The sequence below is a fragment of the Massilia sp. ST3 genome, from assembly GCF_018119405.1.
Lineage (GTDB): Bacteria > Pseudomonadota > Gammaproteobacteria > Burkholderiales > Burkholderiaceae_D > Telluria.
The window spans coordinates 1-49444 of record NZ_JAGPWC010000034.1; the positions used below are offsets into that span (position 1 = coordinate 1).

At 68.6% G+C, this 49444-nt stretch carries 43 protein-coding genes and 2 pseudogenes; 14 read left to right on the forward strand and 31 right to left on the reverse strand.

The genetic code is table 11. The features are described from left to right. The 5 genes and pseudogenes from KBW98_RS13325 to KBW98_RS13345 form a co-directional block, all read right to left on the reverse strand. Positions 1-225, reverse strand: a pseudogene (locus tag KBW98_RS13325) (DUF3613 domain-containing protein); the annotation flags it as partial. Between the two features lie 119 nt (positions 226-344). After that, on the reverse strand, positions 345-1049 hold the full coding sequence (locus tag KBW98_RS13330; protein ID WP_211520675.1) for an EAL domain-containing protein: 705 nt from the start codon (positions 1047-1049) through the stop codon (positions 345-347). Further along, positions 938-2464: a diguanylate cyclase domain-containing protein gene (locus KBW98_RS13335; protein WP_211520633.1), complete on the reverse strand. Its 1527-nt coding sequence runs from the start codon at positions 2462-2464 to the stop codon at positions 938-940. The genes KBW98_RS13330 and KBW98_RS13335 overlap by 112 nt, the downstream gene beginning before the upstream one ends. A 120-nt stretch (positions 2465-2584) precedes the next feature. Continuing rightward, complete coding sequence (locus KBW98_RS13340) at positions 2585-3622, reverse strand: redoxin family protein (RefSeq protein WP_211520634.1); 1038 nt, start codon at positions 3620-3622, stop codon at positions 2585-2587. A gap of 9 nt (positions 3623-3631) precedes the next feature. Then, entirely contained in the window at positions 3632-4063 is a 432-nt protein-coding gene (locus KBW98_RS13345) for a cupin domain-containing protein (RefSeq protein WP_229429172.1), read from the reverse strand. 422 nt (positions 4064-4485) lie between these two features. On the opposite strand from KBW98_RS13345, the gene KBW98_RS13350 reads away from it, so the two are divergent. Then, positions 4486-6069 carry an isocitrate lyase gene (locus KBW98_RS13350; RefSeq protein WP_211520635.1) on the forward strand — a complete coding sequence of 528 codons (1584 nt, stop codon included), beginning with the start codon at positions 4486-4488 and terminating at the stop codon, positions 6067-6069. 171 nt (positions 6070-6240) lie between these two features. On the opposite strand, the gene KBW98_RS13355 is transcribed toward KBW98_RS13350, so the two are convergent. Next, the gene (locus KBW98_RS13355) at positions 6241-8457 is read right to left on the reverse strand and encodes an NADP-dependent malic enzyme (protein ID WP_211520636.1); all 2217 of its coding nucleotides are present in this window, start codon (positions 8455-8457) and stop codon (positions 6241-6243) included. A gap of 651 nt (positions 8458-9108) precedes the next feature. On the opposite strand from KBW98_RS13355, the gene KBW98_RS13360 reads away from it, so the two are divergent. The 3 genes from KBW98_RS13360 to KBW98_RS13370 all read left to right on the forward strand — a co-directional run bounded on the left by KBW98_RS13360 (position 9109) and on the right by KBW98_RS13370 (position 11654). Next, positions 9109-9450, forward strand: coding sequence for a hypothetical protein (locus KBW98_RS13360; RefSeq protein WP_211520637.1), 342 nt, complete (start codon positions 9109-9111; stop codon positions 9448-9450). A gap of 33 nt (positions 9451-9483) precedes the next feature. Continuing rightward, a complete protein-coding gene (locus KBW98_RS13365; protein ID WP_211520638.1) occupies positions 9484-11073 on the forward strand; it encodes a L,D-transpeptidase family protein in 1590 nt (529 codons plus the stop codon). A gap of 95 nt (positions 11074-11168) precedes the next feature. After that, entirely contained in the window at positions 11169-11654 is a 486-nt protein-coding gene (locus KBW98_RS13370) for a universal stress protein (RefSeq protein WP_211520639.1), read from the forward strand. A 29-nt stretch (positions 11655-11683) separates the two neighbouring features. On the opposite strand, the gene KBW98_RS13375 is transcribed toward KBW98_RS13370, so the two are convergent. Both KBW98_RS13375 and KBW98_RS13380 read right to left on the reverse strand, forming a co-directional pair. Continuing rightward, positions 11684-12739, reverse strand: a complete 1056-nt coding sequence (locus KBW98_RS13375; RefSeq protein ID WP_211520640.1) for an NAD(P)-dependent alcohol dehydrogenase — start codon at positions 12737-12739, stop codon at positions 11684-11686. A gap of 40 nt (positions 12740-12779) precedes the next feature. After that, positions 12780-13616, reverse strand: coding sequence for a universal stress protein (locus tag KBW98_RS13380; RefSeq protein WP_211520641.1), 837 nt, complete (start codon positions 13614-13616; stop codon positions 12780-12782). Between the two features lie 321 nt (positions 13617-13937). Here KBW98_RS13380 and KBW98_RS13385 point away from each other — a divergent pair, with 321 nt between their 5' ends. Together KBW98_RS13385 and KBW98_RS13390 are read left to right on the forward strand one after the other, a co-directional pair. Next, positions 13938-16628: a bifunctional acetate--CoA ligase family protein/GNAT family N-acetyltransferase gene (locus KBW98_RS13385; RefSeq protein ID WP_211520642.1), complete on the forward strand. Its 2691-nt coding sequence runs from the start codon at positions 13938-13940 to the stop codon at positions 16626-16628. After that, complete coding sequence (locus KBW98_RS13390; RefSeq protein WP_211520643.1) at positions 16625-17212, forward strand: NAD(P)H-dependent oxidoreductase; 588 nt, start codon at positions 16625-16627, stop codon at positions 17210-17212. The genes KBW98_RS13385 and KBW98_RS13390 overlap by 4 nt, the downstream gene beginning before the upstream one ends. Before the next feature lie 2 nt (positions 17213-17214). Here KBW98_RS13390 and KBW98_RS13395 read toward each other — a convergent pair whose 3' ends face one another. Further along, entirely contained in the window at positions 17215-19746 is a 2532-nt protein-coding gene (locus tag KBW98_RS13395) for an HAD-IC family P-type ATPase (RefSeq protein ID WP_211520644.1), read from the reverse strand. A 317-nt stretch (positions 19747-20063) separates the two neighbouring features. On the opposite strand from KBW98_RS13395, the gene KBW98_RS13400 reads away from it, so the two are divergent. Then, positions 20064-20816 carry a helix-turn-helix domain-containing protein gene (locus KBW98_RS13400; protein WP_211520645.1) on the forward strand — a complete coding sequence of 251 codons (753 nt, stop codon included), beginning with the start codon at positions 20064-20066 and terminating at the stop codon, positions 20814-20816. Here KBW98_RS13400 and KBW98_RS13405 read toward each other — a convergent pair. The 6 genes from KBW98_RS13405 to KBW98_RS13430 all read right to left on the reverse strand — a co-directional run bounded on the left by KBW98_RS13405 (position 20813) and on the right by KBW98_RS13430 (position 25312). Further along, the gene (locus KBW98_RS13405; protein ID WP_211520646.1) at positions 20813-21955 is read right to left on the reverse strand and encodes a GGDEF domain-containing protein; all 1143 of its coding nucleotides are present in this window, start codon (positions 21953-21955) and stop codon (positions 20813-20815) included. The genes KBW98_RS13400 and KBW98_RS13405 overlap by 4 nt on opposite strands. Before the next feature lie 52 nt (positions 21956-22007). Further along, positions 22008-22508 (reverse strand): universal stress protein, encoded by a 501-nt coding sequence (locus KBW98_RS13410; protein WP_211520647.1) that lies wholly within the window; start codon positions 22506-22508, stop codon positions 22008-22010. A 23-nt stretch (positions 22509-22531) separates the two neighbouring features. Next, positions 22532-22969: a universal stress protein gene (locus KBW98_RS13415; protein ID WP_211520648.1), complete on the reverse strand. Its 438-nt coding sequence runs from the start codon at positions 22967-22969 to the stop codon at positions 22532-22534. A 45-nt stretch (positions 22970-23014) separates the two neighbouring features. Continuing rightward, on the reverse strand, positions 23015-23467 hold the full coding sequence (locus KBW98_RS13420; RefSeq protein WP_211520649.1) for a universal stress protein: 453 nt from the start codon (positions 23465-23467) through the stop codon (positions 23015-23017). A gap of 80 nt (positions 23468-23547) precedes the next feature. After that, positions 23548-24225 (reverse strand): PEP-CTERM sorting domain-containing protein, encoded by a 678-nt coding sequence (locus tag KBW98_RS13425; RefSeq protein WP_211520650.1) that lies wholly within the window; start codon positions 24223-24225, stop codon positions 23548-23550. 235 nt (positions 24226-24460) lie between these two features. After that, on the reverse strand, positions 24461-25312 hold the full coding sequence (locus KBW98_RS13430) for a LysR substrate-binding domain-containing protein (protein ID WP_211520651.1): 852 nt from the start codon (positions 25310-25312) through the stop codon (positions 24461-24463). Positions 25313-25414: 102 nt separating this feature from the next. On the opposite strand from KBW98_RS13430, the gene KBW98_RS13435 reads away from it, so the two are divergent. Then, positions 25415-26272 carry an alpha/beta fold hydrolase gene (locus KBW98_RS13435; protein WP_211520652.1) on the forward strand — a complete coding sequence of 286 codons (858 nt, stop codon included), beginning with the start codon at positions 25415-25417 and terminating at the stop codon, positions 26270-26272. Between the two features lie 169 nt (positions 26273-26441). Here the strand turns inward: KBW98_RS13435 and KBW98_RS13440 are convergent, their stop codons facing one another. The 13 genes from KBW98_RS13440 to KBW98_RS13500 all read right to left on the reverse strand — a co-directional run bounded on the left by KBW98_RS13440 (position 26442) and on the right by KBW98_RS13500 (position 38681). Then, positions 26442-27677 carry a hypothetical protein gene (locus KBW98_RS13440; protein ID WP_211520653.1) on the reverse strand — a complete coding sequence of 412 codons (1236 nt, stop codon included), beginning with the start codon at positions 27675-27677 and terminating at the stop codon, positions 26442-26444. A gap of 583 nt (positions 27678-28260) precedes the next feature. Then, positions 28261-29055 carry a c-type cytochrome gene (locus tag KBW98_RS13445; protein ID WP_211520654.1) on the reverse strand — a complete coding sequence of 265 codons (795 nt, stop codon included), beginning with the start codon at positions 29053-29055 and terminating at the stop codon, positions 28261-28263. Further along, positions 29052-30656, reverse strand: a complete 1605-nt coding sequence (locus KBW98_RS13450; RefSeq protein ID WP_373888944.1) for a cbb3-type cytochrome c oxidase subunit I — start codon at positions 30654-30656, stop codon at positions 29052-29054. The genes KBW98_RS13445 and KBW98_RS13450 overlap by 4 nt, the downstream gene beginning before the upstream one ends. Before the next feature lie 13 nt (positions 30657-30669). Continuing rightward, positions 30670-31230, reverse strand: coding sequence for a cytochrome C oxidase subunit II (locus tag KBW98_RS13455; protein WP_211520656.1), 561 nt, complete (start codon positions 31228-31230; stop codon positions 30670-30672). Between the two features lies 1 nt (position 31231). Then, positions 31232-31405: a hypothetical protein gene (locus KBW98_RS13460; RefSeq protein WP_211520657.1), complete on the reverse strand. Its 174-nt coding sequence runs from the start codon at positions 31403-31405 to the stop codon at positions 31232-31234. A gap of 18 nt (positions 31406-31423) precedes the next feature. After that, on the reverse strand, positions 31424-32662 hold the full coding sequence (locus KBW98_RS13465) for a cytochrome c (RefSeq protein ID WP_373888945.1): 1239 nt from the start codon (positions 32660-32662) through the stop codon (positions 31424-31426). 56 nt (positions 32663-32718) lie between these two features. Continuing rightward, the gene (locus KBW98_RS13470) at positions 32719-33411 is read right to left on the reverse strand and encodes a c-type cytochrome (protein WP_229429174.1); all 693 of its coding nucleotides are present in this window, start codon (positions 33409-33411) and stop codon (positions 32719-32721) included. Between the two features lie 241 nt (positions 33412-33652). Next, positions 33653-34117: a chemotaxis protein CheW gene (locus KBW98_RS13475; protein WP_211520660.1), complete on the reverse strand. Its 465-nt coding sequence runs from the start codon at positions 34115-34117 to the stop codon at positions 33653-33655. Then, the gene (locus KBW98_RS13480) at positions 34114-35412 is read right to left on the reverse strand and encodes a permease (protein WP_211520661.1); all 1299 of its coding nucleotides are present in this window, start codon (positions 35410-35412) and stop codon (positions 34114-34116) included. The genes KBW98_RS13475 and KBW98_RS13480 overlap by 4 nt, the downstream gene beginning before the upstream one ends. Beyond that, the gene (locus KBW98_RS13485) at positions 35397-35645 is read right to left on the reverse strand and encodes a DUF2249 domain-containing protein (RefSeq protein WP_211520662.1); all 249 of its coding nucleotides are present in this window, start codon (positions 35643-35645) and stop codon (positions 35397-35399) included. Before KBW98_RS13485 ends, KBW98_RS13480 begins: the two co-directional genes overlap by 16 nt. After that, positions 35642-36082 (reverse strand): Rrf2 family transcriptional regulator, encoded by a 441-nt coding sequence (locus KBW98_RS13490; protein WP_211520663.1) that lies wholly within the window; start codon positions 36080-36082, stop codon positions 35642-35644. Before KBW98_RS13490 ends, KBW98_RS13485 begins: the two co-directional genes overlap by 4 nt. 10 nt (positions 36083-36092) lie before the next feature. Continuing rightward, the gene (locus tag KBW98_RS13495) at positions 36093-36356 is read right to left on the reverse strand and encodes a DUF2249 domain-containing protein (RefSeq protein ID WP_211520664.1); all 264 of its coding nucleotides are present in this window, start codon (positions 36354-36356) and stop codon (positions 36093-36095) included. Between the two features lie 57 nt (positions 36357-36413). Next, positions 36414-38681: a nitric-oxide reductase large subunit gene (locus tag KBW98_RS13500; protein ID WP_211520665.1), complete on the reverse strand. Its 2268-nt coding sequence runs from the start codon at positions 38679-38681 to the stop codon at positions 36414-36416. Positions 38682-38905: 224 nt separating this feature from the next. On the opposite strand from KBW98_RS13500, the gene hemN reads away from it, so the two are divergent. Then, positions 38906-40339 carry an oxygen-independent coproporphyrinogen III oxidase gene (gene hemN, locus KBW98_RS13505; protein WP_211520666.1) on the forward strand — a complete coding sequence of 478 codons (1434 nt, stop codon included), beginning with the start codon at positions 38906-38908 and terminating at the stop codon, positions 40337-40339. A gap of 10 nt (positions 40340-40349) precedes the next feature. On the opposite strand, the gene KBW98_RS13510 is transcribed toward hemN, so the two are convergent. Next, a complete protein-coding gene (locus KBW98_RS13510) occupies positions 40350-41546 on the reverse strand; it encodes an NnrS family protein (protein ID WP_211520667.1) in 1197 nt (398 codons plus the stop codon). A gap of 28 nt (positions 41547-41574) precedes the next feature. After that, positions 41575-42252: a Crp/Fnr family transcriptional regulator gene (locus tag KBW98_RS13515; protein WP_211520668.1), complete on the reverse strand. Its 678-nt coding sequence runs from the start codon at positions 42250-42252 to the stop codon at positions 41575-41577. A 209-nt stretch (positions 42253-42461) separates the two neighbouring features. Between KBW98_RS13515 and moaA the strand changes: the two genes are divergently transcribed. The 4 genes from moaA to KBW98_RS13535 are packed head-to-tail and all read left to right on the forward strand — an operon-like array spanning position 42462 to position 46761. Then, on the forward strand, positions 42462-43436 hold the full coding sequence (gene moaA / locus KBW98_RS13520; protein ID WP_211520669.1) for a GTP 3',8-cyclase MoaA: 975 nt from the start codon (positions 42462-42464) through the stop codon (positions 43434-43436). 1 nt (position 43437) lies between these two features. After that, complete coding sequence (locus KBW98_RS13525; protein WP_211520670.1) at positions 43438-44097, forward strand: carbonic anhydrase; 660 nt, start codon at positions 43438-43440, stop codon at positions 44095-44097. 25 nt (positions 44098-44122) lie between these two features. Then, positions 44123-46060, forward strand: coding sequence for a type IV pili methyl-accepting chemotaxis transducer N-terminal domain-containing protein (locus KBW98_RS13530; RefSeq protein ID WP_211520671.1), 1938 nt, complete (start codon positions 44123-44125; stop codon positions 46058-46060). A gap of 23 nt (positions 46061-46083) precedes the next feature. Then, the gene (locus tag KBW98_RS13535; RefSeq protein WP_211520672.1) at positions 46084-46761 is read left to right on the forward strand and encodes a response regulator transcription factor; all 678 of its coding nucleotides are present in this window, start codon (positions 46084-46086) and stop codon (positions 46759-46761) included. Here KBW98_RS13535 and KBW98_RS13540 read toward each other — a convergent pair. After that, positions 46749-49070, reverse strand: coding sequence for a response regulator (locus KBW98_RS13540; RefSeq protein ID WP_211520673.1), 2322 nt, complete (start codon positions 49068-49070; stop codon positions 46749-46751). The genes KBW98_RS13535 and KBW98_RS13540 overlap by 13 nt on opposite strands. Before the next feature lie 183 nt (positions 49071-49253). On the opposite strand from KBW98_RS13540, the pseudogene KBW98_RS13545 reads away from it, so the two are divergent. Continuing rightward, positions 49254-49444, forward strand: a pseudogene (locus KBW98_RS13545) (molybdopterin molybdenumtransferase MoeA); the annotation flags it as partial.

The window sequence follows — 49444 nt, forward strand, 5'->3', positions numbered from 1 at the left end:
GGGCCCCCCCCGCGGGGGGGGGGGGGGGGGGGGGCCCCCCCCGGGGGCCCCCGGCCACACCAGGCCGGAAACGACGGTTTCCAGGGCAACGCGTGCCTGGCTCTGCGAAGTCGGGGCCGGTATCGGGTCGGCCAGCGGCGTGTGCTGCGGCGCCTGGGCCGACGCGGCCGCGGCGATGCCGGCCAGCGCCGGCATGATGATGCGGATGAGCGTGTGCAACTTCATGGCATGTCCGTTCCTTTGGCCTGAGGGCGGTCGACAAGACAGCCGGTTAATGCCCCGGGCCCCGGGAAAGGTTCATGCGATTTGCGATGTGCGATGTGCGATGTGCGGGATCCAGGCTCCTAGTGCGCGCGCGCCTGCCGTCCGCTGGCCTGCAGCCAGTCGCCGAATTGCGCCGCCGGGAAAGGCTCGGCCACGTAGTATCCCTGGGCCTCGTCGCAGCCGTAGCCGCTCAGCGCGTCCCAGATGTCCTTGCTGGCCGTGCCTTCGGCTACCACGGTCATGCCGAGATTGTGGGCCAGCTCGATGGTGGACTTGACGATGGCCGCCGCGCGGCAGTCCTTCAGCATGCTCATGGTAAATCCGTGGTCGACCTTGATGGTCTTGACCGGCATGCGCGTGAGATAGCTGAGCGAGGAATAGCCGGTGCCGAAATCGTCGATGAACAGGTGGAAACCCATCCCGCTCAGCCTGGCAAGCTCGGCGATGGATGCGTCGGGATCGGTGATCAGGCTGCTCTCCGTGATTTCCAGCCCCAGCCATTCCGGGCTGCCGCCCCAGGTATGCAGGAGGGTTTCCAGGCCGGGCACCAGGTCCGGCGACAGCAGATTGCGCGGCGACAGGTTGACGGCCAGCGGGATGCCGAGGCCGTCGCGCTGCCAGTTGAAGCACTGGCGGACCGAGGCCTGCAGCATGTGGCGGGTCAGGACATGGATCAGCTCCGTGTCTTCGACCAGCGGAACGAACAGGCCGGGCGAGACCATGCCCAGGCGCGGATGGCGCCAGCGTACCAGCGCTTCCGCGCCGACCACGTCGCCGCTGCGCATCTCGACCTTGGGCTGGCAGTACAGCTCGATCTGCCCATCCTGGACGGCCTTGCGGAATTCGCCAAGCAAGGCCAGCCGCTCCGGCTTGTAGGGTCGTCCTCGGGCTGGTACACCAGCAGCTCGGTGCCGATCTGGCGCGCCCGGAACACCGCCACGTTCGCCTTGCGGAACAGCGTCGCGGGATCGGACGCATGCCCCGGAAACAGCGCGACGCCGATGTGTACGTTGATGTCGTAGTGGATGCCGGCCACCGGGAAAGGCGCCTCGAAAGCCTTCAGGATCGCGCGCGCGCAGGGCTTGGAATCGTAGGTGTCGGCATCGGACAGCAGCACCGCGAACTGCGCGCCCCCGGTGCGGGCGACGAAGACCCGCTCGCCGAAGGTCTGGCGGATGCGCACCGCGACGTCCCTGAGCAGCGCATCCGAGTTCATGGTCCCGAGGGTCAGGCAGATGTCCTGGAAGCGCGCGACGTCGACCACCATCAGCGCCAGCGGCACGAAGTCGGGCGCGTCGACCATGGTGGCCTGTTCCAGCCGGCGCGCCAGCGACACGCGGTTCGGCAGGCCGGTCACCTCGTCCTGGTAGGCCAGGCGCTGGATCTCCTGCTCCGCCAGCTTGGCCTCGGTGATGTCGCGCAGGTAGCCCACCATGCGAACCGCGGCGCCGGCCGCGTCGGCCTGCACTTCGCCCTGGCTTTCCACGTAGCGCAGCTCGCCCGGCGCCGGGATGGTCCGGTACTGCACGTAGTAGCCGGTGCCGGGATGCGCGAGGCACACCCGGCGCGCGGTCTCGACGGCGGGCAGGTCGTCCGGGTGGATGCGGCTGTTGAGGAAGGCCAGCGGCACCTCCGGACTGTCGAAGCCGAAGACCTTGCGCGTTTCCTCCGCCGTCATGATCGCCTTGCCGCGCGTAAAATCGACGGTCCAGGTGCCGACCCGCGCGATCCGCTGCGCACGCGTCAGGTCCAGCCGCGTCTGGCGCAGGCTTTCCTCGGTGCGGCGGCGCTCGGTCAGGTCGACGCTGGCGAACACCAGGGCGCGCGGGCTGCCGTCCGGATCGTCCTCGCGGATGCCTTCGACGCGCAGGATGCGCCCCTCATCCCCTTCCCGCTGCGGCCGCACCCGCCATTCGGCGTCGAAGGGCTGGCCCGCGTCGATGCAGGCGCGCAGGGCCGCGGCCGCGCGCTCGCGGTCGCGCGCGTCCACCTGGCCGAGCAGCAGCGCGACGCCGGCCTCCATGCTGTCCGGCATGGCGCCGTGATCGAGGCCGACATTGCGGCAGTGCTGGGTGGAACACGCCTGGCGCCCCAGCTTCAGGTCGAAGACGCAGTGGCCCATGCCCGTCAGCTGCTGGGCCAGCGAGACATCGTCGCGCATCAAGGAGAGTTCGGCCAGCGCGTCCTGCTGAGCGCTCACGTCCTGGGCGCTCAGCAGCGCGCGGCGGCCCCCGCCGAGAGGAGCGAGCGAGGCGGCGACCCAGAACCCGGCGATCCTGGATCGCCGCCGTTGACCTGCATGCGTGGCCGAGGCGTGCGCTCAGCCGAAGGTGAAGGCGTAGGCCCGTGCGCCTTCGTCGAGGAAGCGGACTTCGAAGCGCCGCTGCCGCACCGCGCCAGTCTGGCGTATCAGCTGGTACAGGCGGGCGCCGCCGACGACGCCGTTGCCCTCGGCGTCGATGTCGGCGCCATGGTCCGCGCCCGGGGCCTTGCCGTCGAGCGTCACCTTGATCCGCACCGGCCGCCCCGCCTCGCCGCCGGCGACCAGGTGCAGGTCGCGCGCGCCGAAGCGATAGGCGATGCCGGCCCCGGCCTGCGCCGCGCGGCCGAATTCGGCGCCCACCACCCAGCGGCCGGACAGGGCCCACTGGTTCAGCTGCAGGGCCGGGGCCGAATACCGCTGCGGCGCGTCGCGCAGCAGGGCTTCCGGGGAATGGAAGTTCGCCGCCTTGCGGAAGCCGATATAGGTTTCGCCGGAGGCCTCGGCGGCTGCCGACGGCGCCATCTGCTCGGCTTCCGTGGCCGGGTCGACCAGCCCGCCTCTGACGGCGCCGCCGCGGGTCTCGGCCAGCAGCGCCTGGATCGCCCGCTCCATGCTGGCGTAGTCGCCCTCCCCGAACTGGCGGTAGCGCACCCGGCCCGCCCCGTCGACCAGGTAATACGCGGGCCAGTAGCGGTTGCCCCAGGCGCGCCAGATCTGGCGGCTGCTGTCGACCGCCACCGGGAAATCGATGCGGAAGCGCCGCATCGCCGCGTTCACGTTGGCCAGGTCTTCCTCGAAATCGAACTCCGGCGTGTGAACGCCCACCACTTCCAGGCCCTGGCCGCGGTATTTCTCGGCCCAGGCGCGCACATACGGCAGGGTGCGGATGCAGTTGATGCAGGAATAGGTCCAGAAATCGACCAGCACGACCTTGCCGCGCAGGCCCTCCCGGGTCAGCGGGGCCGAGTTGAGCCAGGTGCTGGCGCGCTCGAAGCCGGGGCTGGGCCCCAGCACCGGCAGCACGGCGGCCGGCGCCGCCGCGGCCACGCCCGACAACAGCGCCGCGCCGGCGAGCGCTGAAAACAGGGTCTTCATCGCCACTCCTTATTTCTGTTTGTCGAGAACCACGATGGGCTTGCCCTTCTCGACCAGGTAGGTCGCCAGCTCCGCCGCCTTGCCCTGACCCGGGTTCCTGGCCGAGTGCACCGCCCCCGCCGGGATGTACAGGGCTTCACCGGCCTTGAGCACCACCGGTTTGCCCTCCAGTTCGTATTCCACCGTTCCTTCCAGCACGTAGGCGATCTCGACGCCGGGGTGGGAATGCTTGGGGAAGGCCGCGCCCGGACCGAAGTCGACCCGCACCTGGATCGCTTCGCGCCCGCCGTCGAAATCGTGGCGCACGGCTTCGGTGCGTCCGATACCGTTGGCGTCGAGTTTCTGCGCCAGCGCCGGCGCCGCCGCGCCCGTTGCCAGGGCCAGTCCGGCCAGTACGCGCAGACCCAGAGTGCGCATCGTCTTCATGTCCACTGCTTTCATTTCAGCTCCTTTTGGGATGACGCGGTCCAGGCTGGACCGGCCACCTATTGGAACGCGGCCTCGTATCCGGCGGATGTCGCAGCGTGCCTGGAACGGCCGGCCATGTATCCGGCGCGAGGCTGGACACACTGGGATACAAAAGCAGGCTACGTTTCACAGAAGCGAACCGCATTTCACATTGCAGAATTTGCGCGAGTTTCAACCAGGGCCGGAATTCTCGCCTATCAAAATTTCGTTCCGCATTCCGAAATGCCGCGACTAAGCCTTTGAAAATGCTCGCGAAGTTTTATGTCATATGTCTTATATAAGACATGAAATCTTCGACCAAGCTGCCTTATCATGGAACCATGCGAACGCGCCTTCGCCACATAGTGCGGCGGATTCGGCAAGCAGCAGATTTCCAACCCTACCAGGAGCTCGACATGTCCCAGTACCAGAACGATATCCAGTCCATCACCCGCCTCAAGGAGCAGGAAGGCAGCGGCTGGAACGCCATCAACCCCGAATCCGCCGCCCGCATGCGCGCCCAGAACCGCTTCAAGACCGGCCTCGACATCGCCCGCTATACCGCCGGCATCATGCGCCGCGACATGGCCGCCTACGACGCCGATTCGTCCAAGTACACCCAGTCGCTGGGCTGCTGGCACGGTTTCATCGGCCAGCAGAAGATGATCTCCATCAAGAAGCACTTCCAGAGCACCGAGCGCCGCTACCTCTACCTGTCGGGCTGGATGGTCGCCGCCCTGCGTTCGGAGTTCGGCCCCCTGCCCGACCAGTCGATGCACGAGAAGACCGCCGTCGCCTCCTTGATCAAGGAGCTGTACACCTTCCTGCGCCAGGCCGACGCGCGTGAGCTGGGCGGCCTGTTCCGCCAGCTGGACGCCGCCAACGACCCCGCCGCGCGCGCCGCGGTCCAGGACAAGATCGACAACTTCGTCACCCACGTGGTGCCGATCATCGCCGACATCGACGCCGGCTTCGGCAACGCCGAGGCGACCTACCTGATGGCCAAGCAGATGATCGAGGCTGGCGCCTGCTGCATCCAGATCGAGAACCAGGTGTCGGACGAGAAGCAGTGCGGCCACCAGGACGGCAAGGTCACCGTGCCGCACGAGGACTTCCTGGCCAAGATCCGCGCGGTGCGCTACGCCTTCCTGGAGCTAGGTGTGGACGACGGCATCATCGTGGCGCGCACCGACTCGCTGGGCGCCGGCCTGACCAAGCAGATCGCCTACACCCGCGAACCGGGCGACCTGGGCGACCAGTACAACAGCTTCCTGGACGCCGACGAGATCGCCGCCGATGCGCTGAACAATGGCGACGTGGTGATCAAGCGCGACGGCAAGCTGCTGCGTCCGAAGCGCCTGCCGAGCAACCTGTTCCAGTTCCGCGAAGGCACCGGCGAGGCGCGCTGCGTCCTCGACTGCATCACCTCGCTGCAGAACGGCGCCGACCTGCTGTGGATCGAAACCGAGAAACCGCACATCGCCCAGATCGGCGGCATGGTCAAGGAAATCCGCAAGGTGATCCCGAACGCCAAGCTGGTGTACAACAACAGCCCGTCCTTCAACTGGACCCTGAACTTCCGCCAGCAGGTGTACGACAGCATGGTCCAGCGCGGCGAGGATGTCTCTGCCTACGAACGCGGCCAGCTGATGAGCGTGGAGTACGACGAGACCGCCCTGGCGCGCGAAGCCGACGAACGCATCCGCACCTTCCAGGCCGACGCGGCGCGCGAAGCGGGCATCTTCCACCACCTGATCACCCTGCCGACCTACCACACCGCCGCGCTGTCGACCGACAACCTGGCCAAGGAATACTTCGGCGAACAGGGCATGCTGGGCTACGTGGCCGGCGTGCAGCGCAAGGAAATCCGCCAGGGCATCGCCTGCGTCAAGCACCAGAACATGTCGGGTTCGGACCTGGGCGACGACCACAAGGAATACTTCAGCGGCGAAGCGGCCCTGAAGGCTTCCGGCGCGCTGAATACGATGAACCAGTTCTGATGGCGCTTGGCCGGGCCGGCGCATTGCCGGTCGGGCCGCGCAGTTGTCTGCGAAAGGCAGGCGCCCGCATGCGGGCGGCCTGCCTTTTTTACTTTGGAAGCGCCGGTGACGACGGGGGCGCGCATGACGCCCGCATTGCCGGCTCGGACATCGAGCCGGCATAAGCCCGCTTTACGCCGCGTCGCCGCCGCGGACCTCCGACGCCGCCAGCGCGGTCATGTTGACGATGCGCCGCACCGTCGCGCTTGGGCTGAGGATGTGTACGGGCTTGGCGGTGCCGAGCAGGATCGGGCCGACGGTGACGCCCTTGCCTGCCGCCACCTTCAGCACGTTGAACAGGATGTTGGCCGCATCCAGCGAGGGCATCACCAGCAGGTTGGCGCTGCCGCCGAAGCCGTCCTCGATGTGGTACATGGCGCGGATCTCTTCCGACAGGGCCGCGTCGCCATGGATCTCGCCGATCACGCACAGGTCGGGATCGGCCTGCGCGATCAGCGCGCGCGCCTCGCGCATGCGGCGCGCCGACGGGCGTTCCGAGGAGCCGAGCGAGGAATGCGAGAGCAGGGCCAGCTTCGGTTCCAGGCCGAAGCGGCGCACCTCGGCCGCGGCCAGGCGCGCGATCTCCGCCAGTTCGCTGCTTGATGGCTGGTCGTTCACATAGGTGTCGGTGATGAACAGGGTGTACTTGTCCAGCACCAGCGCGTTCATCGCCGCCAGCACGCCCACGCCGGGCGCCGTGCCGATCTCGTTCTGCACGTGCGCCAGGTGGCTGTCGTAGCTGCCGCGCATGCCGCAGATCAGGGCGTCCACCGCGCCGGACTTCAGCAGGCGGGTTCCCTGCAGGGTGGTATCAATCTCGGCCTCGACCAGGGTGTAGTCGTGGTCCTGGCGCAGGCGCAGCCCCGCTTCCTTGATCGCACGCGCGACGGCGTCCGCCCCGCCGATCAGGACCGGATGCGCCAGGCCTTCGTCGACCACGGTCTGGACCGCGCGCAGCACGCGCACGTCGAGCGCTTCCGCATAGGCCACCTTGCGCAGCTGGACCCTGGCCTTGGCGAACACGGGCTTCATGAAGAAGCCGGTGTGGTAGATCATCTGCGCCAGTTTGTCGCGGTAGGCGTCCATGTCGGTGATCGGACGGGTGGCGACGCCGGAGGCTGCCGCCGCTTCGGCCACGCGCGGGGCGATGGCGGCCAGCAGGCGCGGATCGAAAGGCTTGGGGATGATGTAGTCGGGGCCGAAGGACAGGTCCTGGCCTTCGTAGGCCGATGCCACCACGTCGGTGGCTTCGGCTTCGGCCATCTCGGCGATCGCGGTCACGCAGGCCAGCTTCATCTCGTCGGTGATGTGGGTGGCGCCGCAGTCCAGGGCGCCGCGGAAGATGTAGGGGAAGCACAGCACATTGTTGACCTGGTTCGGATAGTCCGAACGCCCGGTGGCGATGATGCAGTCGGGACGGGCGGATTTCGCCACTTCCGGGCGGATTTCCGGTTCCGGATTGGCCAGCGCCAGGATCACCGGCTTGTCCGCCATGGTCTTGACCATCTCGCCGGTCAGGACGCCCGCGGTCGAGCAGCCCAGGAAGACGTCGGCGCCGTCCACGATATCCGCCAGCGAGCGCGCCGACGTGTCCTGCGCGTAGCGCGTCTTGTTGGCTTCCATGTTGGCCTCGCGGCCCACGTAGATCACGCCTTTCGAATCGGTGACGAAAATGTTCTCGCGCTTCACGCCCAGCAGGACCATCATGTCCAGGCAGGCGATCGCCGCCGCGCCGGCGCCGGACGCCGCCAGCTTGATCCGGCCGATGTCCTTGCCGACCACCTTGAGGGCGTTGAGCAGCGCTGCGGTGGAGATGATGGCGGTGCCGTGCTGGTCGTCGTGGAAGACCGGGATGTTCATGCGCTCGCGCAGCTTCTTCTCGATGTAGAAGCATTCCGGCGCCTTGATGTCTTCCAGGTTGATGCCGCCCACGGTGGGCTCGAGCATCGCGATCGCGTCGACCAGCTTGTCCGGATCGAGTTCGTCCAGCTCCAGGTCGAACACGTCGACGCCGGCGAATTTCTTGAACAGGCAGCCTTTGCCTTCCATGACGGGCTTCGAGGCGAGCGGGCCGATGTTGCCCAGCCCCAGCACGGCGGTGCCGTTGCTGATCACCGCCACCAGGTTGGCGCGCGAGGTGTAGTCGGCGGCCATGGCCGGATCGGCGGCGATCTCTTCGCAGGCATAGGCGACGCCCGGCGAGTAGGCCAGCGACAGGTCGCGCTGGTTCGAGAGCGGCTTGGTGGCCACCACTTCGATCTTGCCGCGTACCGGGCTGCGGTGGTACTCGAGCGCGTCGGCGCGTAACTGGGTGTCTCTCGCTTCGTTGAGGCTGCTTTCAGTGCTCATTGTTCTTCCTGTCCCTTGGTGTGTGAGTTCGCCGGCGCCGGCCGCCGCGTGCAGCCGCGCAGGTCCCGCGAACATGGTCTGGTTCTGTTTTTCCTGCCGCCGGAACGAGGCGGGCGCCGCCCGCGCCGCTCCGGTCACCTCCGAATACGCTGCCTGTCCGTTCGACCGAGCGGGGAAGGTACCGGCTACGTTACCGCCGGCGCACCGGGCGCGCACTCTGCCGCCGAACCTTCCAGTCCTCGAATAGCCGCCTGGTGGAATGCTTGCCGCTGCTACCCTATCGGGTCCTGGCGCCGGGATGCGGGCCAGGAGGACGGGAGCGGATCGAGCCCCCTTCGCTGCTATTCTAAAACGTTCTCGGAACTGGTGTTGAACTCCCGGCAACACGGCCGTCCGGCGGCAGGGGCGCCTTCCCGGCTTGCATCCTTGGGAAGGGACTGTGCCCGCATTCCCTGCCCTCAAGCATGGCCGGGCCGAGCAATTGCAGCCCCGCGACAAGCCGGCGGCATTGTTCTATGATGGTTCCAGGCCGGGCGCGCTCATCGCAGCCCGCAGGCCAGGCGTGTCCGCGTCGTTTGCGTTTCCTCGTCTGCGTTTTCTCTTGCCCGCGCGCTTCGCGCAGGCGCCAGACCCAACAACAGGAGAGCCATCATGCCGTCTACCACGATTTCCTCCCTCCGCCGCCTGGCCGCGCTCGTGGCCGCAAGCACCCTGCTTGCCTGCTCGGCGCCCGGCCCCACGGACGATGCCGCGCGCCAGTCCGGCCAAAGCGCCGCGGGCGCGACGCAAGCGGGCAGCGGCATGACGGGAGGGATGGCGCCGGGAGCCTCCGCCTCGGATGGAATGGACATGAACCGCATGTGCGCGATCCACCGCGAGATCCGCAACGCGCCGCCCGAGCAGCGCCACGCGGTGATGGAACGCTACTTCCAGCAGATGTCGCCGGAAATGCGGCAGCGGCATATGGACATGATGGGGCAGCAATGTCCGTAAGGCGGACAGCCTGAGCGCGGCGCCATGTTCCCCGTGCCGGCGCGACCCCCCTGGGGGCGCCGCCTTGTCGCCATCTTGCTGCTGTCGCTGGTCGGCGGCCTGGCCGGCGCCAGCGACACGGCCGGCGCGCTGCCAGCCTCCCGGCCGCTCGACGGGCGGCAGATGGTGCAGCGCCTGTACGACACAACCCAAGCGGCGCCGCGCTGGCTGGACGGCAATGGCGAACAGGCGCGCCTGGCCTTGCAACTGCTGCGCGACGCGCCGCTGCACGGCTTGCAGGCATCCGACTACGCGCCCGAGGTCCTGGCGCGGCACATGGATGCGCTGGCCGGTCCGGAGGACGTCGCCGCCTTCGAGCGCGCGCTCAGCGCGGCCATGCTCCAGTTCCTGGCCGACCTCCACTTCGGGCGCGCCGGCCACCCTTACCGTCCCCGTCCGGTCTCGCTCGCGGAGTTCGATCCCGTCGCGGTACTCAGGGAAGCCCTGCCCGCCGGCCGCCTGAGGGAAGCGGTCGACGCGGCCGCGCCCGCCATCCCCGTGTATCGCCGGGTCATGACGACCCTGGCGCACTACCGCAACCTGGCCCAGCAGTATCCGCACTGGCCCACGCTGCCCGCGCTGGGCGCGCCGCCGCTCAGGGCGGGCGACCGCTATGGGGCGGCCGACCAGCTGCGCGAGCGCCTGCGGCTGCTGGGCGACCTCGACCCTGAGGAGTCTGGCAAGGACGGCCAGCAGGATTACACGCCCGCGCTGGCCGCGGCGGTCACGCGCTTCCAGGGGCGTCACGGGCTCGAGGAAGACGGTGTGCTAGGAAGCGAGACGGCGGCGGCCCTGGCCGTGCCGCCAAGCCAGCGCGTCGCCCAGCTCGAGCTGACGCTGGAGCGCCTGCGCTGGGTGCCGCCCCTGCGCAAAGGACGCATCATCGTGATCAATGTCCCTTCCTACCGCCTGTGGGCGGCGGACACCCGCGACGCCGCCCCCCAGCCGCTGGAAATGCGCGTCATCGTCGGCAAGGCCGTGCAGACGCCGACGCCCCTGTTCATCGGCCAGATGCGCTACCTCGAGTTCAACCCTTACTGGAACGTTCCGTCCAGCATCCTGGCCGGCGAGATCCTTCCGGCGCTCGCGCGCGATCCCGCCTACCTGCGCAAGAACGACATGGAGGTGGTCACACGCAGCGGCGCCGTCCTGTCCAGCCAGGCGGGCGCGCCGCTTTCCGCCCTGCGCGCCGGCGCCGCCCGGGTCAGGCAGCGGCCGGGCGCCCGCAATGTCCTGGGCGGCGTCAAGTTCGCCATGCCGAACCCCATGGACATCTACCTGCACTCCACCTCGGCGCAGGAACTGTTTGCCCGCGCGCGCCGCGACCTGAGCCATGGGTGCATTCGCGTGGAACGCCCGGTGGAGCTGGCGCAGTTCGTCCTGGCCGATCCCGGCCGCTGGGACGGCGCGAGCGTGGCGGCCGCAATGCGCGATGGCCGCACACGCCGGATCGATCTCGGCGAGGCGGTTCCTGTGGTGCTGTTCTATGCAACCGCGGCCAGCGACCGTGAAGGCCGCGCGTTGTTCGCCAACGATATCTACGGCCAGGACGAGCCGCTCATCCGGGCCTTGCGCAGTCGATGAGCAAAATTATTTTTTGATCTTGGTCAAACACTCCCGCGTCGAACCTGTTGAATCTTAGCGTAGGGGATGGGGATGCCGATAGGAGCGCAGCCGGTATGTTTATCGAGAAAATTTGTGTAGCGACGGACGGCTCCGACCTGGCGGTGCGCGCCGCCCAGATGGCGGCTACGCTGGCCCGGGCGGGCGGCGGGCGCATGGTCGCGGTATCGGTCGCGCAGCCGCAGTTTTCCGTGCGCGACTGCGCCGCGGCCCTTCCCGACGCCCAGGCCGAACTGGCGCGCGCGCGACAGGCCGCACTGGCCCACGTGGACACCGTGGCCCGTATCGCCCATGCCGGCGGGGTGAGCTGCGACACCCTCACCTGCCTGGCCTCGGCCCCGGGTCCCGAAATCATCCGCCTGGCGGAGGAGCAGGCGTGCGACCTGATCGTGATGGGGACCCATGGGCCGAACGACGCCAACAGGCTGTTTGCAGGAAGCGTGGCACAGTATGTGCTCGCGAATTCCGCCATTCCGGTACTGCTGTTGCGCCTGCCACGCGAAGCCTCGAAACCCGATTTCAGCGACGGTCCGGCCGCCTGATACCGCCGTTGCAGCCCTTCCCCGCCGCATCAGGGGGTGATCGCGACTTTCAGTACACCGTCGCGCTGGTTGGCGAACAACTCGTAGGCTTCGACGATGTCGTCGAGCCGGAAACGGTGCGTGACCAGCGGACGAAGGTCCAGGCGCCCGGAGGCCACTACGTTCATCAGGCGCTGCATACGGTGTTTCCCGCCAGGACACAATGTGGTCACCAGCTTGTGGTCGCCGAGCCCGGCTGCGAAAGCATCGACCGGCAAACCGAGCTTGCCCGAATACACGCCAAGGCTGGACAGTGTCCCGCCAGGGCGCAGTACCCGCAGGCAGCTTTCGAAGGTCTGCTGGGTGCCCAGCGCCTCGATGCTGACGTCGGCGCCGAGCCCGCCGGTCAGGCGGCGGATGGCCTCCACCGGATCCTCGGCGCGGAAGTCGACGACATGGTCGGCGCCGAGCCGCATGGCCATTTCGAGCCGTTCGGGGACGGTGTCGATGGCGATGATGCGGCTTGCTCCCCGCAGACGCGCGCCGGCGGTGGCGCACAGGCCGATCGGCCCCTGGGCGAAGACCGCCACCGTGTCGCCGATCCGGATGGCGCCGTTCTCGGCCCCGCCGAAGCCTGTACTCATGATATCGGGGCACATCAGGACCTGCTCGTCGCTCAAGCCGTCCGGGATAGGCGCCAGATTGGCCATCGCGAACGGCACCCGGATATATTCCGCCTGGCAACCATCGATGGTGTTGCCGAAACGCCATCCGCCCATGAGATGTCCGCCGCACTGCGACTGGTGCGCCTCGAGGCAGGAATGGCATTGGCCGCAGGGAGTGATGGCGCCCACCACCACGCGCTGGCCCAGTGTGTAGCCGACCACGCCGGAACCCAGTTCCGCAATCACGCCCACCGGTTCGTGTCCGATCGTCAATCCGGGAGCGACCGGATATTCGCCCTTGAGGATGTGGACGTCGGTGCCGCAGATCGTGGTCATGGTCATTCTGATCACGGCCTCGCCAGGACCGGCGACGGGCACCGGTTTACGCTCCAGCGCGATATGTCCCGGCCCTCTGAACACCGCGGCTTTCATCGTCTTCATACATCCTCCCAGGCGGCGGCGCGACGCGCTCCGCCAGCCGTTACCGCGCCATCAGAACGGGCAAACTACATTTCTGCAGGATAGTCCTGCTGACGCCGCCAAGGAACATCTCGCGGAACTGCGTATGCCCGTAACACCCCATGACAATGAGGTCGTATCCGTCCTGTGTCGCCAGCGTCAGCAGCGTATCGCCGCACTCGATTGTGCGCTTGATGAGCAGCGTCTCGGCGCGCACGCCATGGCGCGCCAGGAAGGCAGTTAGGTCGGCCTGCTCGCTGTCGGTGAACTGCTCGGCATCGTCCGGCGTAGCGAACGAGACCACCGTGACACGCACCGCCCGCTGCAGCAGCGGCACCGCGGCGCGCAGCGCGGCCGATGCCTCCTTGCTGCCGTTCCAGGCCACCAGCACGTACTGGCCGATCCGCTGCGGCGGGGGCGCGCATGGCAGCACCAGCACGGGCCGCGCGCTCGTCAGCACGACATACTCGGGAATGCGCCCGGCCGTCTCGGTCAAGGCCTCGGCCAGGTCGTCCTGGTTGACGACCACCAGGTCCGCGAAGCGGCCGGTGCGGGCCAGCGCCTCGCTGGCCAGGTCGCTGATCAGGCGCGGCTCCGCAGATACCCCGACCTCGGCGGCGATCGTGCCGAATTGCGCGAGTGCGCGCTGCGCCTTGTCGTGCAGTGGAGCGAAGTAGCTGGCTTCGAGACTCCCCGGCAGGGCGTGGTAGCCGCGCGGGAAGACATACTGCGATACGCCGGTGGCCGCGACACCGAGCAGGTGGGCGCCGTGCGCCTTCGCCAGGCCCGCGGCAGCCCGGATACGCGCGGGTGCGTGCCGCGACAGGTCGGCATGCACGAGAATGGTCTTGTAGCTCATCGTGTGCGCTCCCGATGACGGCGGTCCGGCGCATCGCGCACGAACGGCCCGGATTGCTCCTTCCATCCAATGCGAAGGAGAGCAGGCAGTCTCCCTGCTTGGGCCACCGGCGTGTTTGACCGAGATCAAATCTAACCCAGAGCTGCGGGCCTCGGCCAAGCAGAAGACGGACGGCCCGGGTTCTTCCGTCCACGGTGTACCGACGCCATCCCTGGACCGCCTGCCCTATCACAAGTTTCGCTACAAATTTTGATGCCGGTCAAATAAATTGCGGTTCTACTTCGCTAGGCTGGTTCCCGTTCGCGCTTGCCTGGAAAGCCGATGAGCATACGAAACCTGAGCCACTTTTTCTCGCCGTCCTCGGTCGCCGTCATCGGCGCCTCCGACCGTGCGGGCAGCGTGGGGGCGACCGTCTGGCGCAATGTCGCCGGCGGCGGCTTCAGAGGCGCGATATGGCCGGTGAACCGCCGTCACGCCAGCGTGGGCGGCCAACCCGCCTTCGCGACGGTCGGCGACCTGCCCGGCGTCCCGGACCTGGCCGTCCTGTGCACGCCCGCCGCCACGGTGCCAGCGCTGATCGGAGAACTCGGCGCGGCCGGCTGCCGCGCCGCCGTGGTGATCAGCGCAGGCCTTGACGGCGATGCCGGCGACGGCCGCACGCTGCGCGAGGCGATGCTCGCCGCGGCCCGGCCATGGCTGCTGCGCATCCTTGGTCCGAACTGCGTCGGCATGCTGGTGCCGGGCATCGGGCTGAACGCCAGTTTCGCGCCGCTGGCGGCGCTTCCCGGCCGGCTCGCCTTCGTCGCCCAATCGGGAGCGCTTGTGACCGCCGTGCTCGACTGGGCCACGGCGCGCCGCATCGGGTTTTCCTGCTTCGTTTCGCTCGGCGACGGCAGCGACGTCGACTTCGGCGACCTGCTCGACTACCTGGCCGCCGACGCCGGCACCGACGCCATCCTGCTGTACGCCGAAAGCTTGCGCCACGCCCGCAAGTTCATGAGCGCGGCGCGCGGCGCCGCGCGCGGCAAGCCCACCCTGATCGTCAAGGCCGGACGCGGCGCCGACGCGGCGCGCGCGGCGTTCAGCCATACGGGCGCGATGGCGGGCTCGGACCTGGTCTACGATGCGGCGCTGCGGCGTGCGGGCATGCTGCGCGTGTTCACGACAGGCGAGCTGTTCGACGCGGTGGCGATGCTGGCGCGGACCCGGCCGCCGCGCGGCGAACGGCTCGCCATCCTGACCAACGGCGGCGGTCCCGGCGTCATGGCCACCGATGCACTGTCCGACGCAGGGGGCGTCCTCGCCCGTCTGGCGCCGTCCACCGTGGCGCGGCTGGGCGAGGGCTTGCCGGCGCTCTGGTCGCATGCCAATCCGGTCGACATCATCGGCGACGCCCCCGCCGCGCGCTACCGCCATGCCCTGGGCGTGCTGCTGGAAGCGCCCGAAGCCGACGCCGTGCTGCTGATCCATGCACCCACCGCGATCGTGCCGAGCGCCGAGGTGGCCCGTGCGCTGCTGCCGCTGATGGCCGACGCGCCGCGCCCGGTACTGTGCTGCTGGCTAGGCGGCGACAGCGTGGCGGAGGCGCGCCGCTTGAGCATGGACGCCGGCATCCCGGTCTTCGATACGCCGGAGGAGGCGGTCAAGGGCTTCCAGCAGCTGGTCGACTACCGGCGCAACCAGGCGCTGCTGATGCAGGTTCCCGGCGCGTGCGAGCTTGCCGTGCCCGACCGCGCCGGCGCACGCGTGCAGATCGCCGCCCTCCTCGAGGACGGCGCCGGTCCGGTCGGCGAATCGCCTACCAAGGCCTTGCTGCGGGCGTACGGCATTCCCGTGGTCGCCACCGAGCAGGTGTCCGGCCGCGAGGCCGCGCTCGCGGCCGCGCAACGCGTCGGCTATCCGGTCGCCCTCAAGATCGTGTCGCCGGACATCGCCCACAAGTCGGACGTCGGCGGGGTCGCCCTCGATCTGGCCGACCCTGCGGCGCTCGCCGCCGCACTGGACGGCATGCTGCTGCGCCTGGGCCGGGAGCGGCCACAGGCCCGCGTGCGCGGCTTCACGGTCCAGGCCATGGCGCGCCGTCCGCTGGCGCTGGAACTCATCGTGGGCATCAGCACCGATCCCGTGTTCGGACCCGTGGTGCTGTTCGGCCACGGCGGGATCGCCGTCGAGGTCACGGCCGACAAGGCGATCGCCCTGCCGCCGCTGAACCGGGTCCTGGCCGCCGACCTCGTCAGCCGCACCCGGGTGGCGCGCCTGCTCGCCGGCTACCGCGGGCGGCCGCCGGCCGACATCGACGCCTTGTGCGACGTGCTGGTCCGCGTCGGCCAGCTGGCCGCCGATGTGCCCGAGCTGGCCGAACTCGACATCAATCCGCTGCTGGCCGACGCCGGCGGCGTCGTCGCCCTCGACGCCCGCATGCGCCTGGAGCGGCCGCCGACGCGAGGCGATGCCGGCGTACGAATGGCGATCCTGCCGTATCCCGACCAGCTGGAGCGGCGCATCGACGGCGCCCTCGGCCCGCTGACCCTGCGGCCGATCCGCCCCGAAGACGCGCCCGCGCACATCGCCTTCTTCCATGCGCTGACGCCGCTGGACGTGCACATGCGCATGTTCGGCCTGATGCGCGAGCTGACTCCGCAGCAGCTGGCTCGCTTTACGCAAATCGACTATGCACGCGAGATGGCGTTCATCGCCACCCGCCCCGGCCCGTCGGGCGCCGACGAGACGCTGGGCGTGGCGCGCGTCGTCATCGATCCCGACGGCATGCGCGGCGAGTTCGCGGTGACGGTGCGCTCCGACCTGAAGCGGCGTGGGCTCGGCCGCCAGCTGATGCACTGCCTGCTCGATTACTGCGCCGCGCGCGGCGTGGCCTTGGTGGAAGGCGTCGCGCTGCCGGAAAACGCGGGCATGCACGCCCTCGCCCGCGCGCTCGGCTTTTCAGTGCATCCCGCGCCGGACGGCATGGTGGCGATGCGGCGCACGCTCGCACCGAACGGGGAGGCCCGATGAGCAAGCGCATCCTGATTATCCAGGGCCATCCGGACGGCGCGCGCCAGCACCTGTGCCATGCGCTGGCCGACGCCTATGCCGACGGCGCCCGCGGCGCCGGCAGCAGCGTTGAGATGATCGAGCCCGCCAAGCTGGATTTCCCACTCCTGAGCGATGCCGAACAATGGCAGCATGGCGGCGCGCCGGCCGCGCTGGTGCCGGCGCAGGAAGCGCTCGCACGCGCCGAACATGTGGTGCTGATCTATCCGCTGTGGCTGGGCGACATGCCCGCCCTGCTGAAGGGCTTCCTGGAGCAAGTGCTGCGGCCCGGATTCGCACTGGCCCGCGCCCCGGCAAATCCACTGAGGGCTGGGCTCCTGGGCGGACGCAGCGCCCGCGTGATCGTCACCATGGGCATGCCATCCCTGTATTACCGCTGGTTCTACCGCGCGCACAGCGTGCGCTTCCTGCGCCGCAATATCCTGCATTTCGTCGGCATCGCGCCGGTCGGCACGACGCTGATCGGCGGCGCGGGGACCATGGACGCCAGTCGGGCCACGCGCTGGTGCGCGCGGCTGCGCCGCCTGGGTGAACACGGCGCCTGAGTTCAGCGCCCTCCCCGACGCGCGGCGAGCGCCTTGCGCAGTTCGAGCCCGGCCAGCGCCAGCGCGGCCGCCAGGCCCGCCCCCGCCAGCTGGAGCGGCGCCGGCGGCGCCAGGCGCAGCATCGCCGCCGCCTGCGGCACGGCGAGGACCGCGGCCAGCAGCAGCAGCGCCGCCCCGGCGATGGTCCAGAACACCGGATTGGCCGCGCGCAGGACACCCCCGATATGGACGCGCTGCCGGTTCGACAGGAGCAGCGCCAGATTGCACAGCACCAGGCCGGTGAACGCGACCGCGCGCGCCTGGGGTTCGGGCAGCTGGTGGAGCGCCCATCCGGTGAGCACGCCCAGCAGCGCCAGCACCCACAAGCCCTGCAGCAGCGCATCCAGCATGGCGTCGCGGCCGAACAGCGCTTCTTCGCGCCCGCGCGGCGGCCGCCGCATCGCGTCGGCTTCGGCCGGCTCGTTCTCGAAGGCCAGCGAACAGGCCGGATCGATCACCAGTTCCAGGAACACGATGTGGAGCGGGTACAGCATGACCGGCCAGCCCAGCAAGACCGGCAGCAGGGCCATGCCGGCGATCGGGACGTGCATCGCCATCACGTAGCACATCGACTTGCGCATATTGCCGTAGATGCGGCGGCCCGCGGCGATCGCGTCGACCAGCGACGCGAAACGGTCGTCGAGCAGGGTCAGCTCGGCCGCTTCGCGCGCCACGTCGGTGCCGCGCCGGCCCATGGCGACGCCCACGTTCGCGGCCCGCAGGGCCGGCGCGTCGTTGACGCCGTCCCCCGTCATCGCGACCACCGCCCCGTTGCGCTGGTAGGCCTGTACGATACGCAGCTTTTGCTGCGGCGCGATACGCGCGCACACGTTGACGCCGGCCAGGCGGTGCGCCAGCGCGTCATCGTCGAGGGCCGCGATCTGCTCTCCCGTCACCGCCTCGCCGTCCCCCAGGCCAGCCTGGCGCGCGATGGCGCGCGCCGTTTCCGGATGGTCGCCGGTGACCATGACGACGCGCAGGCCGGCCTCGCGGCACGCGGCCATGGCCGCGGGAATGTCGGGGCGCAGGGGATCGGCCAGGGCCACCAGGCCCAGCAGTTCGAATCCGAACGCGGCTGGGTCGGCGGGCCAGCCGCCGGCATCGGCCCGCGCCCGCGCCACCGCCAGCACGCGCAGGCCGGCCGTCCCCATCGTGGCCGCCGCGTCCAGCGCAGCCACCGTGCGTGCCGCGCCGGAACGGCACATGGCGGCGATCGTTTCGGGCGCGCCCTTGGCCGCGACCAGGAGCGCGTCCTCCCCGCGCGCCCATCCATGGACGAGCGCCAGGCGCTGCGGGGTCAAGCCGTACTCCTGCACCAGGGTCCAGCCCGCCGGCGGCGCGCCACCGCCCGGCAATGCGGCGCTCGCCAGGCGCCAGAGGGCCGCTTCCATCGGATCGCTGCCGAGCTGGCGGCTCGCACGCAAAGCATGCTCCAGCAGCTCGCCATGCGCCGCCGGCATCGGCGCTTCCGCCCTCGCATCGTGGACGACGCCGTCGCGCCAGAGCGCGGCCACGGCCATCTGGTTCTCGGTCAAGGTGCCGGTCTTGTCGACGCACAAGACCGAGGTCGAACCGAGGATCTCGATGGCCGCCAGGCGCCGCGTCAGCACCCGGCTGCGCGCCAGGCGCCATGCCCCGATCGCGGGAAAGACCGTCAGGATGACCGGAAATTCTTCCGGCAACATCGACATCGACAGGGCGATCCCCGCCAGCAGGGCCTGAAGCCAGCCGCTGCCGCGCACCAGGAGCAGCGCGACCAGCGCGGCGCTGACGATGGCGCCGAGCACGGCGAAGCGGCGGGCCAGCGCCGCGGTCTCGCGCTGCAGGCGGCTCGGCGGCGGCACGATGGCGCCGAGCGTCGCGCCGATGCGGCCGATCTCCGAACGGACGCCGGTCGCGCCGACGCGCGCCAGGCCATGGCCCTGCACCACCAGCGTGCCCGAATACACCCATGGCAAGCCGGCCCCTCCGGGCACCGCCGGCGGACTGCCCTGCGGCGCGGCATGCTTACCGACAGGAACGGACTCGCCGGTCAGCAGCGATTCGTCGACCAGCAGCCCAGCTTCTTCCAGGAGGAGCGCATCGGCCGGCACCCGGTCGCCTTCGGCCAGCTCGACCAGATCGCCTTCGACCAGTGCGCTTGCAGGAAGCCGCCTGGCCAAGCCATCGCGCCAGACCAGGGCGGTCGGCGAGCTCAGGTCGCGTAGCGCCTGCAGGGCATGCTCGGTGCGCCCTTCCTGGAACAGGGTCATGCACAGCATCAGCACGACCATGCCGAGCAGGAAGACGCCTTCGCGCGGCTCACCCAGCGCCAGGTAGAGCACCGCGGCGCCGGCGAGCAGCAGGTACATGGGCTCGCGCGCCGCATCGGCCAGGATGCGCCGCCAGCCACGGCCGCCCGCGTCGGGCAGGCGGTTGGGCCCGTCGCGCGCGAGGCGGCTGGCCGCGTCCTCGCTGCTCAGGCCCTCGCGCGGCGCCGCGGCCTCGCGCCTCATGGCGAGCTGCCGGCTGCCAGGCAGCCCGGTGCGGCCGCGCTCGCACGGCGCCGCCGCACACGCTGCACGGGGTGAACGATGGACGCTGCGCCGCTCATGGACTCCTCTTTACGCTGCGGGTAACTGAAGAAAATGTAGTTCGCACGGGTCCGGATGTCACGAAGAAAAACTGACGTGCGTCAAAAACCGACGAAAAAAAAAAAGAGCTGTGCTAGTCGACAGGCGTCGCTCGCATCCTCATCTTCCCGATGAGCTTGTTCCTCGCCTCGGTTTGGCCGATACTGCGCTCATCGACTGTTGCCGACAAGGGGAAAGGCATGAACCCGACCACCAGGCAGGACGAGCATGTCAGGTTGCCCAGCCCGGGCATCGAAGGCCGAGCGCCTGCGTCCTTCGATGCGGGTGGCGGCGGCGATGGCGTCTGGACCGACGTTGGCGGTTTGACCGGATGCCGGCGCTGCCTGGGCCCGGGCGACATCCTTTTTCGCGGGGGGCAGCCTTTCGCCACGCTCTACCGTGTCGTGAGCGGAGAACTCAAGACGTGGCGGCCGGATCACCGCGGCCAGCCCTGTGTCACGGCCTTCGCCATGAGCGGCGACCTGCTGGGGATGGATGCGATCGGCGAAGGGCGGCACAGCTGCACGGCCGCCGCCCTCGACGACAGCGTCGTGGAAGAAATTTCGTATGCCAGACTGCAAGAGGTATTAACCCGTTCGCCGCAACTCATGCATCGCTTCCATTGTGCGATGAGCCGGGAGATCGAGCGTGAACAGGCCACGCTGAAGTATGCGAGCGCGCATGGGGCCGCACGGCTTGCGGGCTTCCTGATGGATCTATCGGCGCGCTACGCCGAACGCGGCTTGCCGGCCCACCAGTTCCGGCTACGCATGTCGCGCGCGGACATCGGCAGCCATCTCGGACTGACCATCGAAAGTGTCAGCCGTTTGCTGACGCGCTTTCGCGACCAGGGCTGGATCGCGGTCGACAGGCGCCAGCTCGAACTGCGCGCGCCGAAGCGTCTCGCCGCGCTGCTGGCGGCCATGCCTGCTCCGTCGGCGCCGCCGCCTTAGGACGAAGTGCGTTCCGCCAGCACGACGCGGTCGCGCCCGCTTTCCTTGGCCTGATACAGGGCCGCGTCGGCTGCCGCAAGCAAGACGCCGAAGTCGACATGCGCCGGCTCGAGCGCGGCAATGCCGATACTGATCGTGCACCGCACCGGGCCCGCAGGCGTGGCGAGCCGGATCGCGGCCACCGCCAAACGCATGCGCTCCGCGCAGGCGCGCGCCTCCTCCTCCGTGGTTTCCGGCATGACGCAGACGAACTCTTCGCCGCCCACTCGCCCGAAGTAGTCACTGGCCCGCAGTTCGGAAGAACATGCCTTGCTGACCTCGCGGATCAGGGCGTCGCCCGCCGGGTGGCCGAAATGGTCGTTCACGCGCTTGAAATGGTCGATGTCGAGCATGCAGACCGCCAGCGGACGGCCATAGCGCTTCGCCAGCGCAAGATCGTGTTCGGCCAGTTCCATCAGGTAGCCGCGCGCCAGCACGCCGCTCAAGCTGTCGTGGTGCGCGGAATAGGCCAGCGCGCGTTCGGCCAGGAAGGCGGCGCGCCGCATGCGTCCCTGGGCGACGGCCGTGCATGCCGCCAGGCCGAGGCATGCCAGGTAGACCAGCAGGCTGCTGGCCAGCGCCTGTGGAGCGAGCACCGCCGCGCCGAGCGCCGCGAACAGCGCCGAAGGAAACAGCAGCAGCAGGAACAGCCGCGGCAAGCGCGGTTCGAGCAAGGCCAGCGGGAACATGATGCCGGTGATGGCCGGAAGGGCAAGCACCAGCCCGCCGGGCAGGAGCGCCGAGCTGAGGATCATGGCGCCGCTGTGCGTTACGTACACGAGACCGCAGCGCCAGGCGACGCTCACGCGCGGGCCCCAGTCGATGTAACCGAGCGCGCCGACGAGCACCAGCGTCAAGCGCAGCGCGGTGGTGGCGGCGGCATGGCCGGGGGCGATCCAGTAATCCCATACGCTGAACAGGACGACAGCGATGCCGAACACCGCGCCCAGCTGGGGCAGGAGCGCGGCCAGCGTGCCGTCGAGCGCCACGTTGAACGCGCGCTCCTCGTCGTCGCCCGGCGTGCCGGCGGCCTGCAGGCGTGCCGCCAGCGTCCCGGCGTGCTTGCGTGAATCCGCATCCTTCGTCGGTTCTACTGGCATGGCGAGCATGGCCGCAGCGGCCGCGGGGAGCGGCAAGGGATCGCGGGGCCGGTCAGGCCGGACGGTTGGCGGGACAAGGTCTAGCCAGGGCCTGGGCGCGTTCGTCCTCCGACACCGGACGCAGTACCATGACCGGCACCGGCGCGCCGGCCAGCACCGCCTGGGTAACGCTGCCGGCAAGCAGGCGGCTCAGGCCACGCCGTCCGTGCGAGCCCATGAAAATCAGGTCGCACGCCTGCTCGCGCGCCGTATCGGCGATCGCCCTGCCCGGGTCCAGTGACAGCTCGACCCGCTGCGCACACGCCACGCCCGCATGGCGGGCGCGCTCGCACACCGCGCCGGCCAGCCGCTGCGCGTGTTCGGCGAGCACGTCCACGTCGACGCCGGGATCGATCGCCATCGCCCCCTCGGTCGACGGGATGATGGGCTCGGGCATGGCGACCGACAGGGCCAGGATCTCGCTGCCGCAGGCACGGGCGAACTCGATCGCCGCGCCGACCGCGTAGTCGGAGACCGAAGAACCGTCGGTTGGAACCAGGATGCGCTTGTACATGGCGATACCTTCACGGAGATGGACTAGCGATGCACCATGACCGGAATGGCGCTGTGGACAAGGACTTTTTGCGTCTCGCTGCCCAGCAGCAGTCCCTGGATGCCGCGGCGGCCGTGGGACGCCATCACGATCAGGTCGCAGCCGTGCTGGCGCGCCGTGGCGATGATGGCCTCGTAGGGGTTGTCGCCCTCCACCTGCAGGCAGGTGCACGGCACGCCGGCATCGCGTGCGAGAGCGGCCACCTCGTCCAGCAAACGCGCGGCGCGCGCCATGCTGGCCTCCTTGTATCCGGACGCCGTCTGCTCCAGCATCTCGGTATCGGCGGTGAAGGTGTGGAACGGGGGAACCGCCGTCATGGCGAACAGCTCGGCGCCCACGCTGCGGGCGAAGTCGACGGCGGCACTCGCGGCGCGCCCCGACGCTTCCGATCCATCGGTTGGAAACAGTATGCGCTTGTACATATCCATCTCCCATATTAACTTGCCTGAAGATGCTCGCCGACAAGGCTAGGCCGGCAAGACACTCCCGCGGTAAAGCATGACCGGCACCGGCGAGTACGCGAGCACCAGTTGCGGCACCCTGCCGGCGATCAGCCTGGTCAAGCCTCCCTGCCCGTGGGTCGCCATGAAGATCAGGTCGCACTGCAGCTCGCCCGCGATCCGGATGATTTCCTCGTATTCCGACGACGCGACGGCGGTGACGACGCGCGCAGGCACGCCGGCCTCCTGGGCGAGACGCGCGATCTTCCCGGCGCGCTGCGCGGCCGCATGCATGGCCGCTTCGCAGCCGCCTGGCCCTCCGTCCCGCGGGTCCGCACCATCGCAAGAAGGCGAACCGGGCTGGGCGATGGAAACGGCCACGATGTAGGCGCCACAGCCGCGTGCGAGCGCGATCGCAGCGCGGCCTGCGGTTTCGGACGAGGCCGAGCCATCGGTGGGTACGAGGATTCTGCTGAACATCGGGGTCTCGGCAAACCTTGGCCATCAATACAAGTCGTCATTAGTCTGCGCCGGCCGTGCAGACATTTGTTTGATGCAGATCAAGAACTCTTCACACCGAGGCGCCGACGCAAACCGAGGGTCAAGAGGCCGGCCGCCAGCAGTGCGCAGGACGCCGGCTCGGGAACGACGGCCACCTGGACCGACAGGGCGGCGTCCGTGGAAGACATTTGCCAGTGAAGCGGCACATCGGGGTAACCCGGAAACGCGTCGATTGTGTAATAACCATCGGCGCCGTCCCCCGTAGCGGCCTGGAACGGACTCAAGGGCCCGGTGGCTTGCGGATTGTCCGGCAAATAATACAGCGTGTTGGAAAACCGGACGATATAGCTGGCGTCCAGGGGGCCTGGCGTGGTGAACCAGACGGCATGGGTATAGGCATCGAAGCCGGCCGACTGGTCGTAGCGATTGACGGCGCTGTGGGCAGCGCCCTCGTAGCGGTAGGCCTGGTCGCCGATGCGGAACGCGATGGTGGCCGGGCCGCCGTCATTGAAGGCCCAGTTGGAAGACAGCGAGTCCGGCGCGAAGGTGGACGTGAGCGTCAGCTCGAAGGGGCGCAATGCCGTCCCACCGCCGTTGTCCAGGCCGAGGGCGAACAGGATGGTGCTGTCGACACTGCTGGTACCGGCCGCGTGCGTGGTGACGGCGACCGGATCGGCAAGGACCATGGCCGGCAAGACGGAGGACAGCATGCAGAGGCGCTTGATCAGGATCGACATTTTCTCCTCCCGCTCGAACGACTGGGACACGAAGCTTGGAATTCATGCATAGCCGGCCGCCGCGGCCGCCCTGTTCCAGCTTAGCCGCCAGGCAGCCTGCGTTCAAGCGGGATGTGCGGACCGCCGGCTGTTCAGTACGGGACGAAGCCGATGGCGTGGTGCGGATAGGTGCAATCGACAATGCGCCCACTTGACGATTTCTCGATATTTGTTCAAGCCCCGTCTGACAGGCCAATCACAAGCGCAGTTCGGTCATGATTTTCTCGGCAAGAAAATCGCAGGGTGGACGCTTGGATTTGGAGCTGCGCGCCAGAACCACTTCGAGCGGATCGATCTCGGGCAAGCCTTGCGCCTGGCCCAGCAGGCTGAGGTGAGCCGGCACCGCACAGCGGGCCAGCGGCGCGATCGCCAGGCCCGCTTCGACCATGCTGAGCAGGCCCATCAGGCTGGGACTTTCATACGAGGTCCGGTAGCCGATCTTCTCGCGTTCGAGGCTGCGGATCGCGTTTTCGCGCGCCACGCTGCCGGGCAGGAACACCGCGATCGGCAGCGGCCGCTCGCGCCAGATCTCGTGCGCAGCCGGCGAGGCGGCCCAGACCATGGGCTCGAAGCGGATGAACTCTCCCGACAGGCCTTTCACGCGCGTGGCGCAGACCAGGTCGACCGATCCGTCCTTGACCATGGGAGCCAGCGCCACGCTCGGCAGCCCGACCACCTGGATCTCGACCTTCGGGTAGGTGGCGGAGAATTTCTTGAGGATGGAAGGCAGCAGCGAGGACGCGTAATCGTCCGGCACGCCGATGACCACCCGGCCGGTGATGTCGGGCCGGACGACGGCGGCCCACGCCTCGTCGCGCAGCGCCAGCATGCGCCGCGCGTAGGTCAGCAGCACCTCGCCATCCTGGGTCGGCATGACGTTCCGCGGGCCGCGCACGAAGAGCGGCTTGCCGAGCGCCGTTTCCAGGGTTTTGATCTGCATGCTCACCGCCGATTGCGAACGGTGCACGACTTCCGCCGCGCGGCTGATGTTGCCGGTATCAGCAACCGCCACGATCATGGCCAGGACATCGAGGTCGAGTGCCTTCATGGTAACAATTCGTTGGTATCAAATATTCTGATGAATATCTTCAATATTATGCGATTTTCTCAGAGGACGCCATCGGGCATAGTAGCTGCAAAAGAGCCCATCATGAACGCACGCACCGATCCCTCACTCATCGCCCACCCCGAGCCGTCCTTTGCGCGCCTGCCCTCGGGCGTCCGCTTGCCTTATGTGGCGCATGGCGCGGGCGAGCCGCTGCTGTTCGTGCATGGCTCGCTGTGCGACTACCGCTACTGGAGCCCCCAGACCCATGCCCTCTCCGCCGGTTTCCTGTGCATCTCGGTCAGTCTCAGCCATTATTGGCCGGCCCAGGATGCCGGCGCCAAGGGTGACTTCAACTGGCGCGCGCATGTGGCGGAACTGGCCGAGTTCATCACGGCGATGCATCTCGGCCCCGTGCACCTGGTGGGACACTCGCGCGGCGGCTGCGTCGCCTTCCAGCTGGCGCGCGCCCATCCGGCCCTGGTCAAGACCCTGACGCTCGCCGATCCCGGCGGCCCGCTGCACATCGACGGCAATGCGCCGGCCACCGAACCAGGAGCGACGGCCACGCTGCGCGCCAGGGTGGCTACCCTGATCGACAGCGGGGCATATGAAGCCGGGCTGGAACTGTTCGTCGACTCCGTCAGCATGCCCGGCATCTGGCGCAAGAGTCCCCCTTCCTTCCGCGCGATGGCGATGGACAACGCTGCCACCTTGCCCAGGCAGTTCCGCGACCCGCTGCCGGCCTATACCCGCGCGGCCGCGGCCGAGGTGGCGTGCAGGACCCTGCTGGTCGATGGAGAAAAGAGCCCGCGCGAATACCGCGACAACGCGGACAGCCTCGCCGGCTGGATCGGGCGCGCCGAGCGGCGCTCCATGGCGGGCGCCTCGCATGGCATGAACGTCACGCATGCGGCGGCCTTCAACCGCCTGCTCCAGGCCTTCGTCGGCGCGGCGACCTGAAAGGTCTGACCATGCCCCCGCTCTCCGTGGACGCCGTGCGCGCCGGGGAGGCCCTGCGGACGAAGTCGCATACAAGCAAGTGCGTCCGCATAGCGCTTGCTTGGCACCGGCCGGGCATCTTCTCCTTCCGGCTGCCATCGACGTCAATGGTAGCCGGCCGCAACGCAGGCTAGAACGTCAACGTAAGGCTGCGCGGGCAGTGATCGCTGGTCTCGATGCGCTGGTCCGGCGCCTGTACGACGGCGGTCTTGCGCGAACCGAGCGGGGCCGGCTGGCGCGCCGCCAGCGGGCCGCTCAGCACGATATGGTCCAGGCCCGTGAATCCGCGGCAGCCCTGGTCGACCCCGGTCAGGGGCACCAGCTGCAGCGAGCGTGCGCCGTCGTTCAGCTCCTGCCACAGGTAGCGCGTGGCCACCCTGCCGTCCGCGTCCTGCTTCGGCACGCCGGCCGGATCGCTCCCGTCGGCGCGCACCTGCGCCGGGCGGATCGCCGCCGCGGCCTCTTCGTCGAGGCGGCGGTTGAAGTCCCCCAGCAGGACGAAGTCGGGGCTGCGCTTGGCGACGCTGTCGATCCAGCGCTCCAGCGGGGCGACCTGGCGGTTCAGCACCTTGCAGGCGCCGGCCGGATCGTCGAGCAGGCGCGCCTGGTAGATCGGGGTCGGCACGATGTTGGCGCAGCTGGACTTCAAGTGCACGTTCAGGAAGCTGATGCGGCGCCCCGCCGACTCCAGCTCGAGCGCCAGCCCGGGGCGCAGCTTGCGCGCATCCGGGTCGCCCGGATTGTCTTGCACCGCCAGGCCGGTATCGACGCTGCAGCGGGCGCCATCCGGGGCCAGGCTGCGGTCCCAGGCGAAGGCCACGGTCTGGAAGCCCTCGTGCGGCGCATCGCAGACGCCGAAGCGCTCGGCATGGCGTCCCAGCAGTTGCTTGACCACCTCGGCCGAACGCACTTCCTGGAAGGCGAGCACGCGCACCCCTTGCTTCTCGATCAGCTGGCCGACGGTCGCCTGCAGGCCGGCCAGCTTGGCCGCGTAGTCGCCGCTCGTGGGGGGCGCAGAGGCGCCGCGGCCCTGGTAGGCGTTACACGGCGCCATCATGGCCGCCTGCGCTGGACCGCCCGCCAGGCGCTCGGTATCGGCGACGCACTGGCGCGCCGCGCGGATGGCCTCTTCGCTTGGCGCCGCCTGCCCTGGTTGCCGGCGCGGGCGCGTATCGCACCAGGACACCGCCTTGCAGACGGCGGCGTGGCGGTCAAAGTCCTGCTGCGAACCGGCCCAGGCGAGGTTGAAGGATGCGACGCCGAATTGCACCGGCGGCGACTGTGGACCGGGTTCGGCGGCGTGGGCGGCGGCGCTGGCGAGCAGCGCGGCCAATAGTACGAGGCGAGTTGGCTTGGTCTTGAACATCGGGTTTCCTGGTAGGGCACCTGCCTGCGATCGGATCCCGGCAGTGGTGCAGCGATGGATTATCGCGGAGTTCCTTAGCGACGGCAATGGCAGTCGCGTCCCTAGCGCCCAGGGCAGCGGTCGAACGAATGGACTGCAGTGCAGGACCGAGTGCGCATGGAGAGAACGGGGTCGGAAATGACAATCGCCGGCATGAAGCCGGCGATTATCTTGATTCTGGAGGCGAGGACGGGAGTCGAACCCGTCTAGACGGCTTTGCAGGGCGTATATACTCAACAATTTCAAAGACTTACATAAGAACCACAATTTTCACCACTTGAGCTCGTTCAACCTTGGTCTAAATCAAGCGAGCAACTGACGATCATGCCCAGCCCGGCTTGTTTCAGGGGCGATACGATCTGTTCTGCCGGAATGCTTGCGATGCGTGGTCTAGCCCCGAAAGGAATGATCCGCCAAAGAACTCGCGCGGCGAAGCGTCCAATTTCGCCAACGCATTCACGCGATGATTAGGGAGTCGCCGATGTTCAACTCCGACACTCGCCCGATCGTCGCGGCGCACGCTCGACACGGTGCCTGCATCGCCTCATCGTCCGGCGTAGTACCGCGCCAGTTCCGCGATTTCAACTTCCGTCAGGTTACGGACGGCATTGCGCATTTGGCCATTGATGTCGTTCGTCCGGCGGCCGTCGCGGAAGGCCAGCATCTGGTCGCGCAGATAGGTCTCGGAAAGCCCTTCGAGCACCGGCGTCGCCGGCCGCACTGCGTGCGGGCTATGGCAGGACGAGCAGGCGCCCACGCTGCGCATCGGATCGCCGTTGCGCACCAGCCGCGGCGTTCCGCTGGCCGAGGGCGCGATGTCGGCGATGCGTTCGCGCTCGAGCGAGGCGTAATAGGCGGACAGGTCGCGCATGTCCTGGTCGCTAAGGTCGGCCACCAGCGGCTGCATGATGGCGCTCGGCCGGTGGCCGGAGGCGAAGTCGCGCAGCTGTTTGTAGGTGGCCGATGCAGGCTGTCCGGCCAGGTGAGGTGTGCCGGCCGGGCTGGTGCCACGCGCGCCGTGGCACATGGTGCAGGCCATGGCCAGGGTTGCGCCCTTCCCGACCGATGCCTCGCCGCCCACGCTCATCATGTGGGCGTTGACGATGACGTTGCTAGGGTACTTCTGCTGTTCCGCCGGCAGTCCCGCCGGTTGGAAAGGGGCCGGCGCGCCGACGGCGCTGCAGATCGCCTCCCACATGCTCTGCATGACATTGCGCTCGTGGGCCTTCGGCAGCCAGACGAGTCCGATGAAGGCGGCCACCAGGGCGATCACCAGGATCGCCCCCACGCTCCCGGCAAACCAGCGGTTGCGCAGAGAAAAGATTCTTTCGTCGCTCATGGCTGGCTCCCTACCGGCACGGCCGGCACCGATGTCTGCTTGAGCGCCATCAGCTGGCTGATCGGGTAGCCGTAGTTCACGATCGACAGGCCGATCATCAGCGCCAGCCACAGCGCGTAGCCGTTCAGCGCGGCCGGCAGCCGCCCTTCGTTGTGCGCCACCTGGCTGAAGCGGAATTCCGGCAGCTCGATGCGCACGCTGCGGTGGCCGCCCAGCAGCACCAGCAGGAACAGCAGGCCGGACACGACGAGGATCAGGCCGCCGAAGAACGTAATGATCACCGTAACGGCCTGGGGCGCGATCTCGGGATTGCTGTAGTCGAAGTAAGCCATGCGGCGCGGCATGCCGAGCACGCCGACCACGTGCCAGGGGAAGGTCAACACGATCATGCCGATGAACCATAGCCAAAGCTGGGTGCGCATCAGGCGGCCGCTGGCGAGCTGCTTGCCGGTCAGGTGGGGCCACAGGTCGTAGGCCAGCGCGAAGTACATGATGACGATGGCGCCGCCGAAGATCAGGTGGAAGTGCCCGGTGATCCACTGCGTGTTGTGCACGGCGAAGTCGAGCTGGTAGCTCATGTTGATCAGGCCGCCCGCCCCGCCGAAGCCCAGCAGGATGAAGGAGAAGGCCACCGCCAGCATCATCGGGTTCTTCCAGGGCAGCGCCTTCACCCAGCCGAAGGCGCCGCGCCCGCCGCGCAGGCGTCCCGCGATCTCCACCGAGGCGGTGATGGTAAAGATGGTCAGGAAGGTCGGGATCGAGACCATGCCGGTGAAGACCGCATGCAGGAACTTCATGCCCGAGCCCACCTGCGGGTCCTGGAACAGGTGGTGTATGCCGATCGGCATCGAAAACACCAGGAACAGCACGAAGGAGATGCGCGCCATCTTGTCGCTGTACAGGCGCCCGCCGATGGCGCGCGGCACCAGGGTATAGAAGGCGATGTAGGCCGGCATCAGCCAGAAATACACGATCGCATGCAGGGTCCAGGAAAAGAAGACACGGGCGAGGCCGGCGTCGATGGTGTTCTTGAAGCCCAGCGCCACCGGCAGGATCATGAACAGGATCTCGATCGCCGCCCCCAGCGAAGTCCAGGCCCAGAGGTAGGCGCCGGCCAGGTTGGCGAACATCGGCAGCGGCACGGCGGCCCCGGGATTCGCCTTTTTCCACACATACAGGTTGAGCGACATCAGCGCCACCCAGATCCACGAGCCGACCACGACCAGCACAACGCCGATGTAGTAGAAGGCATTGCCGATCAGGGGCGGGTAGAAAGTGTACAGCACCGTGGCCAGGCCCATCGAGACCGGTACCATGGCGGTCACCGTGCCCAGCACGACCAGGGAGAATCCGATCCAGGCCCAGCGCTTGCCGACCAGGGTCTGCTTCAGCGCCAGTTCGACGATGGCGTAGCCGAAACCCATCGCCACCAGGGTCGGGAACACGTAGCCCATCGCCGACCCATGGGCCGTGACGGCGCGGTAGTAGAGTTCGGGATTGCCGATCCAGTCGCGCAGCGGGCTGCGGATGTACATCTGCCATTCGCCCAGCAGCAAGGCGACGAAGAAGGCGATGAAGGCGATCCAGAAGTGCGCCAGCACGAGGCGCCTGGTGTCATTGTCCAACACAGCTCAGCCTCCTTCCGTTCGCGGCCTGGCGCATGAATTCGGCCTTCTCGACGATCTTCACCCTCGCCCACATGGCGGCGTGGCCCACCCCGCAGTATTCGTGGCAGGGCATGACGTGCTCGCCGGTCTGTTCGAACTTCGTGCGGAAATTGGAAATATAGCCGGGCAGGAGCATCACGTTGACGTTGCTCTTGCCGATCGAGAAGCCGTGCACCACGTCGGCCGCCGTGCCGCGGATGTGGATCGGCGTGTCCTTCGGCACCAGCAGGCAGGAGGGCGTGAAGGAATACTGGTTGGCCAGCACGCGCACCATGACCGTGCCGTCGGGCTCGACGCTGGAGCCCAGGTTGCTCTCGATGAATTCGCCCGAGATGTGCAGGGTGCCTGGATCGATGGTCTCGGTGCGCACCGGCGGCATGGCGGCCCAGTGCAGGCTCATGTAGGCCATCATTCCGACCAGGAACAGGACAATGGCGCCGACCAGGATGGCCCAGCGCGACTCGGCGCCATGGGCGACCGCCGCTCCGCGCGAGGCGTCGTGGGCCATCTCAGTCCCCTCCCCGCGCCAGGTAAACCAGGACATAGAAGGCCACCCACATCGCCATCACGATGGCGACCGCCAGGCCGGCCACGGCAAAAGCGCCGCGCGGCCCCTGTGCAACCACGGCGTCGACGCGCTGCTGGTCGAAGCTGGCGTCGTTTTCCCTCGGTTCCAGGATCATGGACTCTCCTCGATGGACTCATTCAACCGTTGCGGAGCGCAGCTCGTTGACCTCGCGCTCGTTCACCGGCGCCCCGCGGTTGCCCCAGGCGGTGCGGATATAAGTAACGACGGCAGCGATCTCCCCATCCGATAGCGAATGGAAGAATGGCGGCATCCCGTAGGGCATGGGGTTGCGCCGGGTGCCCGGCGGGTAGCCTCCGTTGAGCACCATCCGGATCGGATTGACGGCCGAGGTCATCGTAATCGACTGGTTGGCCGCCAGCGGCGGATAGTGGGGCAGCTTGCCGCGGCCCTGGGCACCGTGGCAGCTGGCGCACTGGGCGTCGTAGACGCGCTTGCCCTGCGTGAACTGCTGGGTGACATTGGCGCGCGCCGGGGCGTTCGCCGGGTCGCTCTGCATCGGCTGGTCGGCCGGCAGGCTCTTGAGGTAGACCGCCATCGCGCGCACGTCTTCCGTCGTCATGAACTGCAGGCTGTTGAAGGTCACCTCGGCCATCGGGCCGTAGACGGTGCCGCGGTTCGACACGCCTTTCTGCAGCAGGTCGATGATGTCCTGGATCTCCCAGGTGCCCAAGCCTGCCTCCTTGTTCGAGGTGAGCGAGGGCGCATACCAGTTCTGCATCGGGATCAGGCCGCCCTGGAAGGCGCGTTCCTGCGAGGAGCCGCCCAGCGCATTGATCGGGGTATGGCACATCGAGCAGTGGCCCAGCCCCTGCACCAGGTAGGCGCCGCGGTTCCACTCGGCCGACTTGGTCTTGTCGGGCACGTATTCGCCTTCCTGGAAGTACAGCGTGCGCCAGCCGATCAGCAGCGCCCGGTTGTTGTAGGGAAAGCGCAGGTCGTGCTGGCGCGAGGCCTGGCGCACCGGCGGCACCGAGCGCAAGTAGGCAAAGATGGCGTCGCTGTCGGCGCGCGTGACCTTGGTATAGCTGGCGAAGGGCATGGCCGGATACAGCAGGTCGCCGTTGCGCGAGCGGCCGGTGCGCATCATCTTGAAGAAATCGTCGGCGCTCCACTTGCCGATCCCGGTCTGCGGATCGGGTGTGATGTTGGGGGCGTAGAGCGTGCCGAAAGGCGTTGGCATCGGCCGGTTGCCCGCGAAGATCTTGCCGCCGGGGACAGTGTGGCAGGCGATGCAGTCCCCCGCTTGGGCTAGGTACTTGCCGCGTTCGACCAGCGCCTGCTGTGCGCTGCTTGCCGGCCGGGCGGCCGGCCGCGCCGTTTGCTGCGCGGGCGCAGGCGCTTGCATGACCATCAGCAGGAGCGCGGGCGCCAGCCACCGGGCCATCCTTGCAGAGAATCGGATCGGATTCATTTTGGCGCTCCTCCCTGGCTCGCGTGCTGGCTCCCACAGCGCAGCGGCAGCGCGGCGGGAGCCGTTTTCGCCGGACGGGCATTGGTGACCGGCCGCGAGGCAAGGTAGGCCGCCACGGCAGCCACTTCCGGTTCGCTGAGCGTGGACGAGATCACCTGCATGCAATCGGGGGCGAGCGCCGTGCGCACCCCGTAGCGCCAGGCGCCGAGCTGGGCGCTGACATAGTCGGCGCGCAGTCCGAGCAGACCGGGAATGCCCGGTTCGCGGCCGGCCAGGTCGGCGCCGTGGCAGGCGACGCAGGCCGGCAGGCGCTTGCCCGGCACGCCCTGGGTCACGATGCGCTCGCCGTCGCGCAGCAGTTGCGGCGAGGCGTTGACGGGAGGCTGGGCCAGCGGCGGCGGATTCTGCGCGGCGAAGTGTTCCGCCATCTTGTACAGGTAGCTGTCGGGCAAGTAGGCCAGCAGGTAGTTCATGGGCACGTACTTGCGGCGGCCGTCGCGGAAGGCGACGAGCTGGTTGTACAGGTAGCCCGTGGGCTTGCCGGCGAGGCGGGGAAAATAGACGTTGTCGACGCCCCGCCCGGCCGCGCCATGGCAGCCGATGCAGGCCGCCACCCGCGCCTCCATGGTGTCGGGGATACGTTCGCCGGCCGGGCCACCCTGGGTCTGCGCCATGGCGGGCACGGCCATTGCCAAACCTACAGCTAGCATCAAACGCCAATTCATGCGAAGACTCCAAACAGTTTCTACATGTGGGCAATGTTGTTTTAAGGGTAGCATTGGCACGGCAGGCCTGACGCACGGTTCGTTTATGCGAGACCCGCATGGGATTTCCTGGTCCGTAGTCGACACGACTGACCCGTTCAAGTCGCGGCGGCCCTATCCGCGTCTGTGCAGCTTAGCCGGGCCGGCATCGGTCCACCATGCTGCTTCACCGCCGTTTCAGAAGATGCTTCTCGATCGTCGGCCCGAGCAGACGCTCCACGTCGATCAGGTAAATGTCTGCCTGGCCTCGGGAGATGCGGCCGGTCAGATAGGGAAACCGGCACGCCAGCGCATCGGCAGGGGGTGCGATTTCCGCGCATTCGACGTCGAGCCTGCCCTCGATCCGGTCCACGACGAGGGCAAACTTCCTGCGATAGACCGTGGCGATCAGGGCAGGCGCCCCCGCCATGGGGCATTGCCGAGACTCGGGCCCGCGGTAGTCGGCCAGCGGAATCAGGTTTCCTTCATGCAACATGACGTGACCGGGTTCGTGGCGAGTGACGGCGTGCATGGCTGAAATCCGGATCACGCCGCCGATATGGACGGATTCTGCCGCCAGGTCGGCGCCCAGGGCCGCAAACCTGAGGCAGCGGACCGGCGCATACACGCGCGAGGCTCGCGGATCGGTCACAGCGCGTGCCCCTGCACCACGGTCCCGGACGGCGGCCTGCGCAGCGACAGATACAGTCCGGCCGCGCCGCCGAGGTCCCGGATCAGCAACAGCAGTGCCAGGGCCTGGAACAATCCGGCCGGCCGCGCCAGCACCGCGGGCGCAAACGGCGCCGCGGCCAGCAGTCCAAGCGCCACCACGTGCCAGCGCCACTGCCTCAGCGCGCGTCCTCCATCGAGGATGTTTTTCAGCGCCGGCACCCGTTCGCGCGGCAGCGACGGGTCGGATTGCAGGTGATACCAGACCAGGAAAGGCACGATCTTGTACAGCATGCCGTTCACGGCCGACATCCCGAAGCCGGCGATCACGAGGATGCCGCTCAGGAGAGGACGCTGGTCGGCGCCCAGAGGCAGGAAATGGACCAACGCCGCCAGCGCCAGGCTGCCCATCGCCAGGACCCAGTAATACGTGCCCACGTCCGCCGCCCGCTTGCGCTTGCGGAAGAACAGGAGCGTGGCGCCGGCATAGCGCAGCAGCAGCAAGGCCACGCCGGCCTCCGCCGCCAGGCGCAGCGGCCCCACGCCCGCCAGCGCGGCGGCGCTCCACCCTGCCACCAGCGCCACCAGCGCGGCGGGCAGCCAGGATTCGAGCGAACGCGGATAGGCCGGGGTGCCCTGGAACATCGGAATGACCTGGAAGGACACCGTTGCCGTCAGCGCGACCACCCATCCGACCAGGCCCCAGGAGGCATGAATGTCGGTCAGCAGCGGGGCGTCGAGCGGCCCCATGCCGCTCAGGTACAGGGCCAGGGAAGCGCCCAGGCCGATGGTGACGGCCAGCCCCGCCGAGGCCAGGCGGACGCCACGCACCAGCGGCCTGGCGGCCGGGACGATCTTGTGCGAGATCGCCGTGCCGACGGCGGCCAGGATCACGAAGCCGGCCAGGCCGAGTACCCCGGCTGCCGCCTGGTAGGCCGCGGGCCCCAGGCCGAGGCCCAGCGCGCCGGCCAGCAGCACCGTGCCCAGCGCCAGCGCGCTCCAGGACAAGGCGGCCACCGGGCGCGCCAGCGGGATGCCGACGCCGGCGACCACCGGCAGCAGCTGGAACAGCGCGCCGACGATGGTCATGGTCAGGAAGCCCAGGGTCAGCAGATGCGTCATCGCCAGGGTAACGGGGCTCCAGCGCGAAGCGAGCGCGGTTTCGCCCTGCCAGGCCAGCAGCAGGGCCGCGGCCAGGGCGAAGCACGGCGCCGCCAGCAGGAAGGGAAGCGGCACCTGGATCGGCGGCATCGCCGTATAGGTCAGGGATCGTTGCATGGGATTTTCTGGATCAGGAGGTCGAACCGGTGGTCGGCCCGGATGCTCGTCCGGTAGCCGTAGCCATGGCGGTCGAGGATCTTGTACAGCGGGTGCGGCTCGCGGTCGATCAGCACCAGGAGGCGCTGCTGCGGCGCCATGGCCGCCAGCGCTTCCAGGATCTGCTCCATCGGCTCGGGCGGCAGCAGGCCGGAGACGTCGAGCGGGATCGTAGCGGTCGGATGGGTGTTCATGATGATTCCTCAGATCGGGGCCTGGCGGCGTCCTGGCAGGGAGACAGCAGGTCGGCCAGGGTCACGCGGTCGAGTTCGTGCAGGTAGGCGGCGGTGGCGCGCGCCAGCGAAGCGCGCAGGCGGCAGTCGGCGTCGAAAGGACATTCCCTCGCCTCGCCGGCGAAGCATTTGACCATATGAAAATTCGGCTCCGTGCGCCGGACCACCTCCCCCATACGCAATAGCCGCGGGTCCCTCGCCAGCCGCATGCCGCCGCTGCGGCCGCGCAGCGTGTCGATCAGGCCGCAGGCGCCGAGCTCGTTGACTACCTTGGCCAGGTGGTTGCGCGAGATGCCGTAGCGGCGCGCGATCTCGTCGACCGTCACGATGCGGTCGCGGTGCTGGCCCAGATACAGCAGCAGGCGCAAGGCATGGTCGGTGAATTCCGTCAGGCGCACGGCCGGCTCCTCAGGCGCGCACCACGAAGTCGATCACCACGTCGCCCGGCGAGCGGCGGTGGTAGACGACGTTCAGGCGTTCGCCGAAGTGTTCGCCCAGCTCCGCCAGCAACGGCAGCGGATCGTGGTCGTTACAGAAGCGCATGGTTTCGCCCGGGAGCAGCGCGCGCAGGGCGCCGAAGATCGCGGCGTGGCGGAAGCGGCGTGCGACACCGCGCGCGTCGAACACCCAGGTACGGTTGGAAACGTTCGGTTCAGAGCAATTGTGCGACATGGGAACTCCTTTGGTTGGACAGGAAACCGGCCGCGCCGCGGCCGGGGAATACAACACTCAGGCACGCAGCGGGACCGCCTCCGCCACCGGCCTGCGGCCGCCGCGCATCAGGCGCAGCACGAACAGCGCCAGGAACACGGTGCCCACGGCGAACACCACGTCGCCCGGGACCCGCAGCCACACCATGTTCTCCATGAAGGGCGAGTGGATTACCTGCGCCGAGCGGGCGTACCACATGCCCTTGCTGATGCTGGCGACCGCCTGGTAGATGCCGGCCGGGACCAGCGACAGGAACACCATCATGGCCAGGCCGATGTTCAGCAGCCAGAACATGGGCCGCAGCAGCGCGTCCGACCAGGCGGCGCGCGCGCTCAGCCCGCGCAGGCAGAACAGCATCAGGCCGATGCCCAGCATCCCGTAGACGCCGAACAGGGCGGCATGGCCGTGGGCGGCCGTCATGTTCAGGCCCTGCATGTAGTACAGCGCAATCGGCGTATTGATGGCGAAGCCGAGCAGGCCGGCGCCGACGGTGTTCCAGAAGCCGACCGCGATGAAGCACAGGATCGCCCACTTGTAGTTGCGGACCCAGGCGGCGGCCCGGGTGCGCTGGTAGTTGCGCCAGGCCTCGAGGCCGATCAGCGAGAGCGGCACCACTTCCAGCGCCGAAAACATCGAACCGATCGCGATCACCGAGGTCGGGGTGCCGGTAAAGTACAGGTGATGCAGGGTGCCGAGGATGCCGCCGAACAGGAACACGATGGTTTCGAGCACGATGGCGCTGTTGGCCGAGGCCGCGCGGATCAGGCCCAGGCGGGTGAACAGCAGCGCGATCACGGCGGTGGCGAAGACCTCGAAGAAGCCCTCGACCCACAGGTGCACCAGCCACCAGCGCCAGTACTCGACCATCGAGTAATGGGTGCCGCGGCCCCAGGTCAGCGAGGTGGCGTAGAAGCCGCCGATGCACAGGGCCGCCAGGAAGACCATGGCGATCAGCCCGCGGCTCTCGGACGGCTTGCGCAGGGCCGGCCACAGGCCGCGCCCGAGCAGGAAGGCCCAGAACAGCAGGCCGACGAACAGCAGCACCTGCCACACCCGGCCCATGCTGGTGAATTCCAGGCCCTGGTTGCCGATCCAGAAGGAAAATTCACTGCCGGCGCCGCGCAGCGTGCCGAGCCAGCCGGTGGCGGTGGAGCCGACCACGATGAACAGCAGCGCGTAGAACAGCACGTCGACGCCCAGCTTCTGGTACTTCGGCTCATGGCCGGAGATGGCCGGCGCGATGTACAGGCCGGTGGCCAGCCAGGCGGTGGCGATCCACAGCACCGCGAACTGGGTGTGGATAGTGCGGCTTACGGTAAAGGGAAGCACGTCGCCCAGCGGAATGCCGAAGAAGCTGTTGCCCTCCACCGCATAGTGGGCCGTGACCACGCCCATGCCCACCTGGGCCAGGATCAGGCCGACCACCACGAAGAAGTACTTGCGCGTGGCACGCATCGAGGGCGTGGCCTTCAGGTCGATCAGGGGATCGCTCTTCGGCGCCGGCGGATCTTCCTCGTCCTTGTGCATGCCGTGGAAGAAGACCATTGCGGCAATGGCGCCGATCATCAGGATCACGCTGGCGATCGACCAGATGCCGGCGCCGGCGGTCGGGGTATTCCCGGCCAGCGGCTCGTGCGGCCAGTTGCTGGTGTAGCTCAGGCCCGTTTCGCCCGGGCGGTCGGCGGCCGCAGCCCAGGCCGACCAGAAGAAGAAGCCGGTGAGCGCGGCGCGGTCCTGTTCCGAAGCCAGCGAGTTGGGGCGCATCGCGTACTGCTCGCGCAATCCGTCCAGGCCGGCGTCGTCGCCGAACAGGCCGGCGTAGTGGCGCGCCACTTCGCGCACGGCCTCGGCGCGCACGGCGGACAGGGCAAGCGTGCCGGTGGCCGCGTCATAGGTATTGCGGCGCAGTTCGGCGCGCACCAGCGCGTCGACATGGCCCCGGCGCGCCGCGTCCAGGCCGGCGTATCCGGCGCCGAAATCGCGCCGCGCCAGCGCCTCCTGCAGCGCCTCGGCTTCGCGGTGCAGCCAGTCGGCCGACCAGTCCGGGGCGACATAGCTGCCGTGGCCCCAGACGGTGCCGAGCTGCTGGCCGCCGGCTGCCAGCCAGGCCTGCTGGCCCTGCTGGATCTGGCCGGCCGCATACAGGATGCCTCCCTGCGGATCGGTGACGGTGACCGGTATCGGCGGCGCCTGCAAGTAGATTTCCCTGCCGACCCAGCCGAGTACGGAGAAGGAAATCACGCAGATGACGGCGAGCCATGTCCATAGTTTTCTTGTGGCTTGCATGACTATTCCTTGTGAGTGATGAACGAAAGCGGTGTGCTACAGGCGCTCATCCTAGGGTTCCGCCCAAAATGATGCAAACAGATTGCATGTATTAGATATGCCAGATCAAGAAATCGCGACCTGCTCGCGCCGGCGCCGCTTTTTGCGCCTCGATCCCGTTGTGCCCGGGCCGGGCCGGGCATAAGCTGGCATGCGCATCCACATTGTTCAGCGAGCGACCCGCCATGATTCCCTCCCCTGTTTCCCCGACTTCCCCTGCTTCCTTCGATTGCCCTGCGCCGGATCTGCTGGCCCGCATGAGCCGCCCCGGCCCGCGCTACACCTCCTACCCGACCGCCGACCGCTTCGGCGCGGGCTTCGGCGCCGCCGATTACCGCGCGGCCGTGGCGGCGCGCCGCGCCGCGGACCCGAGGCGCCCGCTGTCGCTCTACGTGCACATCCCGTTCTGCCAGTCGCTGTGCTACTACTGCGCCTGTAACAAGATCATTACCAGCGAACGCGACAAGGCCGCCGTCTATCTCGGCTACCTGTTGCGCGAGATCGACATGCAGGCCGCCCTGTTCGACGGCATGAACCGGGTCGCACAGCTGCATTTCGGCGGCGGCACCCCGACCTACCTGTCCGGCGAGCAGATGGGCGTCCTCACCAGGCACCTGCGCCGGGCCTTCGAGTTCGCCGGCGACGCCGAAGGCGAATACGGGATCGAGATCGATCCGCGCACGGTCGACGCCGCGCGCATCCACGAGCTGCGTGCCCAGGGCTTCAACCGCCTCAGCCTGGGGGTGCAGGACTTCGATCCGGACGTGCAGCGCGCCGTCAACCGCATCCAGCCGGCGGCGCTGACCCTGGACGCGATCGCGGCCGCGCGCGCGGCGGGCTACCGCTCCATCAGCATCGACCTGATCTACGGCCTGCCCAAGCAGAACCTGGAATCGATGCGGCGCACGCTGGACCAGGTGGTGCAGGCCGGTCCCGACCGCATCTCGGTCTACCACTACGCCCACCTGCCCGAGCTGTTCAAGTCCCAGCGCCTGATCCGCGAGGAAGACATGCCCTCGGCCCAGACCCGGCTCGAACTGCTGGCGCTGTGCATCGCACACCTGACCAGCAACGGCTACGTCTACATCGGCATGGACCATTTCGCCCGGCCGGACGACGAACTGGCCCTGGCCCAGCGCCAGGGCCGGCTGCAGCGCAACTTCCAGGGCTATTCCACCCATGCCGGCGCCGACATGCTGTCCTGCGGCGTCTCGGCCATCAGTGCCGTCGGCGCGGCCTACAGCCAGAACGAAAAGTCGCTGGGGCGCTATTACGCCCGTATCGACCAGGGCGAGCTGCCGGTTGCGCGCGGTCTGAACCTCGGCACGGACGATCTGCTGCGGCGCGACCTGATCCAGCGCTTGATGTGCGACTTCAGCCTCGACGTCGAGGCCTTCGAGCGGCGCCACGGCGTCGAGTTCGGCGCCTGCTTCGCGCGCGAAGCGGCGCAGCTCGCGACCCTCGAGGCCGATGGCCTGCTGGCGCGCACGCCCGGCCGCCTTGACGTCACTCCCAGTGGGCGCTTCCTGGTCCGGAATATCTGCATGGTGTTCGACCGTTACCTGGGCAGCGCGGGCGCCCAGCCGCTGCTGCGCATGCCTTACTCGCGCACCGCCTGAACGGCGCCGCTCAGCCCTCGCGGCCATCGACGCGCGCCCGCAGCAGGCAAGGACCGTAGGTGATGCAGTACAGTGCGAAGGCCAGGCTCCAGCAGATGCTCGCCGCAACCAGGCCAGCCTGGTACAGGCTGCCCGCACCCAGGGCCGCGACCAGGCGCGCCAGCACGCCCGCCTGCAGCAGCAGGTACATGGCGGTCTCGGCCCGACCGGCTTTCAGCATTCGCCCGGTATGCCCGAGCGCAGTGCGGGTGATCATGCCGATGATCAGGCCGCCCATCGCCCCCACCGTGAGCAGGTGTACGGCGGCGCTATGCGGCGCCAGGCCCACGCAGGCCAGGGCCAGCATCAGGAAACCGAGCGGGATCCAGGCATAGGAAACATGCAGGATCCACAGCAGCGGCGTACCCAGGGTCGCCAGCGGTTTCCAGCCCGCCATGCGCAGCCCCTGGACCACCGCGGTCGCCGCGGCCAGCACGGCCAGCGGCAAGGACAGCGGCAGCAGCGCCCAGGCCAGGCCGGTCGCCACGGTGAGCGCGAGGCTGAGCTTCTCCAGCCGGGGCGAGGTGACCGTGCGCACGCCGCGCAGCGCATTGGCGGTGAAGCTGGGGATGACCCGGCCGCCGAGCACGGATTCGATCACGATCACCGCCACGATGGCGGCGTACAGCGGCTGCACGGGCGAGACTGGCAGCCACCCCAGCACGGCGGCATGGAAGACGGCGTTGGCGGCTGCCAGCACGGCCAGCAGCGCCACCATCACCAGGTTGCGGGTATTGCCGGCGCGCCGGATCACCCGGTACAGCGGCCTGGCGGCCAGCGGCAGGAAGATCACGTCGAGCGCGGCCGCCGCCGCAGGCGGCAGGAACGCCATGCCCGCGCGGCCGGCCAGCCACAGTGCCGCCAGCGCCGCGAGGTGGCCGCCGCGCGGCGTCCACAGGCCGGTCCAGTTGCGCCCGGCCGTGAACAGGAAGCCGACCACGATGGCGATCACGAAGCCGAACAGCATTTCGTGCATGTGCCAGGCCAGGGTCAGCTGCGGCGCGCCGGACCAGCCCAGCCAGGACGCGGTCCAGGCGGGCACCGCGACGCCGGCGAAGGCGGCCCCGAGCAGGTAGAAGGGACGGAAGCCGAGCGCGAACAAGGGCTGCCCTTGCAGGCCCCCAGGGCGTGCCGGGGCGGCGGGATCGTCGATGCGTAGCAGTGTCATGACAGGTTCCTGTGGTGGAAGGCGCCGCTCAGCCTTCATAGGCGCGCAGGCGCTCGAGGTCGAGGATGGTGATGCTGCGGCCGGCGATGCCGACCAGGCCGCGGCCGGCCATGTCGTGCAGCACCCGTGAAAAGTATTCGGGCGTGATGTTCAGGCGCGAGGCAACCATCTTCTTGCTTGCCGAAAGCATCACCTCGCCGCCCTGGCGCGGATCGTCCTTGAGCAGGTAGCCCACCACGCGCTGGCTGCCCGAGCGCAGGGTATAGGACTCGACGTCGGAGATCAGGCCGTGCAGGCGCCGGCTCATCCCGGCCAGCATGCGGCGTGCGAAGCCCGGGTCGCGCTCGATCCCGGACAGGATCGCCTCCTTCCCGATGTGCAGCAGCATGCAGTCGGCCAGGGCCTCGGCCTGGACGATGTAGTCGCGCTCCATGAACATCAGCGCCTCGCCGAAGCTCTGCCCGGGGCCGATCAGCTCGACCACCTTCTCGTCGCCCTGGGAGGAAACGAAGCACAGCTTGACGCTGCCGTAGATCACGGTATGGAAGCCGTTGCAGGGGTCGCCCCGCTTGAAGATCACCCGGCCGCGCGGCAGGTGCAGCTCGGTGGTCGCCGCGGCCACCATGTCCATGTCCCCGGGCGCGAGGTCCGCGAACAGCGGCAGGCGCTTGAGAAACTGGCGGGAATCGATGCGGGTTCTGAGCATGGCAGGGGTCGGCTGGTCGAAGGGCGGGAGCGGCGCCGCAAGACGCCTTCCCGATGTCGTCATTACAAGCCAAATCTCATGAAAATCAAATACTTCCGAGAGAGGTTCGGCATAGTTCTTAATGACTAGGGCCGTTTAGTCCGTCATGCCGACTCTCCGCGGCGGCGCGAATCCCTACAATGAAAACCTGACGACCAAAGGAGGCCCGCATGCTGCGCGACCGTTTCGGACGATCCATCGACTACCTGCGCCTGTCGGTGACGGATCGTTGCGATCTCCGATGCACCTACTGCATCCCCACCGGCTTTCGCGACTTCGAGGAGCCGGAACACTGGCTCAGCTTCGACGAGATGGAGCGCCTGGTGGCCGCTTTCGCACGCCTCGGGACGCGGCGCGTGCGCCTGACCGGCGGCGAACCGCTGCTGCGCCGCGACGTCGCCACCCTGGCCGGCCGCCTGGCCACCCTGCCCGGCATCGAGGACTTGTCGATGTCGACCAACGCCACCCGCCTGGAGCGGCATGCCGCAGCCCTGCGCCAGGCCGGCGTGCGCCGCATCAACGTCAGCCTCGACAGCCTCGACCGCGCCTGCATGGAAAAAATCACCGGCCGCGACAGCCTGGCGCGCATCATGGACGGCCTGATGGCCGGCAAGGCCGCCGGCTTCGAGCCGATCAAGATCAACATGGTGGCGATGCGCGGGGTGAACGATGGCGAGATCGAGTCCATGGCCGAATTCTGCATCGAGCACGGCTTCATGCTGCGCCTGATCGAGGTGATGCCGATGGGCGCCACCGGCCGCAATGCGGCCTACCTCGACCTGCAGGGAGTGCAGGCCCGGCTGCGCGCGCGCTTCGGCCTGGTGCCGCAGGCGGCCGAACTGGGCGGCGGTCCGGCGCGCTACCTGGCCACCCCCGACGGCAGGTCCAGCATCGGCTTCATCACGCCCCTGTCCCAGCACTTCTGCGCCACCTGCAACCGGGTGCGCCTGTCGGTCGACGGCACGCTCTACCTATGCCTGGGCCAGGAAGAGAAGTTCGAATTCCGCCCCCTGCTGCGCGGCGGCGCCTCGGACGCCGAGCTGGAGGCGGCGATCCGCCAGGCCATCGAACTCAAGCCGCACAAGCACGAGTTCAACGCCGCTCCCCAGAAGATCATCCGTTTCATGGCCCAGACCGGAGGCTGACGTGCAGGACATCGAAAAATTCATCCGCGGCTTCGCCCGTTTCCAGCAGCAGTACCTGAGCGAGCCGACCGCCCTCGACATCCTGCGCCAGGGCCAGCATCCAAGCACGCTGGTGATCGGCTGCTGCGACTCGCGTGTCGATCCGGCCCTGCTCACCGGCTGCGATCCGGGCGACATGTTCGTGGTCCGTAACATCGCCAACCTGGTGCCGCCCTGCACGCCGGACGCGCCGCCGGGGGTCAGTTCGGCCATCGAGTTCGCCGTCTGCGGGCTGGAGGTGGCGCGCATCATTGTGCTCGGCCACGCCCGCTGCGGCGGCATCCGCGCGCTGATGTCGGCGCAGAGCGTGACCACCGAGACCGATTTCGTCGCGCGCTGGATGCGCATCGCAGAACCGGTGCGGCGCGACGTGCTGCGCGAACTGCAGCACAAGCACCAGGACGCCCAGTGCCGCGCGGCGGAACTGGCCAGCATCCTGCATTCTCTCGACAACCTGATGAGCTACCCCTGGATCGCGCGCCGCGTCGCAGAGGGCAAACTGGCGCTGCACGGCTGGTATTTCGACCTCGCCGCCGGCACCTTGCTGGCCTACTCGCCGCGCAAGCAGGAATTCCTCAGCATCCTCGAGCCCATCGTCCCGCCCGCGGCGCGCGCCGCCTGAAGCCTCTCTTCCGACTCGTCCACCGATGGTTTCCGCCCTCCTGAACCGCCAGCGCCTGTCGACCAAGATCGTCGGCGCCCTGATCGGCTTCCTTCTCCTGGCCCTGGTCGCCATCGGCGCCACCCTCTGGCTGTCCTGGCAACTCGAAGGCGCCGCAGCGGCGATCAACGAGACCGGCAGCCTGCGCCGCCACAGCTACCGGCTGGCGCTGCTGCTGGAACGGGCCGATGGCCGGCCTGCTTCCGGCCACGCCGCCGAGGCCAGGGGCCAGATCGCCCGGATCGACGCCACTCTCGCCCTGGTCGAACGGGGCGATCCACAGCGCCCGCTCGGCCTGCCGCCCGCGCCCGCGATCCGCGGCGCCTTCCTCGAACTCGGGCGGCGCTGGAGCGGCGCGACCCGTCCGCTCGCGCTCGCGGCGCTCGAGGGCGACAGCGATGCCCGGCACGCGGCGGTCGCGCGCTTCGGCGGGCACGTCGAGGACTTCGTGGCAGAGATCGACCGCCTGGTCGGGCTGATCGAACGCGACAACGAATTGCGCACCTTCTGGCTGCGCGCCTCGCAGCTGATGCTGGTGGCGATGGCGATCGGCGGCACCGTGGCCCTGGTCTACCTGATGTTCAGCCTGATCGTCGATCCCGTCATGCGCCTGCGCGAAGGCATGCGCAGCATGGCCGAGTCGGATTTCGGGGTACGGCTGGAGGTCGAGAGCCGCGACGAGTTCGGACAATTGGCCGAGGGTTTCAACGAAATGGCGGACCGCCTGCAGCAGCTGTACGGCAGCCTGGAAGACAAGGTGCGCCTCAAGACCGCCAACCTGGAGGACAAGAACCGCGAGCTCGCCCTGCTGTACGACTGCGCCGCCTACCTCCAGCAGCGCCACGAACTCGACACCATGTGTGACGGCTTCCTGCGCCGCATCGCCGCCTACTTCGGCGCCGGGGGCGGGAGCGTACGCCTGATCGACGCCGGCAAGGGCAATGTCCACCTGGTCGTGCACGAGGGCCTGTCGGCGGGAATGGCAGAGTCCGAACGCTGCATGAAGATCGGCGACTGCCTGTGCGGCGAGGCGGCGGCCAGGAAAGTCTCCGTGGTGCACCGGCTCGACCAGATGCCCGGCGGCGAGGCCCTGCAATGCGCACGCGAAGGTTTCGCCACCGTGTCGGTGTCGCAGATCGTCGCGCAGGACCAGCATCTCGGCCTGCTCAGCCTGCATTTCCGCGAGGGGCGCGTGCTGGCGCCGCGAGAACAGGCCCTGCTCGAGACCGTGGCCAAGCTGCTCGGCGTGGCGATCCAGAACATGCGCCTGGCGGCGCGCGAGCGCGAGATGGCCATTTCCGAGGAGCGCAACCTGGTCGCGCGCGGCCTGCACGACAGCATCGCCCAGGGCCTGAACTTCCTCAATCTGCAGGTCCAGATGCTGGACGAATCGCTGCGCGCCGGGAAGACCGGCGAGGCCGCGGCCATCGTTCCCGCCCTGCGCGCCGGGGTCGCGGAAAGCTATGCCGACGTGCGCGAACTGCTGCTCAATTTCCGCAGCAGGCTGGAGGAAGACGATCTCAACGCCGCGCTGCGCAAGACCGCGAACAAGTTCGGCGACCAGACCGGGATCGCTACCACCTTCGCCGTGAACGGGGCCGGCGGGCCGCCGATCCCGCGCGAAACCCAGCTCCAGATCCTGTTTATCGCGCAGGAGGCGCTGTCGAACATCCGCAAGCACGCGCGCGCCGGACGCGTCGAGATCAGGGTCGAGGACGGGGAAGACTATTTGCTCTCGATCGGCGATAATGGCGTCGGTTTCGAGGCCGATGGCGGGGAAGACCGCGACGATGCCCATGTCGGCCTGCACATCATGCGCGAACGCGCGGGGCGCATCGGCGCCTCCCTGGAGCTGCAGTCGCGGCCCGGCGCCGGCACCACGGTGCGGCTGCGGCTGGGACAGGCCCAGCGCCGCGCGGCGTGAACCATGCAATCCGGAGGACATGAATGAGTAGTGACCGCGATACCATCAGCGTGCTGCTGATCGACGACCATACCCTGTTCCGCAGTGGCGTGCGCTCGCTGCTGCAGCGTAACGAGCGCTTCGCCGTGGTCGGCGAGGCCGCCGATGGCGTCGAAGGCGTCAAGCGCGCGCTGCAGCTGCGGCCGGACGTCATCCTGCTGGACCTGAACATGCCCGGCATGTCCGGGGTCGAGACCCTGCAGCTGCTGCTGCAGGACCGCCCGGACGCCGCGGTCCTGATGCTGACCGTCTCGGAGGAGGCGGAAGACCTGGCCGCCGCGCTCCAGGCCGGCGCGCGCGGCTACCTGATCAAGAACATCGACGCCGACTACCTGATCCGCGCCGTGGAGCGCGCCGCCGCCGGCGAATCGGTGCTGGCCGAGTCCATGGCCGGCAAGCTGTTCGCCCACGTCCAGCGCGGTGGCGCGAAAGCGCCGGCGCCGGTATCGGAACTGGACAAGCTGACCCCGCGCGAACGCGAGATCCTGGCCTGCCTGGCGCGCGGCGAGAGCAACAAGCTGATCGCCCGCGTGCTCGACCTGGCCGAGAGCACGGTCAAGATCCACGTTCAGAACATCCTCAAGAAGCTCGGCCTGACCAGCCGCGTGCAGGCCGCCGTGTTCGCGGTCGAGAACGGCCTGGGCGCGGCTCAGGACAAGTAGGCCCGCAGCGCGTCGCGCGCGTCCTCGAATTCCCCGGCCAGGGCCGCAAGCTCCGCGCGCGCGCCCTCGAAGTTGTCGGCTTTTCCCAGCAACTCCAGGTTCAGGCACGGCACGCGCATGCGCCGCGCCCCGACGCAATCGATGCTGGACAGCAGGTAGTGGGCGGTGGCCGCCAGCAGCGGTCCGTCCGCCGCATCGATCGCCTGGCCGGCCCGCGCCAGCAGAGGCGGCACGCCTTCGAGGAAGGCGCCGACGACCTCCTCCAGCACCCCATCCTCCTGCCCGGCGGCGCCGCGCAGCTCCTGCAGGCGGGCCGGGTCGACCGCCTCCGGCGCGCGGCGGCGCGCGGCCACGGCGCCGATGCCTTCCGCCAGCGCCCGGCGCAGTTCCTCCAGCACCACCGGCTTCGGCAGGTAGGCGTCCATGCCCGCTTCCAGGCAGCGTTCGCGGTCACCGGGCAGCGCATTGGCGGTCATCGCGATGATCCAGGGCGCGCTGCCGCCGCGGAAGCGCCGGCGCAGGCGGCGCGTCGCTTCCATGCCGTCCATCTCTGGCATCTGCATGTCCATCAGGATCACGCCATAGTCCTGGCGCTCCATGGCCTCGAGCGCTTCGACCCCGTTGGCCACGATGTCGGCGCGGTGACCGAGGTGGCGCAGCAGCTGCTTGACGACCTTCTGGTTGACCGTATTGTCCTCGGCCACCAGGATGTCGATGCCGGCCGCCGGCGCCGGCAGCTCCGCCGCGGCGGCCGGGCGTGCCCCGCCCATGGCCTGCAGCAGCGCCTCGAACAGGGCCGCTGGCTTGACCGGCTTGTTGAGGGTGGCGGCGAACAGGCCGTCCACGCCGCCGGCGCGGGCGCGCTGCCCAAGGCTGGTCAGGAGCAGGAGCGGCAAGGGCGGCAGGCCCGCACCCTGCCCTTCGGCGCGGCGGATCTCCGCGGCCAGCTGCTCGCCGTTCGTCTCCGGCATGTGCATGTCGAGGATGGCGGCGTCGAAGGCCTGGCCGTGCCTGACCAAGTCGAGCGCTTCGGCCGCCGACGCCGCCGCCACCGCCTCCATGTTCCACAGCAGGGCTTGGCGCACCAGGATGCGGCGGTTGGTGGCATTGTCGTCGACGATCAGCAGGCGCCGCCCCGCCAGTTGCCCCGACCGCTCCCGCAGCAGGTCACGGGCCAGCCCGGCGCCGACCGCCTCCGCTTCGAAGGCCAGGGTGAAGCGCGAACCGGCGCCCAGACGGCTCTCGACCGAGAGGGCGCCGCCCATGATCGCGGCCAGGCGCCGGCTGATCGCCAGCCCCAGGCCGGTGCCCCCATACTCGCGCGTGGTGGACGGATCGACCTGGGTGAAGGATTCGAAGATGTCCTCCAGGCGGTGCGCGGGGATGCCGATGCCGCTGTCGCGCACCGTGATGCGCAGCGCGTGGCGCTGGCCGTCCAGCGGCGTGGCCGCGACCTCGACCACCACCTCGCCCTGGCGGGTGAATTTCACCGCATTCGACAGCAGGTTGACCAGCACCTGGCGCAGGCGCGCGGCGTCGGCCAGGATCGTGGCGGGCGCCTCCGGCTCGATGACGCAGGCCAGTTCGATGTCCTTGCCCCCCACGGCAGGCGCCAGCAGGTCGAGCGCATCCTCCACGCAGCGGCGCAGGTCGACCGGATGGCGTTCGATGTCGAGCCGACCCGCTTCCATCTTGGAGTAGTCGAGCAGGTCGTTGATGATCGCCAGAAGGGCTTCGCCGCTGTGGCGGATGGTCTCGGTATAGTCGCGCTGCTCGTCGTCCAGTCCGGTGTTGAGCAGCAGGCTGGTCATGCCGATCACCGCGTTCAGCGGGGTCCTGATCTCGTGGCTCATATTGGCCAGGAACATGCTCTTGGCCTGCATCGCGGCTTCGGCCTTTTCCTTGGCGGCTTCCAGTGCGCGCTCGTAGGCCTGGCGCTCGGAGATGTCCTGCAGGATCGCTGTCATGAGCCAGCCCCTGGCCGTATGCGAGCGCGAGATCGAGGCCTCGGCCGGGAACTCGCTGCCGTCCTTGCGCACCGCGTAGATCGCGCCGCGCTCGCCCATGTTGCGGGCCTGCTGCTCGCCGCTTCGGAATCCCGCCATGTGGCGGCCGTGGCCGGCGCGGAAGCGCGGCGGGATCAGGACTGCGAGTTCCTGCCCGATCACTTCCGCCGCGCGCCAGCCGAAGATGCGCTCGGCGCCCTGGTTGAAGAACACGATGCGCTGCGCCTCGTCGGTGCAGACGATGGCGTTGTCGGCGATTTCCAGGATCCCGGCGAGCTGCTCCGGGCTGAGTGTGTTCTTCATAACAAGATTACTGACGGAAACAAGCGTGATGCTACACCTCCTGCCGGGGCCGGTGAAGGCCCGGCGCGACTTCCCATCGTTATTTCGGCATATTGCGCAACACCTGGGCGGCTGCCGAAAATGGCAGTGGCGGCGCGGCGGTCGCGCCGCTTTTTTTCGCGAGCGACCACCACCATGCTGAGCGTGCACGAAGCACTCGACCACCTTCTTTCCAGGGCCACTCCGGTGGCCGGAACCGACACCGTCGGCATCCTGGCCGCATGCGGCCGTGTGCTGGCCGCCGCCCAATATGCGGCGCTCGACCTGCCGCCGGCGGACAACGCCGCGATGGATGGCTACGCCGTGCGCAGCGCAGACTGCCGGCCGGGCGCCGT

What these genes read in the sequence shown, in the direction of transcription:
- KBW98_RS13330 (WP_211520675.1), bottom strand. Translation starts at nt 1,049, where the DNA reads ATGCGCAGCGGCGACGTGGTCGGCGCGGAAGCGCTGGTACGCTGGCGC.
- KBW98_RS13340 (WP_211520634.1), bottom strand. Translation starts at nt 3,622, where the DNA reads ATGAAGACCCTGTTTTCAGCGCTCGCCGGCGCGGCGCTGTTGTCGGGC.
- KBW98_RS13345 (WP_229429172.1), bottom strand. Translation starts at nt 4,063, where the DNA reads ATGAAAGCAGTGGACATGAAGACGATGCGCACTCTGGGTCTGCGCGTA.
- KBW98_RS13350 (WP_211520635.1), top strand. Translation starts at nt 4,486, where the DNA reads ATGTCCCAGTACCAGAACGATATCCAGTCCATCACCCGCCTCAAGGAG.
- KBW98_RS13355 (WP_211520636.1), bottom strand. Translation starts at nt 8,457, where the DNA reads ATGAGCACTGAAAGCAGCCTCAACGAAGCGAGAGACACCCAGTTACGC.
- KBW98_RS13360 (WP_211520637.1), top strand. Translation starts at nt 9,109, where the DNA reads ATGCCGTCTACCACGATTTCCTCCCTCCGCCGCCTGGCCGCGCTCGTG.
- KBW98_RS13370 (WP_211520639.1), top strand. Translation starts at nt 11,169, where the DNA reads ATGTTTATCGAGAAAATTTGTGTAGCGACGGACGGCTCCGACCTGGCG.
- KBW98_RS13375 (WP_211520640.1), bottom strand. Translation starts at nt 12,739, where the DNA reads ATGAAGACGATGAAAGCCGCGGTGTTCAGAGGGCCGGGACATATCGCG.
- KBW98_RS13380 (WP_211520641.1), bottom strand. Translation starts at nt 13,616, where the DNA reads ATGAGCTACAAGACCATTCTCGTGCATGCCGACCTGTCGCGGCACGCA.
- KBW98_RS13385 (WP_211520642.1), top strand. Translation starts at nt 13,938, where the DNA reads ATGAGCATACGAAACCTGAGCCACTTTTTCTCGCCGTCCTCGGTCGCC.
- KBW98_RS13390 (WP_211520643.1), top strand. Translation starts at nt 16,625, where the DNA reads ATGAGCAAGCGCATCCTGATTATCCAGGGCCATCCGGACGGCGCGCGC.
- KBW98_RS13395 (WP_211520644.1), bottom strand. Translation starts at nt 19,746, where the DNA reads ATGAGGCGCGAGGCCGCGGCGCCGCGCGAGGGCCTGAGCAGCGAGGAC.
- KBW98_RS13400 (WP_211520645.1), top strand. Translation starts at nt 20,064, where the DNA reads ATGAACCCGACCACCAGGCAGGACGAGCATGTCAGGTTGCCCAGCCCG.
- KBW98_RS13405 (WP_211520646.1), bottom strand. Translation starts at nt 21,955, where the DNA reads ATGCCAGTAGAACCGACGAAGGATGCGGATTCACGCAAGCACGCCGGG.
- KBW98_RS13410 (WP_211520647.1), bottom strand. Translation starts at nt 22,508, where the DNA reads ATGTACAAGCGCATCCTGGTTCCAACCGACGGTTCTTCGGTCTCCGAC.
- KBW98_RS13415 (WP_211520648.1), bottom strand. Translation starts at nt 22,969, where the DNA reads ATGTACAAGCGCATACTGTTTCCAACCGATGGATCGGAAGCGTCGGGG.
- KBW98_RS13420 (WP_211520649.1), bottom strand. Translation starts at nt 23,467, where the DNA reads ATGTTCAGCAGAATCCTCGTACCCACCGATGGCTCGGCCTCGTCCGAA.
- KBW98_RS13425 (WP_211520650.1), bottom strand. Translation starts at nt 24,225, where the DNA reads ATGTCGATCCTGATCAAGCGCCTCTGCATGCTGTCCTCCGTCTTGCCG.
- KBW98_RS13430 (WP_211520651.1), bottom strand. Translation starts at nt 25,312, where the DNA reads ATGAAGGCACTCGACCTCGATGTCCTGGCCATGATCGTGGCGGTTGCT.
- KBW98_RS13435 (WP_211520652.1), top strand. Translation starts at nt 25,415, where the DNA reads ATGAACGCACGCACCGATCCCTCACTCATCGCCCACCCCGAGCCGTCC.
- KBW98_RS13440 (WP_211520653.1), bottom strand. Translation starts at nt 27,677, where the DNA reads ATGTTCAAGACCAAGCCAACTCGCCTCGTACTATTGGCCGCGCTGCTC.
- KBW98_RS13445 (WP_211520654.1), bottom strand. Translation starts at nt 29,055, where the DNA reads ATGAGCGACGAAAGAATCTTTTCTCTGCGCAACCGCTGGTTTGCCGGG.
- KBW98_RS13455 (WP_211520656.1), bottom strand. Translation starts at nt 31,230, where the DNA reads ATGGCCCACGACGCCTCGCGCGGAGCGGCGGTCGCCCATGGCGCCGAG.
- KBW98_RS13460 (WP_211520657.1), bottom strand. Translation starts at nt 31,405, where the DNA reads ATGATCCTGGAACCGAGGGAAAACGACGCCAGCTTCGACCAGCAGCGC.
- KBW98_RS13465 (WP_373888945.1), bottom strand. Translation starts at nt 32,662, where the DNA reads ATGGTCATGCAAGCGCCTGCGCCCGCGCAGCAAACGGCGCGGCCGGCC.
- KBW98_RS13470 (WP_229429174.1), bottom strand. Translation starts at nt 33,411, where the DNA reads ATGGCCGTGCCCGCCATGGCGCAGACCCAGGGTGGCCCGGCCGGCGAA.
- KBW98_RS13480 (WP_211520661.1), bottom strand. Translation starts at nt 35,412, where the DNA reads ATGCAACGATCCCTGACCTATACGGCGATGCCGCCGATCCAGGTGCCG.
- KBW98_RS13485 (WP_211520662.1), bottom strand. Translation starts at nt 35,645, where the DNA reads ATGAACACCCATCCGACCGCTACGATCCCGCTCGACGTCTCCGGCCTG.
- KBW98_RS13495 (WP_211520664.1), bottom strand. Translation starts at nt 36,356, where the DNA reads ATGTCGCACAATTGCTCTGAACCGAACGTTTCCAACCGTACCTGGGTG.
- KBW98_RS13500 (WP_211520665.1), bottom strand. Translation starts at nt 38,681, where the DNA reads ATGCAAGCCACAAGAAAACTATGGACATGGCTCGCCGTCATCTGCGTG.
- hemN (WP_211520666.1), top strand. Translation starts at nt 38,906, where the DNA reads ATGATTCCCTCCCCTGTTTCCCCGACTTCCCCTGCTTCCTTCGATTGC.
- KBW98_RS13510 (WP_211520667.1), bottom strand. Translation starts at nt 41,546, where the DNA reads ATGACACTGCTACGCATCGACGATCCCGCCGCCCCGGCACGCCCTGGG.
- KBW98_RS13515 (WP_211520668.1), bottom strand. Translation starts at nt 42,252, where the DNA reads ATGCTCAGAACCCGCATCGATTCCCGCCAGTTTCTCAAGCGCCTGCCG.
- moaA (WP_211520669.1), top strand. Translation starts at nt 42,462, where the DNA reads ATGCTGCGCGACCGTTTCGGACGATCCATCGACTACCTGCGCCTGTCG.
- KBW98_RS13530 (WP_211520671.1), top strand. Translation starts at nt 44,123, where the DNA reads ATGGTTTCCGCCCTCCTGAACCGCCAGCGCCTGTCGACCAAGATCGTC.
- KBW98_RS13535 (WP_211520672.1), top strand. Translation starts at nt 46,084, where the DNA reads ATGAGTAGTGACCGCGATACCATCAGCGTGCTGCTGATCGACGACCAT.
- KBW98_RS13540 (WP_211520673.1), bottom strand. Translation starts at nt 49,070, where the DNA reads ATGAAGAACACACTCAGCCCGGAGCAGCTCGCCGGGATCCTGGAAATC.